The sequence below is a fragment of the Enterococcus sp. 5B3_DIV0040 genome (assembly GCF_002140755.1).
Taxonomy (GTDB): Bacteria; Bacillota; Bacilli; order Lactobacillales; family Enterococcaceae; genus Enterococcus_D; species Enterococcus_D casseliflavus.
In genome coordinates, this window is the sequence record NZ_NGLC01000002.1 from 265,560 (window position 1) to 323,230 (window position 57,671).

Sequence of the window (57,671 nt, forward strand, 5' to 3'; positions counted from 1 at the left end):
ACTAAATGATGGCAACTAACAATAAGGGTTGCGCTCGTTGCGGGACTTAACCCAACATCTCACGACACGAGCTGACGACAACCATGCACCACCTGTCACTTTGCCCCCGAAGGGGAAGCTCTATCTCTAGAGTGGTCAAAGGATGTCAAGACCTGGTAAGGTTCTTCGCGTTGCTTCGAATTAAACCACATGCTCCACCGCTTGTGCGGGCCCCCGTCAATTCCTTTGAGTTTCAACCTTGCGGTCGTACTCCCCAGGCGGAGTGCTTAATGCGTTTGCTGCAGCACTGAAGGGCGGAAACCCTCCAACACTTAGCACTCATCGTTTACGGCGTGGACTACCAGGGTATCTAATCCTGTTCGCTCCCCACGCTTTCGAGCCTCAGCGTCAGTTACAGACCAGAGAGCCGCCTTCGCCACTGGTGTTCCTCCATATATCTACGCATTTCACCGCTACACATGGAATTCCACTCTCCTCTTCTGCACTCAAGTCTCCCAGTTTCCAATGACCCTCCCCGGTTGAGCCGGGGGCTTTCACATCAGACTTAAGAAACCGCCTGCGCTCGCTTTACGCCCAATAAATCCGGACAACGCTTGCCACCTACGTATTACCGCGGCTGCTGGCACGTAGTTAGCCGTGGCTTTCTGGTTAGATACCGTCAAGGGATGAACATTTTACTCTCATCCTTGTTCTTCTCTAACAACAGAGTTTTACGATCCGAAAACCTTCTTCACTCACGCGGCGTTGCTCGGTCAGACTTTCGTCCATTGCCGAAGATTCCCTACTGCTGCCTCCCGTAGGAGTCTGGGCCGTGTCTCAGTCCCAGTGTGGCCGATCACCCTCTCAGGTCGGCTATGCATCGTTGCCTTGGTGAGCCGTTACCTCACCAACTAGCTAATGCACCGCGGGTCCATCCATCAGTGACGCAAAAGCGCCTTTCAACTTTCTTCCATGCGGAAGATAGTGTTATACGGTATTAGCACCTGTTTCCAAGTGTTATCCCCTTCTGATGGGCAGGTTACCCACGTGTTACTCACCCGTTCGCCACTCTTTTTCTTTCGGTGGAGCAAGCTCCGGTGAAAGAAAAAGCGTTCGACTTGCATGTATTAGGCACGCCGCCAGCGTTCGTCCTGAGCCAGGATCAAACTCTCATAATGATTTGTTTGAATGACCATACGGTCATTAAGCTCATAAAAATTAACTTTGCTAGCTATTGCTTGCATGTATTTGTTTCAATAAATTGAAACGTCCTACACATTGGTTCGTTTGCTTGCTTTGTTCAGTTTTCAAAGGTCTACCGTGCTGTGTTAGCAACTTTTATATCATATCAGAGCGACATTTGATTGTCAACTCTTTTTTAAAAGTTTTTTTCGCTCGTTGTTTTTCAACTTCGTAGCGGCTGCCTCAGCGACTTAATTAGAATAACAAATGATTTGTTATTTGTCAACAACTTTTTTCAATTAATTTTGTTGATGTATCAACATCAATTAACTGTTTTAAAATTGCGACTTCGTTATAATATCATCTGTCGAGCTGTGCGTCAACTACTTTTTTCAATTCTTTTTAGGAATTCATTTAGTCATTTGGCACATGTAATAATATACCAAGACTTGTGCTATTCGTCAACCATAAAATGATTGATAGACCAACGTTTCTAGTTACTCCGTTTCCAAAGATGATTCGTGATTTTTAGTCCGTGATTTCCGCCTTTTTTAAGGACTTTTTCCGTTATTATTAGCCTATCGTTCGTCTTTTTCCTTTTTGTGTTTTCTTAATTCCTATCATTCTTATAAATTTAAGTATGATTTTATCTATTTTGTGGAATATTTGCTAAAATGGAGAAAAGAATATTGTTCCTAGGAGGACCCAGTATGAAAATACTTGTAGCAGATGATGACAAAGAGATCGTAGAACTATTAAGCATTTACTTACACAATGAAGGCTATGAATCGGTCAAAGCATACGATGGAAAAGAAGCACTGACCAAGATTCGCACCACTTCTGATATCGAGCTATTGATCTTAGATATCATGATGCCTGAAATGGACGGCATGCAAGTCGTCAAAGAATTGAGAAAAGAATCCCAAATCCCCATTATTATGTTGACCGCTAAAACAACCGATATGGATAAGATTCGTGGATTGGTCGCCGGTGCTGATGATTATGTCACTAAACCTTTCAATCCATTAGAAGTCATGGCACGGGTAAAATCGTTATTGAGAAGAACCAAGATGCAGGCTGCTTCAAATCAACCAGAGATTCTGGAAGTAAGCTCCCTTATCATCAACCGCGATTCCCATGAAGTAAAAACGGTGGATGGCAATGAGATCCAATTGACCGCATTAGAATTTGGCATCCTCTACTTACTAGCATCGCATCCGAACCGTGTCTTTAGCGCCGATGAGATTTTTGAACGAGTTTGGAAACAAGAAAGTGTCGTTTCTGCCAAAACAGTGATGGTCCATGTCAGTCACTTGCGAGATAAGATCGAAGAAGCCACGGATGGTGAAAAAGTCATCCAAACAGTATGGGGGGTCGGCTACAAAATAGATGCGAAGTAAACCAACTGAAAAAAAGCGCAACACACCAATCGAAAAAAAGAAACGGATCACGTTGACCTCAAAGGAAATCAGTGAGTTATTTGCGGAAGGAATTGTAACGATTGTTCTTTTACTTCTATTAAATGTCGCTATTTTGGTCATCTTGACCTCAATACGAGAAAACTCACCGGTTTTAGTCGAAGCGATCTATGAATCGAAGAATGCGTTCACGGCTGCCTTCAACACAGATATCTTCCGCAGTGGTCGCAACTTCATTCTACCGATGTTCTTCCTATTAGATGTGATCGTCTTATATTGGCGTTTGATTCGTCGTTACCATCAAATGCAGCTACGTCACATTATCAGCGAGCTGCACTTTATCGCAGAAGGCAACTACGATCATCGCATCCCCTTCGAGTTACGGGGCGATTTAAGTCGGATCGTTTCTAATATTAATGGCTTAGTCGACAGTACGGTGGCGGCGATCGAAGATGAACGGCGGATCGAGCAATCCAAAGATGAGCTGATCACCAATGTCAGTCATGACATTCGGACACCATTGACTTCGATCATCGGCTACTTAGGTCTAATCGAAGATCGACAATACCATTCGGAAGAAGAATTGCTGAAATATACTCATACGGCGTATGTCAAAGCCAAACAAATGAAATCCCTCGTCGATGATTTGTTTGAATACACGAAAGTGCGTCAGCCTAGCGTGCCCATTAATGTGATGGAATTTGATATGGCTCAGCTAGTGGAACAATTGGCGGCAGACTTTGAATTAGAAGCTAGTCGAAAAGGCATCAAGATCGAAACCTACACCCGTCCAGAGCATATCGAAATGGATGGCGATACCGAAAAACTGGTGCGAGTTTTCAACAACCTGCTGTCAAATGCCTTGAAATACGGCAAAGGCGCCGATAAGATCCGCATGGAGGTCGAGAAAGTCGGGACCGAAGCGATCTTAACCGTCAAAAACAATGGACAAATGATTCCTAAGCAAGCCCTTGATTCTCTATTCGACCGTTTCTACCGAGTGGAAGAATCCCGCTCTCAAGAAACAGGAGGAACTGGCTTAGGTCTAGCGATCGCTCAAAGCATCGTCGCCTTACATGGCGGCTATATCTATGCCAAATCAACGCCAGAATGGACGTCCTTTATTATTCATCTCCCGTTGAAGCGCAACAATTTGTCCAACACACAAACCTATGGTTGACGCCCCAACATTTTTTGGGTATGCTAAAGAAAATAATCAAGGCACAGAACCTAGTATATTTTTTTCATCTAGTAAAGAGAGCTGATGGTTGGTGAAAATCAGTGTTGGAAAAAATAGAATCCAGTTCTTTAACGTGTATTTTTCGAAAGAAAAATCGTTGGCTCACGATACGAGCAGCAAGGGCAGCGCAAGCTGAACTTGGGTGGCACCGCGAATGGTCATTTCGTCCCAAGCAACACGGGATCGGAATGGCCTTTTTTCTATGGAAAAATCAAAGGAGGATGTATCACTATGTTAGATGTAAAAATGATTCGCCAAAATTTTGCTGAAGTACAAAGCAAACTCGCAACACGAGGCGTGCAAAAAGAAGTATTGGACCGCTTTTTAACGCTTGACGAACGTCGCAGAGAACTCTTAGTCCAAACGGAAGAACGCAAGAAATTGCGCAACGATGTTTCTGGTGAGATCGCTGCCTTGAAACGTGCGAAAGAAGACGCGGCTGATAAAATTGCCCAAATGAAAGAAGTCGGCAGCCAAATCAAGCAATTGGATGAAGAGATCGCTCAAATTGATGAAGACATCAAAGAGATCGCCACAACATTGCCGAATTTGCCAAACGATTCTGTTCCAGTGGGCAAGGATGAAGACGACAATGTAGAAATCCGCCGCTGGGCAGAACCAAAAGCCTTTGCCTTTGAACCAAAATCGCATTGGGAGATCGCTGAAGAGTTGGGGATCCTCGACTTTGAGCGTGGCGCCAAAGTTTCTGGCAGCCGCTTTGTTTACTACAAAGGTTTAGGTGCTCGTTTGGAACGTGCCTTATACAACTTCATGCTGGATCAGCATGTTTATGAGCATGGCTATACCGAGATGATCACCCCTTATATCGTCAATAGCCAAGCAATGTTTGGCACTGGGCAATTTCCAAAGTTCAAAGAAGATGTTTTCCAATTGGCAGACACGGATTTGACTTTGATTCCAACTGCTGAAGTACCTTTGACCAATTACTATCAAGGGGAGATCTTAGAACAAGAACAGCTCCCTGCCTACTTCACTGCCTTGAGCCCATCATTTCGTTCAGAAGCTGGCAGCGCTGGTCGTGATACCCGCGGCTTGATTCGCCTGCACCAGTTCAATAAAGTCGAAATGGTGAAATTCAGTGATGCTGAACATTCTTATGAAGAATTAGAAAAGATGACGGCTAATGCCGAAGATATTTTGCAAAAACTCAACTTACCTTACCGAGTGCTTAGCTTGTGTACAGGAGATATGGGCTTTTCTGCGGCGAAGACCTATGATTTAGAGGTATGGATCCCTGCTCAGGAAATGTACCGTGAGATCAGCTCTTGCTCAAACTGTGAAGATTTCCAAGCACGCCGTGCCATGATCCGTTACCGCGATCAAGAGGGCAAGATTCACTACATGCATACACTAAATGGTTCTGGTCTGGCTGTCGGTCGGACGGTAGCCGCAGTGCTTGAAAATTATCAAAACGAAGACGGCAGTGTAACGGTACCAGAAGTTCTGGTTCCTTACATGGGCGGACTGACAAAAATCGAAAAAGCCTAAGCCTTAGCACCCTTAATTGCACCCCCTTCGTAACAGTCACTCCACGTGATCTGTTACGAAGGGGGTTTCTAGTTCACCTAATAGATAGTGGTTAAAAAAGCTCCCCTAACGCCCTTGATCGTTTCTTGCAAGAGAAACAACGCAACAAGGCTGTAATTTTTAAATTAATAATTAGAAAAATCCCTTCATCTTTTTAAGTCTCTATCAGAAACCGGGCATGATCGTTGAAAGTACCTGTGACTTATGGTAACGTGGGCATAATTTAGGATGGAATGAAGGGAGCTTCACCAATGCCCGAACGAAAGACCTATGCCCGTCGGAGTGACTTGCACAAGAAACCAAACAATAATCAAAAACGAACAGCGTCAGCTGAAGAAAGACCGAAAGGACCACCCTCGAGAAAGAAGCCGTATCGAAAAGCAATTTTTTCCTTATTCGCCTTATTATTGATCGTTTTGATCGCGACGGCTGGCTCAGTCCTTTACACGTTACACCAGCAAGAAGTCGCAGCCCAAGAAAAATATGAGGCGGCTGCGGAGAAATTACTGGCATCAATCCAAGCAGAACAAAGTCAAAATGGGTTAAAAACAACGCCTGAAGTGCTCTCCAAAGGCGCAACCAAAGAATTGATCTACCGCCCGCAAGACCTTGATACGTTTCCCATCAAAGATATCAAAGAACGGTTGACACAAGCCGCTGATCACTTGCGTAAAAAACAAACGAAAAAAGAAGTCGTCACCGTTGCCCGCATCCAAGCACAAGCAGCGGCTTCAAAGGTGTCTACTTATTCATTGAAAGCCGACAGTTATGTGTGGAATCGAGAAACCGGACGTTTTGAAGATGCGGACAGCCTAACGGATGCACCGATCTTCGTATCAGAGAAGACGCAAACCGAATTGTCTTTGAAAGAACTGGTTCCTGATGAAGGCAGCTTATTAGGTATTCAACAAGTCATTCAGCAGAAACTGCTGGATCAAGCCAAAGAACCCGCCAAAATCATCGACGCCGTCTTGGCCATGGAGCGGATCACCTTCGATTCGAAATTTACTTACGATCCAGAGAAGCTGACCATCGAATTGCCAAAAAATCAGACGGGAGCGACGGAAATCACCCTGTCTTACAGCGAGATCGCCCCATTCATTGATCCTGATCTCGTGGCTGCTGACCAACTCAACAATGCCTTGCCAAGTTTAGACCCCAATAAAAAATACGTGGCATTGACCTTTGATGATGGACCTAACAGTACCTCCACCATGGATCTGTTGAACATCTTACAAGAAAATGACGTTAAAGCGACCTTCTTTATGCTGGGACAAATGGTAGAGCAATATCCGCAAGCTGCTAAAAAAGTCCAAGAAGCTGGACACGAGATCGCCAGTCATTCTTACTCTCATCCGCAGCTGAATACTCTTTCAGCGGAAGATTTGCAGGCAGAAGTCACAAAAACCAACAAAGCCATTTATAATGCGACGGGTTTACTACCTAGAAATTTACGGCCCCCTTATGGCGCTATCGACAAACAAAGCGCACAAACCATTGGCATGCCGATCATTCAATGGGACATCGATTCTCAAGACTGGAAATTGAAGGATCCGAAGAAGATCAATGCCTTGGTGCAACAAAATGTCTTTAATGGTGCCATGATCTTGATCCATGACATTCACCCGAAATCTGTGAAAGCCGTACCGGGAGTCATTAAAATGCTCAAAAACGAAGGCTACGAATTCGTGACTGTCGATCAATTATTAGAAGCACGGCAAAAACCATTGCATCAATACTTTGGGATGAACGACGAGCGCCTCGTTGACTAAATAAAAAAAGGAACGCAGCAAATTGTCTCTTGCTGCGTTCCTTTTTGGTTATTGGATCGTTCCCTCTTTTTTTAGCTCTTCTTATCCTCATATACATTAGTCACAAAAATTTGGATCAACAGTTCAGCGACAGCTTTTGGCGACATCGTTGAGAAATCTTTGAGCCAGCGTTCGATCAACCCGATAGACCCGCAGACAAAAAAGCTAAGACACAGTTCCAATTCTTCCTCGGAAGCATCTTGAAAGTATTGGGCAAACCGTTTCAAGGTCTCCGGTTTGATCTCTGACAACAAAAGATTCAGCAAATGGCTGTTGTTTAACAAAATCAAATGGGTCGTACTAGGATTCTCATACAAAATCGTCAACAGCTTTTCCAACCAAAGATCCAATGACAAATTTTCCTGCTGCAAGTTCGATGCGATCTGCTCAACAAGCTCCCCTTCGATCTCCTCCAACAACGCGGCCGTATCCTTATAATATTTATAAAATGTTCCTCGGTTGATATCGGCTCGTTCCGCAATCTCTTTGATCGTGATTTTGCGGTACTCTTTTTCCAACAATAACTCCTGAAAGGCGCGTCGGATCACTTTTTTCGAGTAGATCGTTCGACGATTCCCCACAGTCCCCACCATATCGTTTCCCCTTTTCTCTGTACATTTGATCAATATTTGTCTATTTAATGACAAATACGTAAGCATTGAGGATTGCTCTTACTTTTCTTTCTTAGTATACTAACACCATGTGATTAAATCAACACATGTTTAAAAAATGGAGGCTTTATTAATGAGTTATGTTGAAGTAAAGAATGAATATAAACGCTATCAGATGGGCGAAACCACCATCACTGCCAACAACGATCTTTCCTTTGCCATTGAAGAAGGCGAATTAGTGGTGATCCTTGGCCCCAGTGGTGCAGGAAAATCGACCGTTTTGAATATTTTAGGCGGGATGGATTCGCCAGATGAAGGACAAATCATTATCGACAATGTCGATATCGCGAAGTTTAACGACAAACAGCTGACGGAATACCGCCGCAAAGACGTCGGGTTCGTCTTCCAGTTTTATAATTTGGTGCCGAACCTGACAGCGAAAGAAAACATTGAATTGGCAACAGAAGTCTCACCGAATGCACTCGATCCTGATGAAGTCTTAGCACAAGTCGGGTTAGAAAACCGTAAAAACAACTTTCCTTCGCAGCTCTCTGGTGGGGAACAGCAGCGGGTATCGATCGCTCGGGCGTTAGCCAAAAACCCGAAATTGCTATTATGCGATGAACCAACCGGTGCGCTGGATTTTGAAACAGGCAAACAAGTGTTGAAGCTTTTGCAAAACGCCAGTCGGAAAAACGGCAATACGGTGTTGATCATTACCCATAACAGCGCCATTGCCCCGATCGCCGATCGGGTGATCCATATCAACGATGCCACTGTCCGTTCCATTGAAGAGAATCCTCATCCAATCTCGATCGATGAAATCGTTTGGTAGGAGGATCTGATGAAAAATAAAACCTATCTTAAAGCAAGTTTGCGGGAGATTCGCCAATCAAAAGGCCGCTTTATCGCAATCACCTTGATCATTTTTTTAGGAACGTTTCTCTTTGTCGGTGTCAAAGCGACGGGACCGATCCTGAACCATTCCGCGAGTGAATATGTCAACGGTCAGCATTTAGCAGATCTGCAAGTCACTTCCACGCTGGGATTGACGGAGGACGACATTGATGCGGCGGAAAAAAGCGGTGCGCACACAGAAGCCGCCTATCAATTTTATTACGCTGCCAATTCAGATGAAGTCGTGCAAGTGACCTCCTATGATCCCTCACAGAAACTCAACCAGTTACTGGTGAAGGACGGCCGACTGCCAGAAAAAACCGATGAAATCGTGCTGGACACCGAAGCAAAAAATTATGGCTGGCAAATAGGGGATACTTTTACGATCGATGATGCCGATAATCTGTCGGACAAAGACTATACGATCGTTGGGTTCGCCACCTCTCCCATTTATATCAGTGCTGCCGAACGTGGCTATGCGAATGTCGGCAGCGGTGTCGTGACGTATTTTGCTTATGTACCGGAAGAACAGTTCAAGATGGAGGTCAAATCGATCCTTTATCTCGCCTTTGATGATGTCGCAGGCCTTGAAACATACTCCGATGCGTATACCGACAAGATGGCAGCCCTTCAAGAAACGATTGAGGAACTGTTTGCGGATCGCCCTAAAGAACGCTTATCAGAAATTCAGCAAGATGCTTTTGATGAATTAGCGCCTGCAGAAAAAGAAGTCCGCGATGGACAAAAACAGTTAGCTGATGGACAAGCCCAACTGGATCAGGCCAAAGCGGAACTAGAACAACAGCAAGCCGCCCTGGCACAGCTGCCGCCCGTACAACAAGCAGCCCTCGAAGGCCAATTGACCGCTGGGGAAGAAGAATTGGCTCAGCAGCAAACCCAATTAGATGAACAGCAACAAGAACTAACCGATGCCCAACAAACACTGGCAGAAAAACGTACAGAGATCGAAGACTTGGCAGAACCTACGTATCTTTACAACCAACGCAAAGACAACCCCGGTTTCCAAGAATATGGTGGGCTGTCTGATCGTATCGCAGCGATCGCCAATGTGTTTCCTGTCTTCTTCTTCTTTATCGCTGCGTTGATCACCTTTACGACACTGACGCGGATGGTAGAAGAAAACCGCAAAGAGATCGGGACCTTAAAAGCGATGGGCTATGGCAAAGTCGAGATCTCCCTTAAATATTTGATTTATGCCCTCCTGTCTTCGGCCATTGGCATTATCAGTGGTGCCGTATTAGGGACGGAACTGTTGCCGCGTTTGATTTATTTTCTATCCAGCGAACGGTATCTTTTAGACGGGATTCGCGTCTATTATGTCTGGTCGCCAATTATTTTGGCCGCGATCGCCTTTTTACTGGCGACGCTCGGTGCTTGCCTCTTTGTTTTGATCAAAGAATTGCGGGAAAAACCTGCCCAGCTACTGCAAGTTCGGGCGCCAAAACCTGGGAAACGGATTTTATTAGAGGCCATTACGCCCTTATGGTCACGTTTAAGCTTCAATCAAAAAGTCAGCTTCCGTAACATCTTCCGCTACAAATCGCGAATGATCATGGCAATCATTGGCATCGCAGGCTGTACGGGACTGATGGTGGCAGGCGTTGGGTTGAAAGATTCCTTAAGTGCTGTGACTGCGAAACAATTTGGGCCCATTACGGATTATCAAGCCGTCGTGACCTTAAATGATGCGAAGGAAGAAACCGTTGCTGCCGCTGAAACGGTTTTAACAGACGATCCTCTTGTGACCCATTCGATGCTAGTCTACAATGAAACGATCGAGATTCGACCAGCTAACCAAGGAAAACAAAGTTTGACCTTGATGGTTCCGGCAGATCAAGAAGCTTTTACCGACTATGTCCATTTGAAAACGACGGAAGGGCAGAAGCTGCCATTAACAGAAGGCGCCGTACTGACTATGAAATACGCAGAATTGTATGATCTGCAGGTTGGGGATACATTGACCTTCTATACTAGCGATCAAGAAGCTTTTGAAGTACCTATCAGCGGCATCGCAGAAAACTATTTAGGCAATTCTCTATATCTGTCACCGACTCTTTACGAAGAAATCACCGACAGTGCCTTCGAACCGAATGCGTTCTTAGTCAAAAGCAAGACGATGACGAAAAAACAAGAGGAAGCTTTATCAACAGCCTTGTTAGATACCGACAAAGTCAAAAACACGACGTTCCTTTCCACTCAGATCAAAATGCAGGATGATTCGATGGGCAACTTGAACTCCATTGTCTTGATCTTAGTTGTACTATCAGGGGCATTAGCCTTTGTCGTCTTGTATAACTTGACCAACATCAATGTTTCCGAGCGGATTCGCGAGCTTTCTACTATTAAAGTATTAGGGTTTTACAATAAAGAAGTCACCATGTACATCGTACGGGAAAATATCGTCTTTACGTTATTTGGGATTCTCGCAGGCTACGTAGTAGGTTACTTCTTGACTAACTTTATTTTGATCCAAGCTTCGATGGAAAACATGGTCTTTCCATTAGTGATCAATTGGCCGGCCTATGCTTTAGCCGGCGGCATGACGATTCTCTTTACGATCATCGTGATGTACGTCACCCATGTGAAACTGACTCATGTCAACATGATCGATGCGTTGAAATCAAACGAATAAGCTGCTGCTAAAGCGATTTGCTGATCATCCAGCAGCGATTTTAAAGAAAAGGACGCCACTCTTGCCTAGATTGTAGTGACCCCAAAAAGTTAGACTTTTATGGAGTGGAGAAATCCACTCCTTTTTTGTACGATAAAATTAACTGTTAAACAGCTGTTTTTACAGCTTCTCGAAACTGAACTGGACTTCGCCAATTTAATTTCTTTTTGATGCGTTTATGGTTGTAATAATAGATATATTGGTCAATTTTTGTTTTCAATTCATCTAAACTCCGATAGACTTCTCCATGAAAAATCTCTTGCTTTAATAAACCAAAGAAGTTTTCCATAGGTGAGTTATCTAAACAATTCCCTTTACGAGACATACTCTGGAAGATTTTATGCTGCTTCAATTTATTCTTATAAGCATTCATTTGATAGGCCCATCCTTGATCTGAATGGAAGGTTCTACGAAATGGACAATCATTTGTCATCTGGATTGCTTCTTCTAATCCTTCCATTATGGCTAGTGCGTTTGGTTTTTCAGAAATCCGATAAGATAGAATTTCACTATTGTAGAAATCCATGAAAGGATCTAAATACAGCTTTTTCTGACGAACGACACCTGTGGTGTCTACTTCATAATACTTAAACTCTGTGGTATCAGTTGTAATTTTTTGGTGACAGATATTTGTATAAAACCGACGATGAATACGATTTTTGGCGACAGTGCCAACCTTCCCACGATAAGAATTGTACCGTCGAGATTTTCGAGTGTAAGACTTTACTTCGATACCTAGTTTTTTTATCAGACGTTGAATCTTCTTTTTATTGACATGAATCCCTTGATTCTCTAATTCTTTTTTTAGTCGCAGACAGCCATAGTCTTTATGCTCCTTGCGAATTTCAATCATTTTTTCTTCAATTTCTTGGTCTGGGTTTGGTCTGTCAAACCGTTTCTGCCAATACATATAGGTTGCTTTAGGAAATTTCAATGTTTCAAGAAGCTCAACTAGTTTGAATGATCCTCGGAGGCTGGCGATGATTCGTGCGATTGATTCTTGCGTCTTTGCTGGGCTTCCTGTTTTCGCAGCTTCCTCAACTCTTTTAAAAAGGCATTCTCAATTTGAAGGGATCGGACTTGCTTTTCTAATGCCTTGATACGATCGCGTTCTTCAGTTGTTGTATTTTCTTTTTTGTTCTCTTTTTTTCTAGCCAAAGTAAGTGGTCGTCCTTTCTCTTTTGAGATCCCCTCAATACCTGCTTCTCTGAAATTACGCATCCAATTGGCAATAAGCGCAGGGTTGTTCATTTCTAAAGTGCTGGCAACTTCTCGATAGGACATCTCACTTGTTTGATATAACTCTATTGCATTTAACTTAAATTGAACAGAATATTTCTGATTTTGATGCTTTCTCAATAGACCTTCCTCTCCGTATTCACGATAGGCATTCACCCAATCACTTACTTGAGACTTGCTTGAAATACCGTATTTATTGGCAAGATGCCGATATCCACCCACACCACTAAGATATTCTTTAACGATTTTTAGTTTTAATTCAAAAGGATATTTTGCCATACAAATAGCGACCCCCAAAAGTTAGATTTTTGGTCTAACTTTTGGGGGTCGCTTCAGATAGCTGAGAGTGACGGCCTTTTTTGAACAAATAATCCCCTCTGTCCACTTTTGAACAGAGGGGGTGTTGGTTTTCACGTGAAACATTTTATGATTTTACAGAGTAGTTTGGTGCTTCTTTCGTGATTTGAACATCGTGGGGATGTGATTCTTTTAGTCCGTTGCCGCTCATTTGGATGAATTGTGCTTCATCACGTAATTGCTGTAGATTGCCAGCACCGACATAACCCATCCCTGATTTCAAGCCGCCGATCATTTGGAAGATGATATCAGAAACGCTGCCTTTATAAGCGACACGCCCTTCAATGCCTTCTGGAACCAATTTGTTGGCTTCGTTTACGCCACCTTGGAAGTAACGGTCGCTGGAGCCTTTTTCCATTGCCCCCAATGAACCCATTCCGCGGTACGTTTTGAAGCGACGGCCTTGGTAGATTTCAAATTCACCTGGTGATTCATCGGTTCCTGCCAACATGCTACCTAGCATTACGGCATGTCCGCCAGCTGCTAAAGCTTTGACGATATCCCCAGAGTATTTGATCCCACCATCGGCAATGATTGCTTTGCCGTATTGACGTGCCACAGAGGCTGCATCATAGATCGCGGTCAATTGAGGAACTCCGACACCGGCTACCACCCGAGTGGTACAGATCGAGCCTGGACCGATCCCGACTTTTACGACATCTACACCAGCATCATACAATGCTTTCGTGCCTTCTGCAGTGGCCACATTTCCAGCAATCAATGTCGCTTCTGGGAAATGCGCACGAATTTCAGAGATTTTGCGTAAAACACCCGCACTGTGTCCGTGGGCAGTATCAATAACGATCGCGTCCACGCCTGCATCCAATAAAGCTTGTGCTCGCTCAAAGGTATCGCTGGTAACACCGACTGCTGCTGCCACTAATAGGCGTCCATGCGTGTCTTTGGCTGCATTCGGGAATTCGATCACTTTTTCAATATCTTTGATAGTGATCAAACCGCTTAAGATCCCTGCTTCATCAACGATCGGTAATTTTTCGATCTTGTGTTGTTGTAAGATTTTTTCAGCGTCTTTCAACGACGTACCGACAGGTGCTGTGATCAATTGGTCTTTGGTCATCACATCATTGATCGGCATCGTATAATCCGTGACAAAACGCATGTCGCGGTTCGTGATGATACCGACTAATTTGCGGTTTTCCATCGTTTCTACGATCGGTACCCCGCTGATGCGGTACTTGCTCATCAAATGTTCTGCATCAGCAACTAAGTGGCTTGGTGTTAAGAAAAACGGATCGATGATCACGCCGCTTTCAGAACGTTTTACTTTGCGCACTTCATCTGCTTGCGCTGCGATACTCATGTTTTTGTGAATTACGCCAAGTCCGCCTTGACGCGCCATTGAGATCGCCATTTTACTATCAGTTACGGTATCCATACTGGCACTTATGATTGGAATATTTAGTGTAATATTCGGGGCAAGCTGCACTTTCATATCCACGTCATTTGGCAAGACGTGACTTTCTGCCGGAATCAATAAGACATCATCAAACGTTAACCCTTTTTTTACAAATTTGGTTTCCCAGTTGGACATTTTTGTAACCACTCCTTAAAGTTTTTAGGTATTTTAAAAAAAATAGCAAAGATTTTTTCATAAGTCAACCATTCGGAAAGCTTTCTTAATAATCCTCTTCAAACCTTTGGTTAAATCTCATAATTCGCCATTTTTTCTAAAAAAACACGCTGATCGTGCGGTCTTTTTTAACAAAAGAAGGCGCACGATCAACGTGTAGTCATCAGCCTCTAGGAACAGACAGACTGCTGATGATATTGTATTTGCGTTTCAAGTAGTACTTCGCTGCTAATGCCACTGCCCCGATCAAGGCTTCGATCACAGGGTCCACTTGTGGATTCAATGGTGGTTGGATCATCGCAGAAAGCGAGATCACAACGATCCATAGCATGAAGGCTGCGACTAAAATCAAAATGATCTTCCACATCTTCGGCCGTTTGCTCTTATCGGCACCTGGGCGTTCATATTGATACATGTATTTGTACATCAAGTAGAAGACCCAACCAGCAAGCATCGCCATCAAGAAGAGGGTCAATAAGCCATAAGGTTGTGCTTGACCTCTAGTAAAGATTCCCATAACCCCTAACATCAAGCCAAAGATCCCTAAAATCAGCAAGGTGTTATCCAACCACATCAAGAAGGGGCCGGATTCTTTTTGCTCAACGGGTTTGTTGATGATGGCTTCGGTGCGTTCAGACACTGTACCAAATAATTGGCGGGCTGTTTTGCCGCCTTTTTGTTCTTTGACTAAGACCGGCAGCATCTCATGCAAGGCAATCGTTTTTTCTTCTTCAGAAAGGTTGGCTGCCTCTAGCGATTTTTTTAAATCAAATATATATTGTTGGTTTCGTTTTGTTAATTGTTGTTCTAATTCACGATTTTCGGAAACATAATTTCGCAGAGTTTCTGGTTCCATGAATTGATTCTCCCTTCTGCGTTTTCTTCACAATGGACATTTTACCACAAATTCACTGGGAAGAAAGCCCTTTATACGTTAAAACGGAACAACATCACGTCGCCATCTTGCACGACATAATCTTTTCCTTCCAAACGTACCCGACCGGCTTCTTTGGCCGCTTGCATCGTGCCGTATTGGTTCAGATCTTCAAAGGAAACAGTTTCCGCACGAATAAAGCCGCGCTCAAAGTCCGTATGGATGATCCCCGCTGCTTGCGGTGCTTTGATGCCTTTACGGAACGTCCACGCACGCACTTCTTGTTCACCAGCGGTAAAGTACGTTGCTAGACCCAGTAAATCATAGGCAGCACGAATCAATTGATCCAACCCTGATTCTTCAATTCCTAATGCTTCTAAAAACTCTGCTTTGTCTTCTTCTTCCAGCTCAGCGATCTCTTCTTCGGCACGAGCACTGATGACGATCACTTCCGCATTTTCGCTCGCTGCAAATTCCTTCACTTTGTTGACATAGTCATTGGTTTCATAGTCTGCCACGTCTTCTTCTGCTACGTTGGCAACGTATAAGACTGGTTTGGTCGTTAGTAAAAACAAACTTTTGACGATGCGCTGTTCTTCATCTGTAAATTCGATCGAACGAGCAGAGATCCCTTCTTCTAGGACCGGTTTGATTTTATCAAGAACGGCCAATTCCGCAACCGCATCTTTGTCTTTGGTTTTGGCAATTTTTGCGACCCGAGTATAGCGCTTGTTGACGGATTCTAAATCTGCTAAAACCAACTCCAAGTTGATGGTGTCGATATCAGCTAATGGGTCCACGCGGCCTTCCACGTGGGTGATGTTGTCGTCGTCGAAACAACGAACGACATGACAGATCGCATCCACTTGGCGGATATGGCTCAAAAATTGGTTACCTAATCCTTCCCCTTTGCTGGCACCGCGGACGATTCCGGCAATATCCGTAAATTCAAAGGTGGTTGGGACTGTCTTTTTCGGACGGACTAATTCTGTTAAACGCTGTAAGCGCCAATCTGGCACTTCCACCATTCCTACATTCGGATCGATCGTCGCAAACGGATAGTTTGCGGCTTCTGCTCCTGCTTTGGTTATTGCATTAAATAAAGTAGATTTGCCCACATTTGGCAATCCAACGATTCCGGCAGTTAACGCCATGCTTCACTTCACTCTTTCTCTTTTTTTTCTAGGATTTTCTTCATCTTTTTATCAAATTCTCGGCGCGTCATCATGACGATGTGGCCGCAATTCGTACACTTTATTTTGATGTCTGCCCCCATGCGGATGATTTCCCAACGATTGGCTTTGCAGGCATGCGGTTTTTTCATTTCGACAATATCCCCAAGATCATACATCTTTATCACCTCAAGCTTCATCAAATTGAATGTTCAATAAATCTAAAATACGGGTTAAATCTTTTTGTGACAGGTATTCGATCTCGATTTTGCCTTTGCCTTCTTTTTCGCGGATCTCGACATTCGTGCCGAATTTATCCATCAACCGTTCTTCGCTTTCTCGTAAATAGTACGGTTTTTCCCGAATCAGACGCGGAACTTTTTTCTTTTCGTTTTTCGTGTCGTTCATCTCAGCGACCATTTGTTCTAATTGGCGGACTGTCAGATTTTCTTTGACACAACGATTGGCTAATTTTAAGATCTGTTCTTTATTTTTCAAGCCTAATAATGTCCGGGCTTGCCCCATAGACAAACGGTCATCTTGAACCATTTCTTTGACGAGTTTCGGCAAGGACAGTAACCGCAAATAATTGGCGATATACGGGCGGCTCTTCCCTAAGCGTTCAGCGACTTGTGCTTGGGTCAATTTCAAGTTCTTCATCAGCATGTCATAGGCTTCTGCTTCTTCTAAAGGATTCAAATCTTCCCGCTGCAAGTTTTCTAAAACGGCGACTTGCATCATCGCTTCTTCATCAAAATTGCGGATGATGGCTGGGATCGTTTCCTTGCCAGCTAGTTTGGATGCTCGAAACCGGCGTTCACCAGCAATGATCTCATAGCCTTTGACGGATGATTGCCGCACGATGATCGGTTGAAAGACCCCCGAATGCTGGATCGAATTGGCTAGTTCTTGTAATGAAAGCTCATCAAAGGTTTTTCGCGGTTGATAAGGGTTGGGTCTTAATTCGTTTAAAGGCAGTTCAACGACTTTTTCTGTCTTGATATCGACTTCTTCTAACCCTTGCAGGTCTTGAAACAACGCATCGATCCCACGCCCTAATCCTTTCCCTTTATTCTTCACGGGCTAACACTTCCTTTGCTAACGTCTGATAGACTTCGGCTCCTTTTGAGCGTGGATCATAATCAATGATCGACAATCCATGACTAGGTGCTTCAGACAACCGGATATTCCGCGGAATAATGGTTTCATATACTTTTTCTTGGAAATAGCGGCGGACTTCTTCCACGACTTCCGCGCCTAAGTTCGTGCGGGCATCATACATCGTCAGTAAGACCCCTTCGATCTCTAACTCAGGGTTAAAATGTTTTTGCACTAAACGCACGGTATTCAATAGTTGGCTCAGCCCTTCTAATGCATAGTACTCACATTGGACTGGGATCAAAATCGAATCACTGGCGGTAAAGGCATTGATCGTCAAATGACCTAAAGATGGCGGACAATCGATAAAGATATAATCATATTGTTCTTTGATTTCATTCAAAGCCGATTTCAATCGAGATTCCCGTGCCATCATGGAGGTCAATTCAATTTCCGCACCAGCTAATTGGATCGTCGCTGGAACGATATCCAAGTTTTCTCGGCTGCTAGGTAAAATCGCTTCAACGATCGGTGTTTCATTGACTAATACATCATAGATGTCTTGTTCCACATCTGGTTTGCGAATGCCGACACCGCTTGTGGCGTTGCCTTGGGCATCAATATCTACGAGTAACACTTTTTTGCCGACAAATGCTAAGGACGCACCTAGGTTCACCGTTGTGGTGGTTTTGCCTACGCCGCCTTTTTGGTTTGCAACAGAAATAATACGGGCCATTGATTTTCCTCCTATTTAATTGGTTGTTTCGCTGGCATTCCCGGGTTGCGGGGGTATTTCTTTGGCGTTTCTTTTTTCTTTTGAATGATCAAAAGATGGCGTTCATCGCCGCTGACCGGTAAGGTAAAGCTTTTTTCTTCAATAAATTTGCCGCCTAAGAGTGAGATGGCTGGTTTGGCTTCAACCAGTTCTTCCTCGCTTTTGGCAGCTTTGAGCGCATAAAAATAGCCTGCTTTTTTCACCAATGGCACACAGAGTTCCGTTAACACATTCAAACGGGCAACCGCACGAGCAGTCACATAATCGAATTGCCCACGAAATTGCGGGTTTTGACCAAATGTTTCTGCACGGTCATGGTACAAGTGGACATTTTCCAATTGTAGATCCGTCACAAGGGTTTGTAAAAAGGTGATGCGCTTATTTAAAGAGTCGACGATCGTCACTTCTAATTCAGGAAACACGATTTTTAGTGGAATACTTGGAAAGCCAGCACCTGAACCGACATCACACAAATGACTTTGCGGGTCAAAGGCGGTTTCAAAAGCTAAGGAAACAGAATCGTAGAAATGCTTCAAATACACTTCTGATTTTTCCGTGATTGCGGTTAGATTCATCTTCTGATTCCATTCGACTAAACGCTCGAAATAGACAGCGAATTTTTCCATTTGTTCTTCGGTTAAAACGATCCCGTTTTTGCGTAATTCTTCATGAAATTCTTCAGGTAGCATAACGAATCCTTTCTATTTTGTGAAACAGAAAAATGTTTCACAGACTAGTTCCTACTTTAACGCAAAAAGCAATGTGATGCAATAGCCAGACATTGCTTTCTAGGAGAATTTACCATTTTTTAACTGGGGCTTTAAGGTTGGTTTAAGGCAGAGGAATTATACTCATTTCAATCCAAAAAACTTTTTTCATTTTTCCTTGACCAGCGAGGCTGCCAACCCTCCTGGTAAGCTTTTTTCTCAAAGAAACAAGCATTGATCCTGTGATCAATGCTTGTTTTTGTTTCATATGAAACTTTTTATTTCACCCGGGGCTCGTTGTATTCTTCGATACGATCAGACGCGCGGGAAGCCGCATGTTTGGCTTTGTTGGTTTGACGTGAAGCAAAGTCGCCGGTTTTAGATGCAGCTGACGATACTTTGTCTTGAACCGTTTCTTGTTCCTCTTCGTATTCAGCGATCGTTTTTACATCTACAACATTGATGTTGACTTCGATAACTTCTAATTGGGTCATTGTCGTTACTTCTTTTTGGATGACTTCTTTGACTTGGTCAGCGATTTCTGGGATGTTGCGGTCGTATTCAACCACGATATCTAAATCAACGGCTACTTGTTTTTTCCCTACTTCGGTATTGATACCCGCAGTCACATTGTCTGTATTGACTAATTTTTCCGCAATGTTAGAGAAGAAACCACCATCGACCGTCAACAGACCATCCACGTGTTCTAATGCGATCCCGATGATTTTTTGGATCACTTTGTCATCATAGGTCAATGAACCATGAACAGGTGCGTCGCCAGTTGGTCCTTCAAAATCGTTGTGACCAGGTTTTGGCGGTGCTGGATGATGTCCTGCTGGATTTGGATTTCCTGGTGCTGGATGATCCCCTGGTTTTGGTCCGTTTTGTTGTCCTGCTACTGCTTTTTCAGCATTTGGTACCACTGGATCTGGTGCTTCAGTCATCGGAATCGCATTTTCATTTGCTTGATGATTGGTGTTAGGAACCACTGGATCTGGATGTGCGCTGACTTTTTTATCATTGTTTAATTCGTTTTTATCGTTATTCATTAAAAATTCCTCCTATTAAAATGCGTTATTGTTGGTTAAAAAATTCGTCGATGATACCGGTACGTTGGAGATACAATCCTAACGCAAAACCCAAACCTGTTAGGAGTAGAATCAGCAATGTTTTGAAAAAACCGATCGTTACAAACAACACAGCCAGAACAAGGCCGATTGCTCCAAAAATCAATGGGATTTTGTATTGTTGTAGTTCGTTCATCATAGCCCTCCTATTCTACTCGCGGGTTTTCCGGAGTCTCATTTTGTTCAAAATTCGCGTAGTTGACTTCGACTTTGACTTTCTCACTTGAACCAAGCACTCGTTGGACATCTTGTTGGATTTCCGCCATTAAGTTTTCGGTTTTGCCGACTAAGGCAGACGTCCGTTTCAAGCGTCCTTTGATTTTAATCAAAATTCGATTTTTGGTCGCCTTGACATGAACTTTTGGTCCTTCAACAAATTCTTTTTCATTTACTTTCGTACGTACAAGTCCTTCGATTGCTTTCTTATCGATCGTCAATGCGCCCTTATCCTCTTTCAAAACAAAGGTCGTTTTGGTTTTTGGATAAAAAAGCACGACTAAGATCACGATCAAGAATAAGGCGATCAAGACAACAGCTACCCAAAACATATATTGACGCATAAACAAGTTGTCAAAGAAATACGTGACGACATTGCCTCTGCTGTCCAAACCAAATGGCAGCTGCATATAAGGATTACTCATTAATACGATTGGTAATAAGACAGTGATAAAGATCAACGAAACGATGATTGATACGATTTTCCACCCTTTACTCATAGGACACCTCCTCCTTTTTCTCCAATTTTTTGATAAGCTTACAAGTTGATGGCTTCTCCGCCGGTAACACCATAAATCTGTGCTGTCACATAGCTAGCTTTATTCGAAGCTAAAAAGACATAGACAGGTGCCAGCTCAGCTGGTTGTCCTGCCCGCTCAAGTAACGCTTGCTGACCAAATTCAGGCAGCTGGTCTTGCGGTTGGCCATGATCTAACTGTAATGGTGTCCAGATCGGTCCTGGGGCTACCCCATTGACGCGAATTCCTTTTTCAGCAAATTGTTTCGCCAAGCTGACTGTAAAACTGGCGATCGCCGATTTGGTTGCCGCATAATCCATTAAATGGGCACTTGGACTAAAGGCTTGGACAGAAGTCGTTGTCACGATCGCTCCCCCAGCCGGTAAGTGCGGCTCAGCAGCTTTGACTAATGCAAACATGGAGATAATGTTTACCATAAAGGTATCTTTCACTTGTTCAATCGGTAATTCTGCAATCGATGGCCGCGTGATTTGCTGTGCTGCGTTCAATACTAATGTATCTAACCCACCTAATGCTGCCACCGCTTTGTCAACGATCTCTTGTGGTGCCGCTTCGTCTCGCAGGTCATAGGGGAGCAAAATCACTTTGCGCCCAGCTTCTTTGATGTACCCTGCAACTTCTTCGGCATCTTCTTCTTCTCCTGGGAAAAAGTGTAGGGCAATGTCTGCTCCTTCACGGGCGAAGGCAATCGCTGCTGCACGTCCGATCCCAGAATCCCCACCGGTGATCAGTACTCGCCGGTTTTCTAACTGCTGACTTCCCTCATAAGATTCTTCACCACAATCAGGTTTTGGTCGCATTTCTTCTTGTAAAGCAGGCGTATCTTGTTCCTGTTTGCTGTATTTACCCGTGTGATAAAGTTCCCGTGGATCAGTCAAAATAGGTTCACTCATTCTTACGTCCTCCTTTTCTCTATAATAAAATTCTAAACCATTCATTTTTTTTTGGGAAATATAACGCTTTGTTAACAAAAATAAATCATCGTTTATTAGAAAATGAAAAAAGAAAGTGCCCTCATTTTTGACCAGAAATCAAATAATTTCCCTTTTTTATAGAAGGGGGTAAACTAATAAGTAGTAACTGGTAGTACCTGTAAAAGGGAACCCCTAAGAAAATGACCTTGGATCAAGAAAAAGGAGGAAACAAAGAATGCCTTGGAATGTCCGTGATTATCCTGCGTCAATGAAGAATCTAGACCCCTTAGTTCGTAAAAAAGCGATTGATATCGCCAATGCCCTGCTAGCCGATGGCTATTCGGATGATCGGGCAATCCCGATCGCCACGAGTCAAGCAGAAAAATGGTATGACAATGCAGATGAAGAGGAGAAGAAAGCTTTTCAGAAAGAAAAAAATCCGCAAAAAGACGATACCCATCAAACCAATAAGAATGCGGAAAAATTAATGGATGCGGATGTAGAAGTTGTGTATGAAGACGACCAATGGCAAGTCCGTTCCAAAGGGGCGAAACGTGCCAGTGATCATTTCGACAAGAAAGCAGATGCCATCGCCCGTGCCAAAGAAATCGCCGAAAACAAAGAATCCGTGGTGAACGTTTATAAGAAAGACGGCGACCATCAAAAGGATATTGATTTGAGAGAATAAAATTGGCTGCAAAAAAGCGGAAGGAGGTCTTACCTTTGTCGTTTTATCGGCGCGAAACGTTGCCTACTCTTTCGCTTTTTTGTTTCCTTTCACAGCTAGGTTTGATTAAAACTAAAGCAACCGTTTCTTTTAAAAAGCAGCAGTTCGTTGTCAGAAACCTAAAAAACGAAGACCTTTTGAATGAACCATCACTTTTAAAATTTCTCGACATCCTAAAAAATAAGCCTATGAAATGCTGATCTAGCAACAGTTGTGAACCATCCGTTACCTCTGTAAACTAGCTTGTGCTTTCTTTAACTAAATAAACCTTGTATACTTGAATTATTAAAAGTACAAGGAGTGGTGTTTGTGAAAAAATTATTTTTTGTGCCGTTTATTTTTCTTTGTTTCCTCTTTGCTCTCCCAGCTGCCGCCCAGACAGTGGAAGAACCTGAACTCGTTTATGACTTAGCATCAGATAGTCCCTATAAGCAGCTGATCACGGTAGATGAAGAAGGCAACGAGGTGATTTTGACCATTGAAAAATTGCCGTCATTCCGAGCAAATCTGGCAGCGGGAACGTATCGTGTGTCAAAAACATCCGCAGGTAATTGGACCGCTAGTTATAATGTAACGGTCAATAGCCGCAATCAATTTACAGGCACTTCGAATTTAAGTTTAGTTGCTCACAGAGGAAGTATCACTTCTAGTTCATTAACTCACACGTCCACCAAAGCCACCTGTACGTTTAAGCAAAAAGCAGGTATAATCACTACCAATGGGAGTGTCGTAACCACGATCTCAAATGGGAAGCTAGTTGTTAAATAGCAGATAGGAGCATACATTGGCTTTAGCAGAACAATTAAAAAGCTGTCGCGAGTCTTCCGGATTGTCGCAAACAGCAGTCGCAGAAAAATTACAGATTTCACGCCAGTCGATTTCAAAATGGGAAAATGGGCGCGGCTATCCAGATATTGAGAATTTGATTTTGTTGAGCGATCTCTACCAAGTCTCGATTGATGAGCTTTTACGTGAGAACGAAGCCTTAAAAGAGCGGATCGAAACCAACAATCAAGAAATCAACGACAAGAAAGAAAAATTGTCGTTACTCCAAAGAACGATGGCAGCAGATAAAGATGAAAGTCTCCTCTTGCTACTGTTAGCTGGAATCGGCTCCTTTCTTTTTCCTTTAGGACTGATCTTAGATGGCTTTGTTTTATGGCGTAACAAAAAAGCCAATAATTTTTATGTATTGATCTATATCGTCTGTGCCTTCTCGATTTTCTTGAATTTGTACGATGGCTATGTCCATCTCAGCAACATCATGAATTGGGGAACCACTACGATTGAAAAAGTGGAATAACTTTATTATTAAGACAAAAAGCCCGCTGCGAATTGTTTTCGCAGCGGGCTTTTGACACTCTATTTACCATTTATAAATTGGTTTTTCAAAGAATATTAACCGTCTTTAGTTAACCTTTGCAATCTTCCCTTGCTCGATATACACCATCAAAATACTGATATCAGCTGGGTTTACTCCGCTGATACGGCTCGCTTGGGCGATGGTTTCGGGTTGGATTTTTTGCAGTTTTTGTTTGGCTTCTGTTGCCAAGCCATTGATAGCGGCATAGTCGATGTTTTCAGGAATGCGTTTGGCTTCCATCCGTTTGAGTTTCTCCACTTTTTCGAGAGCTTTTTTGATATAGCCTTCGTATTTGATTTGGATCTCGACTTGTTCGATCTCTTTTGGCTTCAATGCTTCATTGGCTTCGATAAATTGTAGCATTTCGGCATACGTCACTTCAGGCCGACGCAAGAATTCATTTGCTAAAACGCCATCTTTCAAGGTAGCCGTCCCTTTAGCAGTCAAATACGCTTGTACTTCTGGCGTTGGTTTGATGCGGATCTTAGATAAACGTTTAATTTCTGCTTCAACAGCTTCTTTTTTCGCTACATACGCTTCGTATTGTGCTTCTGGGACGAGCCCGATTTGATGTCCCACTTCGGTCAAACGCAGATCCGCATTATCATGACGCAGCAATAAGCGGTATTCGGCACGAGAGGTCAATAAGCGGTAAGGTTCATTGGTTCCTTTGGTCACCAAATCATCGATCATCACACCGATATAACCGTCGCTGCGTTTCATAATGAAGGGATCTTTGCCTTGAATTTTCAAAGCGGCATTGATGCCTGCGATCAAGCCTTGACCGGCCGCTTCTTCATAGCCGCTGGTTCCGTTGGTTTGTCCTGCCGTAAAGAGGTTTTCGATGACTTTGGTTTCTAATGTTGGACGCAATTGATGAGGCACCACGACATCATATTCAATGGCGTAACCCGTCCGCATCATTTCCGCTTTTTCTAAACCTGCGATGGAATGCAGCATTTGGACTTGGACATCTTCTGGCATAGAAGTAGAAAGCCCTTGAACATACACTTCTTCGGTGTTCAACCCTTCTGGTTCCAAGAACAGTTGGTGACGAGATTTGTCTGCAAAACGCACGATTTTGTCTTCGATAGATGGGCAATAACGGGCACCTACTCCTTCGACGATCCCTGTAAACATCGGCGCCCGGTGTAAATTCTGGTTGATGATTTGGTGCGTCCCTTCGTTCGTATAGGTCAACCAGCAAGGTTCTTGGTTTTGATTGTAGGCTTCATCGGGTGTGCTGTAACTAAAGTGATTCGGTTGTTCATCGCCAGGCTGGATCTCCGTTACCTCATAGTTGATGGTGCTGGATTTTACCCGCGGTGGTGTACCGGTTTTAAAACGAGCGATCTCTAGGCCAAGCTCTTTCAAATGATCGGCTAGTCCAATCGATGGCTGGGAGTTGTTTGGTCCAGAAGAATACTTCAACTCTCCAATGATGATCTCTCCTCGCAACGCTGTTCCCGCAGTGATCACTACAGCTTGGGCTTGGTAACGAGCGCCTGTAGAGGTCACGACGCCACGGCATTCGCCTTCTTCAACGATCAGCTTTTCAACGATTCCTTGGCGCAGTGTCAGATTGGCTTCTTTTTCGATCGTTCGTTTCATTTCAGCCGCATAGGCATGTTTATCGGCTTGCGCCCGCAAGGCCCGCACAGCGGGACCTTTTCCTGTATTGAGCATCCGCATTTGGATGTAGGTTTTGTCGATATTTTTGCCCATTTCTCCGCCTAAAGCATCGATTTCGCGCACCACGACGCCTTTTGCTGGTCCGCCGACGGAGGGATTACAAGGCATGAATGCGACCATGTCTAAGTTGATGGTCAGCAAGAGGGTTCTTGCTCCCATTCGGCTGGCTGCTAAGGCAGCTTCTGATCCGGCATGGCCGGCACCAACAACGATCACGTCATAACTTTCTGCTTGATATTCTTGCATGGTGTTCTCCTTTTTACGCCAGTGGCGCATTCTTTATTTTCCTAAACAAAACTGACTGAACAATTGGGTGATCAACTCATCTTGGACACTGTCGCCGACAACTTCCCCTAGATAGTCCCAGCAGCGTGTCATATCGATTTGAACCAAGTCGACAGGCATTCCTGCTTCGATCCCTTGGATGACCTCAGACAACGACTGAACGGCATTTTCTAATAAGGCAATGTGGCGGGTGTTAGAAAGATAGGAAGCATCCTTATCGGTGGTTTTGCCCCCAAAGAATAGATCGGCAATAGCTTGTTCCAGTTGGTCCAAGCCTTCACTCGTCAACACAGAGACAGAAAAAATCGGTTCATCTGCTGCGTACTGTGCTAGCTCAGCGGGTGCTAATTTTGGCTCAAGGTCGGTCTTATTCAATAAGATGATCCGACGGCTGCCAGCAGTCAGCTCCAGCAATTGTTTGTCTTCCTGGGTCAATCCTTCGCTTTGGTTGAGAACCAGCAAAATCAACTCCGCTTCTGCCAATGCTTTGCGGCTGCGTTCGACCCCGATTTTCTCAACGACATCTTCTGTTTCGCGGATACCAGCCGTATCGATCAGTTTCAACGGTACCCCGCGAACATTGACATACTCTTCAATGACATCTCGAGTCGTACCAGCAATGTCTGTCACGATGGCTTTTTCTTCCCTTAATAAATGGTTCAATAAGCTGGATTTACCGACATTCGGCCGACCGATGATCGCAGTACTCAAACCTTCTCGCAAAATTTTTCCTTGTTGGGCAGTCGCTAATAAGGCTTGGATCTGCCCTTTGACCATCGTGGCTTTTTCTAACAATAAGCGGGTCGTCAATTCTTCCACATCATCGTATTCAGGGTAATCGATATTCACTTCAACTTGTGCCAGCGTCTCTAAAATCTCTTGGCGTAAAGTCCGAATCAAGTGGGAAAGATTGCCATCCAGCTGATTGACAGCGAGATTCATCGCCTTATCGGTCTTGGCACGAATCAAGTCCATCACCGCCTCGGCTTGAGAAAGGTCAACCCGTCCGTTTAAAAAGGCCCGCTTGGTGAATTCTCCCGGCTCAGCCAACCGTGCGCCTTGTCGTAAAACCAGCTGCAAGAGTTGATTGACGACAACGATCCCGCCGTGGCAGTTGATCTCGACGACATCTTCTCGGGTAAAGGTCCGCGGCTTTTTCATCACTGATAGCATCACTTCATCCATCAAACGGTTTTCTTCTGGGTCCACGATATGACCATAATGGATCGTATGACTAGGGACTTGGGCGAGGGTTTTAGTGCCTGCTTGAAAAATCCGATCCGCAATTGCGATCGCTTCTTCCCCGCTTAATCGCACAATACTGATGGCCCCTTCGCCTGGCGGGGTGGAAATCGCGGCAATCGTATCAAATTCTTGCGTTATATTCACCATGTTGCTTGCTCCTCCTATTTTTTCACATAAAAAAAGTGCCCACTCCACCCGTCAAATTGATTGAAAATCAATAAAAACGAGTAGACTTAGCACTTTGACTGCTTGTCAATTAAATTCTGGAAATAGATTAGCACATTTTTGCGTGAGTCGCAAGCTTCCTTCAAAAACTTTTAAATTTTGCATCTGTCCGCAAAAACCTTTAAAATAAAAGCAAAGAATAAGAAAAGAGGGATCTATTATGGAAACCATCAAATCATCAAACAGCGCTGCTCGCATTAAAGAAATCATTTTATCGACAGGAAACGTGAATCGGCCTTACGTCGTGCGGGATATCGTCTTTGCGGCAGACAAAATCGAAGTAGATCTATTTGATACATCTGTGAATTTGAACGATCTGTTGGCAGATGTGACCTATCGCTTAAAAGAAACCGCCCACAGCTACGGAGCGAATGCAGTGATCAACTGTCATTTCGAACATGACCGCATCGTCGAAGGCGACAAAACCTACCTTGAGATCTTTGCCTATGGTACAGTGGTTCAATTTACTCAATCAACCATCGGCGGCTAATTGCCTCTATCATCAAAGAAAAATACAAAAAAGAGTCCGCGGCATACGGACTCTTTTTTGATACCAAAGGCTGACCTACGTAACGTATGTTGACTTTGATAAGAATGATTTCTAGTCAAGGATACTTGGTTTTAAATTTGTTGTCAATCGCTTTTTCCCATCAAAAAAGGGAAAGGCTTGTCAGACCGCCTTTCCCTTTTTTCATTAAATTCGTTTGTCCGCAGGTTCCACTACTAAGTAGCGATACGGTTCATCCCCTTCAGAATGAGTTTGAACATACGCATCTTTACTCAAAACTGAATGGATCTGCTTTCTTTCAAACGCCGGCATCGGTTCTAAAAAGACTGGGCGGCCTGTTCGTTTGACTTTTTCAGCAGTACGGCTAGCCAAACGTTCTAAGATCGCTTGACGTTTTTCACGGTAATCTCCGACATTCACTACAATCGACAATTTGTTTTTCGCGATGCGGTGAATATACACTTGCGCCAAATATTGCAGTGCATTCAAGGTTTTGCCGTGCTTCCCAATCAAAATGCCTTGTTTTTGCGTTTCTAAATGAAAGACGACCACGCCGTCTTGACGAGCGGTTTTTACTAAGGCGGGTGCATTCAATGCTTTTGAAATATTTGTCAGATAGAGTCCCAGCTGAGCCAGCGCTTCCTCATCTGAAAGATCCGTCAGCAAAACAGGTTCGCTCGCTGCTGCTTCTATCACACTGCTTGCATCCTCTGTCGTCACAGGATCTGGTTCTACCAGCGGTTTTGCTGGTACTTCTTCAACGGGTGCCGGTTCTTCAACGATTCGTTTTTCAATGGAGACCCGTGCTTGTTTTTTTCCTAGACCCAAGAAGCCTTTTTTTCCTTCATCCAGGACTTCGATTATTGCTTGATCTTTGGTGATACCAAGGACTTGCAATCCCTCTTGAATTGCTTCATCTACTGTCAGATTTTCATAAATCGGCATTGCAGTGCAACCTCCTCTTATTTTTTCCGTTTCTTTTTAGGACTCATTGCTTTTTTCAGCGCACGTTCACGCTCGCGTTCTTTGCGGGCAGCTTCTTCTCTTTCTTGGCGAATCTTGAATGGGTTATTTAAGATCATTGTTTGCACAACTTGGAATGCATTGGAAACGACCCAGTACAAGGAAAGACCACTGGCAATGTTGATCCCCATCAGTAAGATCATCATCGGCATAGCGAAATTCATGATTTTCAGACTCGCATTTGATTCCACTTGGCTCATACTTGATAAGTAGGTACTTGCAAAAGTAAAGAGCGCCGCTAAAATCGGCAAGATGAAGTATGGGTCACGATCACCCAGCTGCAGCCATAAGAATTTTCCTTCTTGCAGAGCAGGAACCCGTGAGATCGATTGCCACAAGGCCATCAAAATCGGCATTTGTACCAATAATGGTAGACAGCCGGCATAAGGATTGACATTGTTTTCCGCATACAAACGTTGTGTTTCTTCTTTTAACTTGCTTTGTGTTTCTGTATCTTTTGACGCATATTGCTGCTGCAGCGCTTTTAACTTCGGTTGTAATTCTTGCGTTTTGCGCATGCTTTTGGTTTGGAAGTGCATCAACGGCATCAAAATGACCCGAATGATCAATGTAAAGAGGATAATCCCGATCCCGGCATTGCCGAAGGAGAGGGCTTTGATCGCCTCTGCAAAATAATAAACGATGTAACGGTCCCATAGACCAGTACTTTGTGCATTTACTTCACCTGTTGCACCGCAGGCAGATAAGACAACTACTAATGAGAGAACTCCCAAAAATAGTAAGACGCGTTTCCCTTTTTTCACGTAACTAATTCCTTTCCATTAATGAATAATTTTGGCAAGTTTTAAGACATGCTCTAAATTCGAGTAGATTTCCTTTGAGGAACAAGTGGCGATACTTGGACGGGCGATCACGATGAAATCGACCGCTGGTTCGATTCGCGGCTTCATTTCCGTTAAACATGCACGGATCTTGCGCTTGATCTCATTTCGCTTCACTGCATTACCGACTTTTTTCCCTACAGATAAACCAACTCGAAAATGTGATTGCTCTTTAGGTAAGACATACACCACGAACTTCCGATTTGCAAAAGAATTTCCTGCCTGAAAAACTTTTTGAAAATCTTGCTCTGTTTTTACTCGATAGGATTTTCTCATCTTCGGTTCCTTCACTTCTTTCAATTAAGCTTCGCGAAACGGATTGAATCCGTAACCACTCACCTGTCAATAATACCATATTTGCCAAAAGTCAGACACTATATTCCGCAAAAACGGCATAAAAAAAAACCACTGGCATTCAGTGGCTTACGCAGAAATAACCTTTCTGCCTTTACGACGACGGCTAGCTAAAACACGACGTCCATTTTTTGTACTCATACGTTTACGGAATCCGTGAACTTTTTGACGTTTACGTTTATTTGGTTGATACGTTCTTTTCATTTATTTCCACCTCCATCAGGATAATGCTTATGCGCACAGACATACTTTGATAGTATAACGAGTCAAGTACTAGTTTGTCAATAAGAAGTTTGCTCAAAATCAGGCATTCTTTATCCACAATCCCTTTGATTTGTGTGGGTTTGCTGTTTATAGTCAATTTTTGTGGATAACTTTTTCCCCAGAGTTATTTTGGCTTTTTCCACAAACAAACAGCCTGTAGAAAAGTTTTCCACAATCACTTTTTTAACTGTTGATAACTTCCCTAAAACCTAGTGTTATCAAGGCGTGATCTTCACATCGATCTGTGGATAAAGGAGATTTTTTTATAGTTATGCACATTCTTTTTCTACCTGTGGATAGTCGAATTTCGAACATGTGCATTTCCATTTTTCTTTTATCCCGTTTTGTGGAAAAGTATTTTTTTCTAACCTTTTTTATCGTAATCTGTGGAAAACTTTTTCAATCCGTGCTATTTTAGTTATATCTATTCTTAGTTATAGGAGGACAATTTATGCCATCTGCTGATTCTATTTGGCAAGATCTTCAACGTTCCTTTAAAGAAGAGCTGAATCCGGCCAGTTATAGTGCTTGGATCGAGACTGCCAATGTCTTGTCGTTTGAAAAAAATCAGCTGCTGATCGAAGTACCCAGCGATCTTCATAAATCTTATTGGGAAAAAAATCTAGCTGCCAAAATTGTTGAAATGGGATTTATGAAAACTGGTGAAGAATTGATTCCTAGTTTTGTGACTGTCGAAGAAGCAGAAGCTTTAAAAACAGCCCCTTCTACTATTCAAACAGCTGCAGAAGAAAACGAGCGGCCGCCGAAATCGATCTTAAATGAAAAATACACATTTGATACCTTTGTCATCGGGAAAGGCAATCAGATGGCCCACGCTGCTGCTTTAGTTGTTGCAGAAGATCCTGGGTCTATTTATAATCCGCTGTTCTTCTATGGTGGCGTTGGTTTAGGGAAAACCCACTTGATGCACGCGATCGGTCATCAAATGTTGCTGAAACGTCCCAATGCTAAAATCAAGTACGTTAGTAGTGAAAATTTCACCAATGATTTCATTACTTCTATTCAAAAGAACAAAATGGAAGATTTTCGAAACGAATACCGCAATGTTGATCTTTTGCTGGTGGATGATATTCAATTCTTAGTCAATAAAGAAGGAACCCAAGAAGAATTCTTTAATACCTTCGAAGAACTGTATCGCAATAATAAACAGATCGTCCTGACAAGTGATCGTTTGCCAAATGAGATCCCGACTTTGCCGGAACGTTTGGTTTCCCGTTTTGCTTGGGGCTTATCCGTTGATATCACCCCGCCGGATCTAGAGACGCGGACTGCGATTTTGCGGAAAAAAGCCGAAGCCGAACGCTTGGAGATCCCCGACGATACCTTAAGTTATATCGCTGGGCAGATCGATTCGAATATCCGAGAACTTGAAGGAGCACTCGTGCGGGTGCAAGCTTTTGCTACGATGCAAAACTCAGACATTACAACGAGCTTGGCAGCTGAAGCCATCAAAGCCTTGAAATCAAGCCATGGCTCGACCCAAGTTTCGATTTTGCAGATCCAAGAAGAAGTCGCAAAATACTATCACATTCATGTCAATGATCTAAAAGGGAAAAAACGGGTCAAAGGCATCGTTGTCCCACGCCAGATCGCGATGTATCTCTCTCGAGAATTGACCGATAGTTCTTTACCAAAAATCGGCGGCGAATTTGGCGGCAAAGACCATACAACGGTCATTCATGCCCATGAAAAAATTCAGCATTTAGTCGAAACAGATCCCACGATCAAAAATGAGATCGCTGAAATCAAACAAATCCTCTTCAGCTGATCTGTGGATAAGAAAAGAAGAACCAAAAAAGTTGTCCACAAGTTATTCACAGGCATTTTCGTTAGTCTAATCACTCTTTTCTCGAGTTATCCACATTACTAACAAGCCTATTACTACTATTACTTTTATTTAATAACTATAAATTAAAGGAGTATCGCTATGAAGCTAACTTTAAACCGAACAGAGTTCATGCAAGAATTACAAACTGTCCAACGGGCGATTTCAACCAAAACCACCATCCCGATCTTAACTGGAGTAAAATTATCCCTTTCCGAAAAAGGATTGACCATGACTGGGAGCAACGCCGATATTTCCATTGAAACTTTTTTAAGTGTGGAAAACGAAAAAGCGCAAATGCAAATCGAAAAAACAGGAGCGATCGTTTTACAAGCACGTTTCTTCAGCGAAATTGTTCGTCGTTTACCTGAAAGTACCTTAACGTTAGAAGTTTTAGACAATAATCAAGTAGCGATCACTTCTGGAAAAGCCAACTTTACCGTCAACGGCTTGGATGCCGATAGTTATCCACATTTACCAGTTGTCGAAAGTCAAGATTCGATCGAGATTCCAGCGCACGTATTGAATAAGGTCGTTAGTGAAACAGTCTTTGCGGTTTCGCAACACGAAAGCCGTCCGATCTTGACTGGGGTCCACTTTGTCTTAGAAAATCAAAAATTATTAGCTGTTGCGACGGACTCACACCGTTTGAGCCAACGGGTGATTCCATTGGAAAGCGGAGAAACAGCCTTCAACATCGTGATTCCTGGCAAAAGCTTAACGGAACTTTCTCGTTCCTTAACAGATGAAGAAGAAGCGATCCAAATCAGCATTATGGATAACCAAGTGTTGTTCCAAACGAAAACCATGAAATTCTATTCTCGTTTATTGGAAGGAACTTACCCAGATACCAACCGTCTGATTCCTTCAAGCTTCAATACTGAGATTGAATTTTCTGTCCCAGAATTGTTACAAGCCATCGAACGGGCGTCATTGCTTTCTCATGAAGGCCGTAACAACATCGTACGTTTGGCGATCTCCGAAGAAGCCGTTGTCTTATATGGAAACTCACCAGAAATCGGGAAAGTCGAAGAAGATCTTTCTTTTGAAAAAGTGACCGGCGACCCATTAGAGATCTCTTTCAATCCTGACTATATGAAAGCAGCCCTCCGAGCATTTGGTGACACGAGCATCGTGATCCGCTTTATCTCAGCGATCCGTCCCTTTACATTGGAGCCAACAGAGAGCAAAGGCAGCTTTATCCAGCTGATCACACCGGTGCGAACCAACTAGTTTTTCATGTCTTTTGAAAAAAGTTGAAACAATCATCTGAAAATGAATAAATGAGTTAAAAGGGCTTAAAATCGTTTTTAAGCCCTTTTTTCTATTTAGGCTTCTTTTTTGTCTAAAAGCAGTAAGTCTTCTGAGAATGAAAAATATGCCGATGAATTTGTTTTCTTGGCAAAAAAAGAGTATAATAGAGCTAAACGCTCTTTGATAGAATTGAGGGGAATTATGAAAATGCAAATACCGTTAGAAACGGAATACATGACACTTGGACAAATGCTCAAAGAAGTCAGTGTGATCAGCAGCGGCGGCCAAGCGAAATGGTACCTTGCAGAGCACACCGTTTTTGTCGACGGCGAGCCAGAAAATCGACGAGGGCGCAAATTGTATGCGGGAATGCGTGTTGAGCTACCTGATGAAGGTACTTTTTTTATGGTGAAGAAGGAAGACGCCGATGCGGCTGAATGAGTTGCATTTAAGCAATTATCGGAACTATGATTCGCTGACACTGACTTTTGAGAAAGGTCTGGTCATTTTTTTAGGCGAAAACGCGCAAGGAAAAACCAATATTTTAGAAAGCATCTATGTATTGGCGATGACCAAAAGCCACCGCACCTCCAGCGAGCAAGAGCTTATCCGCTGGGACACAGAAGGGGCGCGGATCTCTGGCAGTGTCAGTCGGGGACGCTCAACGATCCCGTTAGAACTGTTTTTGTCAAAAAAAGGACGAAAAACGAAAGTAAACCACATTGAGCAAAAAAAGCTCAGTAGTTACATAGGGCAGTTGAATGTCATTTTATTTGCTCCAGAAGACCTCTCCCTTGTAAAAGGAAGTCCCCAAGTCCGCCGCAAATTTCTCGATATGGAAATAGGGCAGATCGATCCAATCTATCTTTATGATCTCGTTCAATACCAATCCGTTTTGAAACAGCGCAATCAATACTTAAAACAGCTGAACGAAAAAAAACAGACCGATGAGATCTATTTAGATGTTTTAACGGAACAGCTGGTGGCTTTCGGCAGTAAAATCATTTTAGCCAGACAACGATTTGTTCAGCGCTTGGCGTATTGGGCAAATCAACTGCACCAAAAGATCAGCCAAGGAAAAGAAACCTTGCAGATCGACTACTTATCGAATGTGCCCGGTGAGGCGAGTGCGCTGGAGGAGATCCAACAGCAATTTGTCAAAGCCTTGGCACAAGTCAAAGACCGTGAACGATTTCGGCAAGTCACGTTGGCAGGTCCCCATCGAGACGATCTGGATTTTTTGATCAATGAGAAAAATGTTCAGACCTTTGGTTCGCAAGGACAGCAGCGAACGACCGCCTTAAGTGTTAAATTGGCAGAAATCGATTTGATGAAAGAAGAAACGGGGGAATATCCCGTCCTTTTATTAGATGACGTTATGAGTGAGCTGGATGATTCCCGACAACTGCATTTATTGGAGACCATTGAAGGAAAAGTTCAGACCTTTCTGACAACGACGACATTAGAACATGTGAAAGACAAAATGTCTGTGGAAGCAGAGATTTTTTATGTAGAGCAAGGACATATTAAAGGAGAATAGACTGAATGACAGAAGAAGAAAAAAGCTTAGTTGAACGTGCAAAAGCCTATGATGCCAGTCAGATCCAAGTGCTGGAAGGACTAGAAGCCGTCCGCAAACGACCTGGGATGTATATTGGTTCTACCAGTTCAGAAGGTTTGCACCACTTAGTATGGGAAATCGTCGATAACTCGATCGATGAAGCACTAGCAGGCTTTGCCTCAAGTATTCAAGTGATCATTGAACCAGATAATAGTATTACGGTCGTCGATGACGGTCGGGGGATCCCCGTTGATATCCAAGCCAAAACAGGCCGTCCAGCGGTAGAAACCGTCTTTACGATCCTGCATGCCGGCGGGAAATTCGGCGGTGGCGGCTACAAAGTATCTGGTGGACTGCACGGGGTAGGTTCCTCCGTCGTTAATGCGTTATCCACGACTTTAGACGTAAAAGTCTATAAAGAAGGCAAAGTGTATTATCAAGAATACCATCGTGGGGCAGTCGTTGATGACTTGAAAGTGATCGATGAAACCGACCGCCACGGAACGACCGTCCACTTTGTTCCGGATCCAGAGATCTTTACGGAAACAACCGTATTCAATTTTGATAAATTAGCGACACGGGTTCGGGAATTAGCCTTCTTGAACCGTGGCTTAAAAATCTCGATCGAAGACAAACGGGAAGAAAAACCCGTCTTGAAAGAATATCATTACGATGGCGGGATCAAGAGCTATGTGGAGCATTTGAATGCAAGTAAGACAGTGATTTTCCCAGATCCGATCTACTTAGAAGGAGAACAACAAGGAATCACGGTTGAAGTTTCCATGCAATATACCGATAGCTACCACAGCAACCTGTTGAGTTTTGCCAACAACATCCATACCTATGAAGGCGGAACCCATGAATTCGGGTTTAAGACTGCCTTGACACGGGTGATCAATGATTACGCCCGCAAGTCAAAATTGATGAAAGAAAACGACGAAAACCTGACCGGAGAAGATGTTCGGGAAGGATTGACGGCAGTTATCTCTATCAAGCATCCAGATCCTCAGTTTGAGGGACAAACGAAAACCAAATTAGGAAATTCCGAAGTGCGGACAGTCACCGATCGTCTCTTTTCGGAACATTTCACGAAATTCTTGATGGAAAACCCGAATGTGGGTCGTCAAGTCGTGGAAAAAGGACTTTTGGCATCAAAAGCCCGTCAAGCAGCCAAACGTGCCCGAGAAATGACTCGCCGAAAAGGTGCGTTAGAAATCAGTAACTTACCTGGGAAATTAGCCGACTGTTCCAGTAATGATCCAGAAAAATGCGAACTGTTTATCGTCGAAGGAGATTCTGCCGGCGGTTCAGCAAAACAAGGCCGCAGTCGCGAATTCCAAGCGATCTTACCGATCCGTGGAAAAATTTTAAATGTCGAAAAAGCCAGCATGGACAAAATCTTAGCAAATGAAGAGATCCGTTCATTGTTTACAGCAATGGGAACTGGGTTTGGTGCTGATTTTGATGTAGCAAAAGCCCGTTACCACAAGCTAGTTATCATGACCGATGCCGATGTCGATGGTGCCCATATCCGGACCCTGCTTTTGACGCTGTTCTATCGTTATATGCGTCCAATCGTTGAAGCTGGTTATGTCTATATCGCACAACCGCCATTGTACGGTGTCAAACAAGGGAAAAATATCCACTATATCCAACCCGGCAAGAATGCCGAACAAGATTTGAAAAATACGATTGAATCACTGCCTGCGACACCAAAACCAACGGTTCAACGCTACAAAGGTCTAGGGGAAATGGATGACCACCAGTTATGGGAAACCACGATGGACCCTGAAAATCGGATGATGCTGCGGGTCAGCGTAGATGATGCCATAGAAGCCGATCAAATTTTTGAAATGCTGATGGGGGATCGCGTCGAACCAAGACGGGCCTTTATCGAAGAAAACGCGCACTACGTGAAAAATCTTGACATCTAGCCAATCGTAGAGGAGGAAACAGCTTGAGTGAAGAAGCAAAACAAAATATTCATGACGTCAATCTGACCAGTGAAATGCGCGAGTCCTTTATCGATTATGCAATGAGTGTAATTGTTGCTAGGGCTTTACCAGATGTGCGGGATGGCTTAAAGCCGGTTCACCGCCGAATTTTATATGGAATGAATGAATTAGGGGTCACACCAGACAAGCCCCATAAAAAATCAGCCCGGATCGTCGGCGATGTCATGGGGAAATACCATCCCCATGGTGACAGTGCGATCTATGAATCAATGGTGCGGATGGCACAGCCCTTTAGCTATCGCTACATGCTAGTCGATGGCCACGGAAACTTTGGTTCAGTCGATGGTGACGGTGCCGCTGCGATGCGGTATACCGAAGCCCGCATGAGTAAACTGGCGATGGAGATGCTGCGGGACATCAACAAAGATACCGTTGATTTCCAAAGCAACTATGATGATACAGAACGAGAACCAGCGGTATTACCTGCCCGCTTCCCGAACCTTTTGGTCAACGGGACGACTGGGATCGCTGTTGGGATGGCGACCAATATCCCGCCTCATAACTTGAATGAAGTCATTGCAGCCATCGATCTATTGATGGAAAATCCAGAAGTCACAACGAGTGAATTGATGGAAGTCCTACCAGGACCAGACTTCCCAACTGGCGGGATCGTGATGGGAAAATCCGGTATTCGCCGTGCCTATGAAACAGGGAAAGGTTCGATCACTGTTCGCGGAAAAGTCGAAGTGACTGAAATGCCCAACGGCAAAGAACGGATCTTAGTGACTGAATTGCCATATATGGTCAATAAAGCGAAGTTGATCGAACGGATCTCTGAGCTGCACCGTGACAAACGGATCGAAGGAATCACCGATCTGCGGGATGAATCGTCTCGTGAAGGCATGCGGATCGTGATCGACGTTCGTCGCGACGTCAGTGCGTCGGTGATCTTAAATAATCTCTACAAAATGACTGCACTGCAATCTTCTTTTGGCTTTAATATGTTAGCCATTGAAAAAGGCGTGCCGAAGATTTTGAGCTTGAAACGAATTTTAGAAAACTACATCGAGCACCAACAAGAAGTGGTGACTCGTCGGACACAGTTTGATAAAAACAAAGCAGAAGCTCGTGCCCACATCTTGGAAGGATTACGGATCGCATTGGATCATATCGATGAGATCATTGCTTTGATCCGAGCATCAAATTCTGATGATGAAGCAAAAAATAGCATGATGGAGCGCTTCAAATTGTCCGATCGCCAAGCGCAAGCGATTTTAGATATGCGTTTGCGTCGCTTGACTGGTTTGGAACGCGACAAGATCGAAAACGAGTACCAAGGTTTGTTAGAATTTATCGCTGATTTGACAGACATTTTAGCAAATCCACAACGAGTCCTAGAGATCATTCAAACGGAGTTGCAAGAATTAGGCCAACGCTTTGGTGATGATCGCCGGACTGAATTATTGGTTGGGGAAGTCTTAAGTCTTGAAGATGAAGATTTGATCGAAGAAGAAGAAATCGTCATTACCTTGACGAACAATGGGTACATCAAACGAGTAGCTAAGTCTGAATTCCGTGCACAACGCCGCGGCGGACGTGGCGTTCAAGGAATGGGGATCCACGATGAAGACTTCGTGAAGACGTTGGTTTCTTGTTCGACTCATGACACATTACTGTTCTTCACCAATAAAGGGAAAGTTTACAAAGCCAAAGGCTATGAAATTCCTGAGTATGGTCGGGCAGCCAAAGGGATCCCTGTGATCAATCTCCTAGGGATCGATTCTAGCGAACGGATCGAAGCGATCATTTCGGCTTCTGGTGGGCCTCAAGAAGGACGCTACTTGTTCTTCACGACGCGTCTAGGTGTGGTCAAACGGACCTCAGTGACGGCCTTTTCAAATATCCGTGCCAATGGTCTGATTGCGATCGGTCTTCGGGAAAATGATGAGTTGGTCAATGTAATTGAAACCCACGGCGAAGATGTCGTGATCATCGGAACCCACGATGGCTACTCTGTGACCTTCAAAGAAGCCCTTGTGCGGGATATGGGCCGAACAGCTGCTGGTGTGCGAGGCATTCGTCTAAGAGACGGAGACTACGTGGTAGGCGCTGCAGTGATCACAGAAGACAGTGAAGTCTTGGTCATCACTGAGAACGGCTATGGCAAGCGTACCAAAGGCTCTGAATACCCAATCAAAGGTCGTGGCGGAAAAGGGATCAAAACAGCCAACATTACGGCGAAAAACGGTCCATTAGCCGGCTTGACGACGGTCAGCGGTGAGGAAGACATCATGGTGATCACCGATAAAGGCGTCTTGATTCGTTTCAATGTAGCGACTGTTTCCCAAACTGGTCGGGCAACCTTAGGGGTTCGTTTGATGAAGATGGAAAACAATGCCAAAGTAGTGACGATGGCAACGGTTGAACCAGAAGTCGAAGAAGAACTAGCGACTGCTGAAGAAACAGCGGTACAAGACGTACCAGATGTGGAAGAAACAACGGAAGACACCACGGATACACAAGAATAAGCAATACGTTTTTCTAGGAAGACAGCAACCTGCGAACCTGCAGCTTGCTGTCTTCCTATTCTTTTTCAAAAAATCGGCAGCAGCTGACGTATTTATCAGTGTAAGCGATTGTTTGCGGTGATGGGTAGATGCAGGGACGCAAAAAAACAGCTTGCAGTAAGGACGAAAAAAGTGTATAATAATTATTTGTGAGTAGTCTAATTAGACCACTCTCTCTGCTCCTAGAAAACTAGGGGCCAAAGTCCACAGGGAGGTGAAAAATCAATGGAAAACACGAAATATGAGATTCTATATATCATTCGTCCAAACATTGATGAAGAAGCAAAAGCCGCATTGATCGCTCGTTTTGACTCAATCTTAACTGATAACGGCGCTGAAGTTATCGAATCAAAAGATTGGCAAAAACGCCGTCTAGCGTATGAAATGGATGGATTCCGTGAGGGTATCTATCACATCGTTAAAGTTTCTTCTTCAACAACTGCAAGTGCAATCAACGAGTTTGACCGTCTTGCGAAAATCAATGATGACATTATCCGTCACATGATTGTCAAAGAAGAAGCATAATATTGTTTCACATGAAACAAAAGCGATGAGGAGATGATGAACTTTGATTAATAATGTTGTACTAGTAGGAAGACTAACCAAAGATCCTGATTTACGTTACACTTCTAATGGCACTGGTGTCGCAACCTTTACCTTGGCGGTAAACCGCAATTTTACCAACCAAAGTGGAGAGCGCGAAGCTGATTTCATCAACTGTGTTATTTGGAGAAAACCAGCGGAAACATTAGCAAACTATGCACGCAAAGGAACTTTATTAGGGGTTACTGGACGTATTCAAACCCGTTCATACGACAACCAACAAGGCCAACGTGTTTATGTAACAGAAGTCGTTGCTGACAACTTCCAATTATTAGAGTCGCGGAATGCTTCCGAGCAAAGACGCACAACTGATAGCGGATCTGGCAGTAACAATACGTATAACTCAAACAGTTCTTCTGGATTTGGTAACAATAACTCAAATCAAACTCAATCCTCTCAACCATCAGGAATGCCTAATTTTGATCGAGACAACTCCGATCCATTCGGAAACTCATCAATCGACATTTCAGACGATGATTTACCATTCTAAGAAATTGATAGGAGGGAAATAGGATGGCACAACAAAGAAGAGGCGGACGCAAACGTCGTAAAGTAGACTACATTGCTGCAAACCATATTGAACATATCGATTATAAAGATATTGAATTACTAAAACGTTTCATTTCAGAACGCGGTAAAATCTTACCACGTCGTGTAACTGGTACTGGTGCGAAAAACCAACGCAAACTTACCATTGCAATCAAACGTGCGCGTATCATGGGATTACTTCCATTCGTAGGCGAAGAATAAATCGAATGATTTTTATTGACAAGTTTCTTTTGAAGCTTGTCAATTTTTTTATCCATCGAAGAGTAACTTGTTATTTTATATATAGATAGAATAACGAATGATAGAAATTTTTTCCTAGTTGGTTCACCAAAAAAGTTTCACGTGGAACTTTTTTGCATCAATCGCCTATTTGATTGTTTTGTGGTAAAATAAGGAACAAAGCTTCAAAAAAATGGAATGATACATTGAGGGGTAAAAAAGATGGCAGCAATTGGGTTGATTTCAATTGATAATTACGATGATTTGATTGAGAAAAAAGACGACAAACAAGTTTCTTATTTGAACTCGCTGATCACGACATTGATTTCTGATTGGGCAAGTGAGAATCATGTTTTTTACAAACGAATCAATTCCGAGCGGTTTCTTTTCGTCGCGAAGTATTCAGATATTGAGCGGATGAAGGAAGAAAAATTCCAATTTTTGACTAGAGTACGGCAAGTTGCGGAAAAAAATGATCTGCCATTAACGATCAGTATGGGGATCTCCTATGGGGAAGAGTCTTTTGAAGAGATCGGGGAAGTGGCACAAAACAATCTCGACATTGCGTTAGTTCGCGGCGGTGATCAAGTCGTTTTAAAAGAAGCCAAAGAAGAAGCAAAACCGCAATTCTTTGGTGGCAATACAGACGGCACACCCAAGAGAACGCGTGTTCGTTCTCGTGCCATGAGTACGGCGTTGAGAAAGATTTTTGCTGAAAACCAGCGGATCTTTATCATGGGTCATCGTTACCCAGACATGGATGCCTTAGGTTCGGCTTTTGGGGTGGCTTACATGGCGATGATGAGCGACAAAGAATGCTACATCATTTTAAATCCAAAAGAGATCACCGCAGACATTCAACGGGCATTGGAAGAATTGAAAAAATACCCCGAGCTGGAACGATTTGTGATCACTGGGGAAGAAGCAGTTAATTTATCAAATGAAGAAAGTGTGCTAGTGATGGTAGATTACCATAAGCCGTCGATGTCGATCTCGCAAGCGGTCTATGATGAATTTGACAAAATCGCAGTGATCGATCACCATCGTCGCGGGGATGAGTTTCCCGATAAGCCACTATTGACGTATATTGAATCTTCCGCGTCTTCGGCATCGGAACTGGTAGCAGAATTAATCCAGTATCGTGCTTCTCGCAGATCGCAAGTCCCGAAATTTATTACGACTTCTTTATTAGCGGGCATCTACGTGGATACGAAGAACTTCACGGTGCGAACCACTGGTCGGACCTTTGATATTGCTGGTTATTTGAAAAACCAAGGCGCAGATACGTCATTGGTTCAATACATGTTGAGTACGGATCTCGATTCCTATTTGATGATCAGTGAACTGGTTTCTCGCAGCCAGCATTTCCGAGAAGATATCGTGATTGCTGCAGCGGATGAAGATCGGGTGTACGATAGTGTCACCGTTGCGAAAGCGGCCGATACTCTGCTATCGATCAATGGGATCCATGCCGCATTTGTCATTACGAAACAACCAGGAGATTTGATCGGTATCAGTGCTAGAAGCACTGGTAAAGTCAATGTACAAACCTTGATGGAGGCATTAGGCGGCGGCGGACATTTTACCAACGCAGCCACGCAAATAAAGAACAGCAGCATTGGTGATGTAGAAAACCAGCTGCGAGCGGAATTAACGAAAAATGAACAATAACAAGGAGTGACCAAGATGAAAGTTATTTTCTTACAAGATGTCAAAGGCAAAGGCAAAAAAGGCGATATCAAGGAAGTCCCTAATGGCTACGCACAAAACTTTCTGATCAAAAACAACTTAGCCAAACCTGCCAACAATGAAAGCATGGCAGAATTAAAAGGCAAACAAAAAGCCAAAGAAAAACAAGACGCAGAAGTCTTAGCAGAAGCGAAAGAGTTAAAAGCACTTCTTGAAAAGGAAGAAACCGTTGTGAAAATCAATGCCAAAGCAGGGGAAGATGGCCGTTTGTTCGGTTCGATCCCATCAAAACAAATCGCAGATGCCTTGAACAAGCAATACAAAATAAAGATCGACAAACGCAAAATCGAATTGGATCAGCCGATCCGTGCATTAGGCTTTACGCAAGTACCTGTAAAATTGCACCCACAAGTAACGGCAACGATCAATGTTCATACCATCCAAGAATAAGCATTACTCCCAACAGTCACATGTTGGGGTTTTTTTCGGCAAACGTCCAAGCAATCTTGTACTTTGGATGGGAATCTTGTAGAATGAATGGACGAAGGAGCGAATGGCATGAATGAAGTTTGGCAAAATCAAGTTCCCCCACAAGATATTGAAGCGGAACAAGCGGTCCTAGGGGCAGTCTTTTTAGATGCCGATGCGATCATCGATGCAATGGAAGTAATCGCCCCAGAAGATTTTTATCGCCGCAGCCATCAAATAATTTTTCAAGCAATGATCCAGTTGAACGACCGTAGTGAATCGATCGACTTGATTACGTTGAAAGCAGAAATTGAAAAAAGCAACAGTCTTGAAGATGTTGGCGGCCTGACGTATCTGACTGAATTGAGTCAAGCTTCACCATCAGCAGCAAGTATTGCTTATTATGCGAAGATCGTTGACGACAAAGCCACGTTACGCAATCTGATCCAAACAGCGAGCCGCATCGTAACCAAAGGCTTTGAACAAGATGAAGATGTGCAGTCGATCATTGATCAAGCAGAAAAAAGTATTTTAGAAGTATCCGAAAAGCGCAATAGCAATGGCTTCCAATCGATAGCGGAAGTCTTGAATCGGACGATCGAAACGATCGATCAGTTGGCGCAAAACAATGAAGAAATCACCGGATTACCTACGGGTTATGCGGCTTTAGACAAAATGACGGCGGGGCTGCAAAAAGAAGAGCTGATTATTCTCGCTGCCCGCCCCGCGGTAGGGAAAACCGCGTTTGCCTTGAATATCGCGCAAAATGTCGGAACGAAAACCGATCGTTCCGTAGCGATCTTTAGTCTGGAAATGGGGGCTGAATCATTGGTCAATCGGATGCTGTGTGCGGAAGGCTCGATTGAGGCCAGTCACTTGCGGACGGGGCAGCTCTCAGAAGAAGAGTGGCGCAATTTGATCGTTGCCATGGGCAGTCTTTCTAACGCCAATATCTATATCGATGATACCCCTGGGATCAAGATCTCTGAGATTCGGGCACGTTGTCGGAAACTGGCGCAAGAAAAAGGCAATCTCGGCTTGATTTTGATCGACTACTTGCAGCTGATTGAAGGAACGGGTCGCGAAAACCGCCAACAAGAAGTCTCTGAGATCTCTCGCCAATTAAAGAAACTGGCGAAGGAATTGAAAGTGCCGGTGATCGCATTGTCTCAGCTTTCTCGGGGTGTGGAACAGCGACAAGACAAACGTCCTGTTTTAAGTGATATCCGGGAATCAGGATCGATCGAGCAGGATGCCGATATCGTTGCTTTCTTGTATCGGGATGACTACTACCGCAGTGAAGGCGACGATGACGATGAACCAGAAGAACAACAAAACAACAATGTGATCGAAGTCATTATTGAGAAAAACCGGAGTGGTGCCCGAGGGACCGTCGAACTTCTATTCATCAAAGAATACAATAAATTCTCCTCGGTCTCGCCACGAGAAGAGTTCGGGTAAGACACCAACGATGTGAGAAACCAAGGCTCCTGCTGCCGTCTGCATTGCGCTGATGGCAGTAGGGCTTTTTTTATGTGCCGACTTTATTCGTTTTTACGTGTATAAATAATTATTCCAAAGAAAATAGTTCGTTTTTTACCCCTGAAAAATGAGAATTTAAAACGATTATTCGATTTTAGATTGAAAGAGCTTGCGAATCTTGTTACAATACTTAAGGAATGCACTAATTAAAGAAAGAGGTCATTATATGTCATCTGTAGTAGTAGTAGGTACACAATGGGGCGATGAAGGTAAAGGAAAGATTACGGACTTTTTGAGTGAAAACGCGGAAGTCATTGCACGTTATCAAGGTGGAGACAATGCCGGCCATACGATTAAATTTGACGGTGTGACCTATAAACTGCATTTGATTCCTTCTGGGATCTTTTATGCAGATAAAATCAGTGTCATTGGAAACGGGGTCGTTGTGAACCCGAAATCATTAGTTAAAGAATTAGCATACTTGAAAGAAAACAATATAATAACAGAAAACTTAAAGATTTCTGATCGTGCACATGTTATTTTACCTTACCATATCCATTTGGATCAGCTGCAAGAAGATGCCAAAGGTGACAACAAGATCGGTACCACGATCAAAGGGATCGGACCAGCCTATATGGATAAAGCTGCCAGAGTCGGCATTCGGATCGCTGATCTTTTAGACAAAGAAATTTTTGAAGAACGTCTGCGTATCAACTTAGAAGAAAAAAATCGTCAATTCGTGAAAATGTTTGACGCAGAGCCAATCGCTTTTGAAGACATTTTTGAAGAGTATTACGAATATGGCCAACAAATCAAAAAATATGTGACGGATACTTCGGTGATCCTTAACGATGCCTTAGATGAAGGCAAACGGGTTTTATTTGAAGGGGCACAAGGCGTGATGCTGGATATCGACCAAGGAACCTATCCTTTCGTGACATCATCCAACCCCGTTGCTGGGGGAGTCACTATTGGTAGTGGTGTGGGTCCTTCAAAAATCAACAAAGTCGTTGGTGTCTGCAAAGCTTACACCTCTCGGGTAGGAGATGGTCCTTTCCCAACGGAACTGTTTGATGAAACAGGTGAACAAATTCGTAAGATCGGTCGTGAATACGGAACAACGACAGGACGTCCTCGCCGTGTGGGCTGGTTTGATACCGTCGTGATGCGCCATTCAAAACGTGTTTCAGGGATCACGAACCTATCCCTTAACTCGATCGATGTCTTGAGCGGCTTAGAAACCGTGAAGATCTGTACGGCTTATGAACTAGACGGCGAATTGATCTATCATTACCCAGCAAGCTTGAAAGAGTTGAACCGCTGCAAACCAGTCTACGAAGAACTTCCTGGCTGGTCTGAAGACATTACTGGCTGCAAAACATTAGCAGATTTGCCAGAAAATGCACGCAATTACGTTCACCGCATCTCTGAATTAGTCGGTGTCCGCATTTCGACCTTCTCGGTAGGACCAGACCGCAGCCAAACCAACATCTTAGAAAGTGTTTGGGCGCAAATCTAATCTGACGCAAAAGCTTCAGAACAAGACGAAGAACTCCTGTGTCAAAAGCAGTCAACGATAAGTTTGGCTGCTTTTGATGAGAATTTCTTCTGTCTTGTTCTTTTTTTGCTATAATAGGGGGTAACGAGAGGGGTGAAACCATGTTTCAAATCATGACAGATTCCTGCTGTGATTTACCAGCAGCAAGATTAGCGGAGCTAAATGTTGCGTATATTCCGATGCTGATCGAATTAGACGGCAAAGAATATATCGATGATATGGGCAAAGAATTTGATACGGAATGGTTTTTAGGAAAACTAAAAGAACATGCGCAGCCGACAACTTCTCAAATCAATGTCGGACGTTATATGGAGTATTTTCGGCCGTATGTCGAAGCGGGCACACCGATCCTTTATTTAGGTTTTTCTTCAGGAATGAGCGGCTCATTCCAAAGTGCCGTCCAAGCCGTAGCCTTACTAAAAGAAGAATACAAAGAAGTTGCGATCACCTTGATCGATACGCGCTCTGCGAGTTTAGGCGAAGGCTTCTTAGTGGCTGAAGCAGCCCAACAAAAAGCCCAAGGACGTTCGTTGCTGGAAGTCAGCCAATGGGTAGAAGAAAACAAACTGCGTTTAGATTCATGGGTCACCGTCGACGATTTAAAACAATTGGAACGCGGCGGCAGAATCTCTAAAACAGCGGCAGCGATCGGCGGATTGCTGAACGTGAAACCAATTATTACCGTCGATACTGCGGGAAAATTACGCAGCGTTGATCGAGTGCGGGGACGCAACAAAGCGATCCAAAAAATCGTAGATCAAACCATCGCCAATCTTCACGAATCAAAAACCAATACGGTTTATTTTGCCAATGCTGGCGATGCCGAAGCGGCGGAGAAAGTCATCAAACGTTTGACCGAAAAAATTCCTGACATTATTATTCATCATTATCCATTAGGTCCAACGATCTCCAGTCATACCGGCTACGGCTGCTTGGCGCTGTTTTCATTCGGCAAAGCCCGTTTAGAACAAGCGTAACCTGCCAAAAATACCCGAAGCACCTAGGAAAAATAAAAGAAACGCTCCAGTTGCAGCCTTGGTGGCGGGCAACTGGAGCGTTCTTTTTTTCAAAAGCAGCTTATTGATTCATTTCTGCTACGCGTTTTTGGACATCTTTGTTTTCTAAGAATTCATCGTAGGTCGTTTCGGCACGATCCACCACGCCTTTGCTAGAGACCGCAATGATACGGTTCGCAAGGGTTTGAATAAATTGGTGGTCATGAGAAGCAAACAACAATGAGCCGGTGAAGGCCATCAAGCCATCGTTTAATGCGGTGATCGATTCTAAGTCCAAGTGATTGGTTGGATCATCCAATACCAATACGTTGGCTTTTGAAAGCATCATTTTCGACAACATGCAGCGAACTTTTTCGCCCCCGGAAAGAACATTGACGGGTTTTAATACTTCGTCACCAGAGAACAACATGCGACCTAGGAAGCTGCGCAAGAAGGTATTGTCGTCTTCTTCTTTGCTTGCGTATTGACGCAACCAATCAACGATCGGGGTATCCGTATCAAATTCGCTGGTCGTATCTTTTGGCAAGTAGGCATGCTGCGTGGTCACGCCCCAACGAACACTACCTGTATCAGGAGTGATTTCCCCCATGATGACTTTGAATAGCGTTGTGGTGGTGATATCGCTATTGGCAACAAAAGCGACTTTGTCGTCTTTGTTCAAGGTGAAAGAGATATTGTCTAAAATCTTTTTGCCGTCGATCGTCACACTGACATTGTCGACTTGCAGCAAGTCATTCCCGATTTCACGTTCTGGTTTAAAACCGACAAATGGGTAACGGCGAGACGATGGTTGAATATCATCAAGAGTGATTTTATCCAACATTTTTTTCCGAGATGTTGCTTGTTTGGATTTTGATGCATTGGCACTAAAGCGTGCGATAAAGTCTTGCAGTTCTTTGATCTGCTCTTCTTTTTTGGCATTTGATTGGGATTGTAATTTCGCAGCTAATTGGCTTGATTCCAACCAGAAATCATAGTTGCCGACAAACAATTTGATTTTGCCGAAGTCTAGATCGGCCATATGGGTACAAACTTTATTTAAGAAGTGGCGGTCATGGGAAACAACGATGACGGTGTTGTCAAAGTTGATCAGAAACTCTTCTAACCAGTTGATAGATTGGATATCCAATCCGTTGGTAGGCTCATCTAGGAGCAAGACGTCTGGCTTACCGAAAAGGGCTTGTGCCAGTAAGACTTTCACCCGTTGACCAGCAGTTAGATCTTTCATCAAGACATGATGCAATTCATCGGGAATGTTCAAGCCTTGCAAAAGAACAGCGGCTTCGGGCTCTGCTTCCCAGCCATCAAGTTCCGCAAATTCGCCTTCTAGTTCGGCGGCACGAATCCCATCTTCATCAGAAAAGTCTTCCTTCATGTAAATCGCGTCTTTTTCTTTCATCACTTCGTAGAGACGTTTATGGCCCATGATGACCGTTTCGATCACTGGGAACTCTTCGTAATCATAGTGGTTCTGCTTCAAGACAGCCATCCGTTCATCAGGACCTAAAGACACATTCCCGGTTGAAGGTTGGATCTCACCAGATAAAATTTTTAAAAAAGTTGATTTACCAGCACCATTTGCACCAATCAAACCATAACAATTACCAGGCGTAAACTTAATATTAACATCATCAAACAGTTTGCGGTCTGAAAAATGCAAACTTACATCACTTACTGTAATCAATTCTTTTCCTCACTTTATATAAATTGACATGGAGTCTCCTAGCATTATAGCGATGAATGTTGAAACTTTCAAGTAAAGCCGAGGATTTCATCAGGAAAGGCTTAGGGCTGGTGAAAGAAAAATTTTGGCTGCTGCTGCCTTCCTAGTAGAACCTGACGGCTTCCTATGCTAGAGTATTGGTAGAATAGTTAGACAAAGGAGCAGACGAATGGTGGATTGGTTGGTTGGATTGTCGCCATGGCAGCAAGCGTTGGCGGGGACAATCTTTACGTATGGTATGACGGCGCTTGGGGCAGCGCTAGTCTTTTTCTTCAAAGAAATCAATAAAAATGTCCTGAATACGATGCTGGGGTTTGCCTCTGGCGTGATGATCGCTGCTAGTTTCTGGTCGTTATTAGATCCTGCGATCGCACGAGCCGAAGAAAATGGCGACATTCCGTGGCTTGTGGTCAGCATCGGGTTTGGTTTGGGTGGTTTGTTTCTATATGCAGCAGATAAGACGCTCCCGCATATGCATTTTGGTCCGAATCATGAAACAGAAGGTTTGCCCAGTCATTTGAAGCGAACGATCTTGCTGGTCTTTTCCATCACGCTGCATAATATCCCAGAAGGCTTGGCGGTAGGGGTAGCGTTTGGGGCGGCGGCTAGTGCCGATGATCCGCGAGCAGCGATCTTAGCGGCGCTTTCGGTAGCGATCGGGATCGGGATCCAAAATTTTCCAGAAGGCGCAGCCGTTTCGATCCCCTTGCGCCAAGAAGGGTTAAGCCGAACCAAAGCCTTTATGTACGGGCAAGCGTCAGGGATCGTAGAACCGATCGCCGGTGTGATCGGAGCTTTGCTAGTAACGAGTATGTCCGCTGTCTTGCCGTATGCGTTGGCTTTTGCAGCGGGTGCTATGATCTATGTAGTGGTGGAAGAATTGATTCCAGAAGCGCAGCAAACCTTGACGAGTCGCCGCCATTTTGCGGTCTTTGGCGTCATGCTAGGCTTTATCTTAATGATGGTTTTAGATGTAGCATTAGGCTGATCGATAAAAAAACACCTGACTTTCCAAACGTCAGGTGTTTTTGATTTACTTGTAATTAACGATAATATTTTCTTGGCTTTTGGCGAATCGATGTTAACCAGCGAACGATCAAAACGGCTAGCAGCAAAGGAATCCCGAAACGGAAGACCAATCCGATCAGCCCACCAATAATGCCTAATACAACGGATAAAACAAGGGATGCTGCGATTAAAACTGCCACGACAGTAACGATTCTTCCTAATAAACTTTCTGTATTCATTGTGACTCCTCCTAGACTTTTTTTCTTATCCCTAGCATAGCAAGAAAGAAAAAGAAACACATCCAACTTAAGACGGAATAATTGCTCCGCCGTGCGCCATAGGTTTGTGATAAACTAAACATGAATGAATCATGAAAGGAGTCAAAAAGAATGAATGCAGAAATTCTCACGAGCCAAGTCATCACAGAAGGAGGGTGCAATGCCTGTTTGCCTTATGAACTCAATACCTTCACGCTGCAGCTGCCGGATGGTCGTAGTTTTTCGTTAGAAAACTTGGATGCTGCTGCATTAGTGATGCCAATTGCCCAGATCAATCAGTGGCAGACGCGCTTATTATTAGAAGAAGACGAAGGATTGATCTATCAAAAAGGAACGCAAGAAGTAATTTTCGTAGAGGGCAGCCGTCAGGATACGTTTTCCAGCAAAGGACAGACGATTTCTTGTCCGAAAAAGAGTTGCGAAGCTGACGTCTTTGCCACAACCAATCGAGTGCTGACAGAATTGTTTGGCATCGAACCGATTTCCTTCGTTCTGCGGGCTGCACAAGCATAAGAGGACGAAAAAAGCCGCTTGCGCATGTACCGACCTTTTAAAGTTAGCTTTTTAGTCTAACTATTGGAAGTCATGACAGCAAGTGGCTGTTTTTTCGTATCGTTACTTACGGATCTGGCCTTCGCCATAAATAATGTATTTGGTAGAAGTCAGTGCTTCTAACCCCATTGGCCCACGGGCATGGAGTTTTTGCGTCGAGATGCCGATCTCGGCACCAAAGCCAAACATAAAGCCATCCGTGAAACGGGTCGAGGCATTGACGTAAACCGCCGCCGCATCAACTTCTTTCAAGAAGCGTTGGGAAGCGAAATAATCATCGGTGATGATCGCTTCGGAGTGCTTCGTATTGTAGCGATTGATGTGAGCAATGGCTTCTTCTAGCGAAGCCACCACTTTGATCGCTAAGATATAGTCTAAAAACTCGGTTGCCCAGTCCTCTTCAGTGGCAAGCTGTGCATTGTTCAAAAACGCCAATGCTTTTTGATCCCCTCGCAATTCGACTTGATCGGCAAACTGCTTTTCTACCATAGGCAAAAACTCCGCTGCCACTGCTTCATGGACGAGGATCGTTTCGATGGCATTGCAGACAGAAGGGCGTTGAGTCTTTGCATTCGTGACGATCGCCAGTGCCATCGGCAGCTGGGCTGCTTGGTCGATGTAGATATGATTGTTGCCGGTGCCGGTTTCGATCACTGGCACCGTGGCGGTCTCTTTGACACGACGAATCAAGCCGGCGCCTCCCCGAGGGATCAAAACATCCAAGTAATCTGTCAGCCGCATCAGCTCAGCCGCTGTTTCGTGGCTCGTGTCTTCGATAAACTGGATCGCATGGCGGGAGTGTCCATTGGCAGCTAAAGCCTCTTGTAAAATAGTCACGAGGACTTGATTGGAGTGGAAGGCTTCCTTTCCACCACGCAAAATCACGGCATTTCCTGATTTGAAACACAGACTAGCTGCGTCAGTGGTGACATTAGGGCGGGCTTCGTAGATGATGCCGATGACCCCTAAAGGCACTCGTTGTTGACCAATCAAAAGATCGTCAGCATTGCGCCACATTTTATCCACGGCACCGATTGGGTCGGGCAATTGGGCGACTTCTCGGATGCCGTTAGCCATCTCGATGATCCGTTGTTCTGTCAGCAACAGTCGATCCAGCATCGTCTGGCTGGTTCCTTTGGCTTTTGCGGCGGCTAGATCTTGTTGATTAGCAGCTAAAATCGTCTCGGCAGCTTTTTCTAAAGCATCGGCCATCGCTGCCAGTAGGTGGTTTTTTTCACTGGCACTCAGTAAGCTTAATGTCTGGGCGCTTGCTTGAGCTTGTTGACCGATCGTTTGCAAGTTGCTCATTGCTCATCCTCCGTTCGTTGATAAAAGTGGGTGCCGACAGGTTCCCCTGCGAGCAAGTCAAAAATAATTTTCGGCTGCTTGCCGTTAGCCAGCAGCATGTGACTGTTCAAGTCTAAGATACGTTGGGCGGCTTTTAGTTTACTGGTCATACCGCCGGTTCCATAAGGACTGCCTTTTCCCGTAGCTTGTTCTAAAAGTTCTGGGGTGATTTCATTGATCTCGGAATACAAAACGGCCTCAGGATCATTCAGCGGATTGGCGGAATAAAAGCCGTCGATATCAGAAAGCATGATCAAAAGCTCGGCTTTCGTCAACTGAGCGACGATCGCTGACAGCTGGTCATTGTCGCCGAATTTGGTGAGATGATCCAATTCATCCACTGCTACCGTGTCGTTTTCATTAATGATCGGGATGATCCCCATCGTAAGTAATTGCTCTAAGGTGTTGCTAACGTTTTGACGGCTTTGGGGAAATTCGATGATGTCTCTGGTCAGCAGGATCTGTGCAGTCTGCTGGCTATAGCTTTGAAAACGCTGGTTGTAGATCGTCATCAGTTCCGATTGGCCAACGGCGGCCACGGCTTGCTGCTGCGGGATCTCCACGGGTCGTTCTTTCAAATTCAACTTGTTCATGCCAACACCGATCGCACCAGAAGAAACTAAGATGATTTCTTTGCCTTGGTTTTGCAAAGCTGCTAAGACAAAGGCTAATTCATCGATGCCAGCTAGATTGATGGCACCATTGGGATAAATCAACGAGCTGGTGCCGATTTTTACAACGATTCGGTTTTTGTTTGAAAGATCTGCGCGCATATGCCACCGCCTATTTTTTGATATTTTTTCTATTGTACTCGCAAACGGGCGTTTCGTCATGTCCTTTTTTCTTTTTGGTCTATTTTTAAACGAAGAAATTGTAAAGACTTTTCGATAATTGTGTTTTCCATGAAGAAAATAGTTCTTCCTATGCTAAAATAGCTATATGTTTTATTATTGGAGGAACCCATGAAATTACGAGGATTTGAAATTATTACAGCATATAAAGAAAAAAGCATCACCTTGCCTCAACGTGCCACCCATCATGCGGCTGGTTACGACTTTGAAGCAGCGGAAGAAATCGTGGTGCCAAGCATTTGGAAAGCGGGCGTGATCGACGGGGTCAAAGCGCTTTTTGCGAAAGAGACCGCAAAACAGTTGAAGCCAACCTTGATTCCCACGGGGATCAAAGCCTATATGGGGGAAGACGAGTATTTGCAGCTGACAAATCGTTCCAGCAATCCTTTGAAACGTTTCTTAGTCTTGACGAATGGTGTCGGCGTCATCGACAGCGATTACTATGACAATCCAGATAATGAAGGGCATATCATGTTTCAGTTTACCAATTTCGGCCCCACAGATGTCGTCATTAAAAAAGGCGAACGGATCGGCCAAGGAATTTTCTTGCCGTTCTTAAAAGCTGATCAAGATACAACCACTGCCAGCCGAACCGGCGGCTTTGGCTCCTCGAATCAGTAAATCCTGCCTGGGGGTCTGTTTGATAGAAGTAGTGGAGGAGATCAATGGCAAAAAAAGCAAAAAGTCAATTTGTCTGTCAAAATTGTGGGTATAGTTCCCCTAAATATTTAGGGAAATGCCCCAATTGCGGCAGCTGGAATTCAATGGTGGAAGAAGTGATCCAAGAAACCGCCGATCGTCGAGTGCGTACGACATTGACGGGGCAAAAGATGCAGCCGACGAAAATCGCCGATGTCGTACCGAAAAAAGAACCGCGAGTCCAAACGAAACTCGCTGAGTTGAATCGCGTCTTAGGTGGCGGCGTGGTCCCAGGCTCCTTGATTTTGATCGGTGGGGATCCAGGGATCGGAAAATCGACGCTGCTCTTGCAAGTTTCCCAGCAATTAGCAGCGATCGGCGGGACGGTCTTGTATGTGTCAGGAGAAGAAAGTGCCGAGCAGATCAAAATGCGGGCGCAGCGCTTAGGCGCCATCGACACAGAATTTTATCTCTATGGGGAAACGGACATGTCAGAGATCAGTAAAGCGATCGAAAACATCCGCCCAGATTATGTGATCATCGATTCGATCCAAACCATGACCCAACCGGATATCACCAGCGTGGCAGGCAGTGTCAGCCAAGTGCGAGAAACGACCGCAGAATTGCTGAAAATCGCCAAAACCAATGGCATCGCCATCTTTATCGTTGGCCACGTGACGAAGGAAGGCTCGATCGCAGGACCGCGGATGCTGGAGCATATGGTGGATACCGTCTTGTATTTCGAAGGCGAAAAGCACCATAGTTTTCGAATTTTGCGGGCCGTCAAAAACCGCTTTGGGTCCACCAATGAGATCGGGATTTTTGAAATGGAAGAAGGCGGGTTGAAAGAAGTCGCCAATCCGTCACAAGTCTTTTTGGAAGAACGCTTAGAAGGCGCAACTGGATCGGCGATCGTAGTAGCAATGGAAGGCAGTCGGCCAATCTTGGTGGAGATCCAAGCACTGGTCACGCCAACGATGTTCGGCAATGCCAAACGCACGACGACGGGGCTAGACTTCAACCGCGTCTCGCTGATCATGGCGGTTTTAGAAAAACGGGCAGGCTTGCTGCTGCAAAATCAAGATGCCTACTTAAAAGCAGCCGGCGGGGTCAAATTAAATGAACCTGCGATCGATTTAGCGATCGCTGTTAGTATCGCGTCTAGCTACAAAGAAAAAGGCACCAGCCCGACGGAGTGTTTTATCGGTGAAATTGGCTTGACGGGTGAGATTCGCCGAGTCAACGCGATCGAGCAACGGGTCAAAGAGGTGCAAAAACTAGGTTTTACGAAAGTTTATTTGCCGAAAAATAATCTGACTGGCTGGCAGCCGCCCAAAGGCATCGAAGTCGAAGGCGTGTCTACCTTAGCCGAAACCTTGCGGAAAGTCTTCCGTTAAAGTGGAGTCAATGCAAGAGCAAGGGGCAATCGCCTCTCCTCTTGCCCTGACGCTGCTGATTCATTCGTTTGAACCAACCGACCGACAGCCGCTGACTGGCGGAAGGAGCCTGTCTGGCAGCACGGATTTTTGAACAAAAGAAACCTACTGGAGTATGGAGGAACATGTATGCAGAAACGAGTCATTACCGCACTAATGGTACTTGCCGGAGCAAGTCTGGGGATCTCACTGATGCCTATCGCATGGCAAGCCATTGGGCAAACCCAAAATGAATGGCTGAATAATAACATCACTAATAGTTTGCTTGGAGCCCTTATTTTCTTTTTATTATCTTTACTATTAGCGAAATATATTGCAGCCGGTATTCGCAAAATTGAAGAAAAACTAAGTGAATTGAGCTTAACCTATCTCTTGTTTGGCGCAATTGGTTCGATCATCGGTCTGATGATCGGTGTGATCGTGTCGATTCCTTTTTACAATTGGGATATTCCTTTTATCAACGGGATCGCCCCAATCTTAGTAATGGTCCTGTTAGGGTATCTCGGTTTTCAGATCGGGACGACACGGATCGATGAATGGAAAAAAGTCTTTGCCCCGAAAAACAAAAAGGCAGAGCCCCAAGAGCAAGATGAACAGCAGATGCTGGAAAGAAAAATCGCGGACCATTTCCACAAATACAAAATTTTGGATACCAGCGTGATCATTGATGGTCGGATCTATGACATTGCTAAAACGGGCTTTTTAGAAGGCGTCTTGCTGATCCCGAATTTTGTCTTGTATGAATTGCAATACATCGCAGATTCTGGCGATAGTTTGAAACGGGTTCGGGGCCGCCGCGGCTTGGATATTTTGAATGCTTTGCAAAAAGAAGAAGGCATCGCAGTTGAGATGTATGAAGGCGATTTTGAAGACATCTCCGAAGTCGATAGCAAGCTGATCAAGTTAGCGAAGATGCTGGATGGTGTCGTCGTGACCAATGATTACAATTTAAACAAAGTTTCTGAATTTCAAAATGTGCCTGTCTTGAATATCAATGCGTTAGCCAATGCGGTCAAACCAGTGGTGATTCCAGGAGAAAGCATGCACGTCTTAGTGGTGAAAGCTGGCACGGAGCGCCAGCAAGGGGTCGCTTATCTAGATGACGGGACGATGGTCGTGGTGGAAGATGGCCAGCATTACATGAATGAACACATCGAAGTGATCGTCACCAGCGCCTTGCAAACGGCAGCTGGGCGGATGATTTTTGCCAAACCAGCCCATTCTGGTCGCGGCATCGACAACAAAGAAGGATCGAAATCAGAGAAATAATCCTAGGCAGCTGGCGTAAAATATGCCAGCTGCCTTTACTAATTGGGTTATTGATTGTACAATTCAACTTGAGGGTTCTGTTTTTTACGCGGGTCTTTCCCACTAAACTGAACAATAAGCCCCAAGCAGCTTGGCTGGCTTGGAAATCAGATGAAGGAAGAGGAAAACAATGACAAAAGTACGTGTACGTTACGCGCCAAGTCCAACAGGACATTTACACATCGGGAATGCTCGGACGGCTTTATTCAATTATTTGTTTGCTCGTCATAATGACGGTGAATTTATTATCCGAATCGAAGACACCGATCAAAAAAGAAACATTGAAGATGGTGAAAAAAGCCAGCTTGAAAACTTGCAATGGTTAGGAATGGATTGGGACGAATCACCTGAAAATCCAGGAGAATACGGTCCGTATCGTCAATCAGAACGCGGCGATATCTACCAACCACTGATCGATCAATTGCTTGCAAGCAATCGTGCGTATAAGTGTTATTGTACGGAAGAAGAATTGGAAGCCGAACGTGAAGGCCAAAGAGCTCGTGGCGAAATGCCCCATTATGCAGGGAAATGTGCCAACTTAACACCAGAAGAGCAAGCCGAAAAAGAAGCACAAGGCTTGAAACCAGTGATTCGTTTCCGTGTCTCTCGCAATACTGAATACAAATTCCACGACATGGTCAAAGGCGAGATCGTTTTTGAATCAGATAATGTCGGTGGCGATTTTGTCATCCAAAAACGTGACGGTATGCCGACTTACAACTTTGCAGTAGCAGTCGATGACCATCATATGAAAATCACCCATGTGCTGCGTGGAGATGACCACATCGCCAACACACCAAAACAGTTGATGATCTATGAAGCATTTGGCTGGCAAGCACCAGAATTCGGGCATATGACGTTGATCATCAATAGCGAAACCGGGAAAAAATTAAGCAAACGGGACGAATCGATTCTCCAATTCATCGAGCAATACCGTGAGTTGGGTTATCTACCAGACGCTATGTTCAACTTCATTGCACTTTTAGGCTGGTCACCAGTAGGGGAAGAAGAAATCTTCTCTCAAGAAGAATTGATCAAAATCTTTGATCCTGAACGGTTGAGCAAATCACCAGCTGCCTTCGATGCCAAGAAGTTGGAATGGGTCAATAACCAATACATGAAACAAATGGATCTGGATGAATTGACGGCAATGTGCGTCCCTTACTTGGTAAAAGCCGGTCGCATCGAAGAAACTTTGACCGAAGAAAAAGCTGCCTGGTTGAAAAAAATCGTTTCCCTGTATCAAC

Annotated in this window: 55 protein-coding genes and 2 other annotated features (1 of these 57 only partly in view); of the genes, 31 read left to right on the forward strand and 24 right to left on the reverse strand. The window is 44.1% G+C overall.

The annotated features are described in order from the left end of the window. Positions 1–256 precede the first annotated feature (256 nt). Positions 257–1,149 (reverse strand) — a sequence feature (16S ribosomal RNA rRNA prediction is too short). A gap of 722 nt (positions 1,150–1,871) precedes the next feature. The 4 genes from A5883_RS13555 (at position 1,872) to A5883_RS13570 (ending at position 7,139) form a co-directional block, all read left to right on the forward strand. Beyond that, positions 1,872–2,561, forward strand: a complete 690-nt coding sequence (locus A5883_RS13555) for a response regulator transcription factor (protein ID WP_008376963.1) — start codon at positions 1,872–1,874, stop codon at positions 2,559–2,561. Next, entirely contained in the window at positions 2,551–3,759 is a 1,209-nt protein-coding gene (locus tag A5883_RS13560; RefSeq protein ID WP_005226244.1) for a sensor histidine kinase, read from the forward strand. Before A5883_RS13555 ends, A5883_RS13560 begins: the two co-directional genes overlap by 11 nt. A gap of 35 nt (positions 3,760–3,794) precedes the next feature. Beyond that, positions 3,795–3,993 (forward strand) — a binding site (T-box leader). A 57-nt stretch (positions 3,994–4,050) separates the two neighbouring features. Then, positions 4,051–5,328: a serine--tRNA ligase gene (gene serS / locus A5883_RS13565; RefSeq protein ID WP_086338847.1), complete on the forward strand. Its 1,278-nt coding sequence runs from the start codon at positions 4,051–4,053 to the stop codon at positions 5,326–5,328. Between the two features lie 290 nt (positions 5,329–5,618). Next, on the forward strand, positions 5,619–7,139 hold the full coding sequence (locus tag A5883_RS13570) for a polysaccharide deacetylase family protein (RefSeq protein ID WP_086338848.1): 1,521 nt from the start codon (positions 5,619–5,621) through the stop codon (positions 7,137–7,139). Between the two features lie 71 nt (positions 7,140–7,210). Here A5883_RS13570 and A5883_RS13575 read toward each other — a convergent pair whose 3' ends face one another. Next, positions 7,211–7,837: a TetR/AcrR family transcriptional regulator gene (locus A5883_RS13575; RefSeq protein ID WP_016608906.1), complete on the reverse strand. Its 627-nt coding sequence runs from the start codon at positions 7,835–7,837 to the stop codon at positions 7,211–7,213. Between the two features lie 85 nt (positions 7,838–7,922). Here A5883_RS13575 and A5883_RS13580 point away from each other — a divergent pair, with 85 nt between their 5' ends. Together A5883_RS13580 and A5883_RS13585 are read left to right on the forward strand one after the other, a co-directional pair. Next, the gene (locus A5883_RS13580) at positions 7,923–8,624 is read left to right on the forward strand and encodes an ABC transporter ATP-binding protein (protein WP_010748457.1); all 702 of its coding nucleotides are present in this window, start codon (positions 7,923–7,925) and stop codon (positions 8,622–8,624) included. Positions 8,625–8,633: 9 nt separating this feature from the next. Next, a complete protein-coding gene (locus tag A5883_RS13585; RefSeq protein ID WP_086338849.1) occupies positions 8,634–11,339 on the forward strand; it encodes an ABC transporter permease in 2,706 nt (901 codons plus the stop codon). Positions 11,340–11,484: 145 nt separating this feature from the next. Here A5883_RS13585 and A5883_RS19830 read toward each other — a convergent pair whose 3' ends face one another. The 13 genes from A5883_RS19830 to A5883_RS13645 all read right to left on the reverse strand — a co-directional run bounded on the left by A5883_RS19830 (position 11,485) and on the right by A5883_RS13645 (position 21,966). Then, on the reverse strand, positions 11,485–12,372 hold the full coding sequence (locus tag A5883_RS19830) for an IS3 family transposase (protein ID WP_315850476.1): 888 nt from the start codon (positions 12,370–12,372) through the stop codon (positions 11,485–11,487). Continuing rightward, the gene (locus A5883_RS19835; protein ID WP_015509615.1) at positions 12,330–12,896 is read right to left on the reverse strand and encodes a helix-turn-helix domain-containing protein; all 567 of its coding nucleotides are present in this window, start codon (positions 12,894–12,896) and stop codon (positions 12,330–12,332) included. Before A5883_RS19835 ends, A5883_RS19830 begins: the two co-directional genes overlap by 43 nt. 145 nt (positions 12,897–13,041) lie before the next feature. Next, positions 13,042–14,526 (reverse strand): IMP dehydrogenase, encoded by a 1,485-nt coding sequence (gene guaB / locus A5883_RS13595; protein ID WP_005226250.1) that lies wholly within the window; start codon positions 14,524–14,526, stop codon positions 13,042–13,044. Positions 14,527–14,728: 202 nt separating this feature from the next. After that, positions 14,729–15,421, reverse strand: a complete 693-nt coding sequence (locus A5883_RS13600) for a DUF1129 domain-containing protein (RefSeq protein ID WP_005226251.1) — start codon at positions 15,419–15,421, stop codon at positions 14,729–14,731. Between the two features lie 71 nt (positions 15,422–15,492). Continuing rightward, the gene (gene ychF / locus A5883_RS13605; protein ID WP_005226252.1) at positions 15,493–16,593 is read right to left on the reverse strand and encodes a redox-regulated ATPase YchF; all 1,101 of its coding nucleotides are present in this window, start codon (positions 16,591–16,593) and stop codon (positions 15,493–15,495) included. An 8-nt stretch (positions 16,594–16,601) separates the two neighbouring features. Beyond that, on the reverse strand, positions 16,602–16,790 hold the full coding sequence (locus tag A5883_RS13610; RefSeq protein WP_005226253.1) for a DUF951 domain-containing protein: 189 nt from the start codon (positions 16,788–16,790) through the stop codon (positions 16,602–16,604). 10 nt (positions 16,791–16,800) lie between these two features. Further along, entirely contained in the window at positions 16,801–17,691 is an 891-nt protein-coding gene (locus A5883_RS13615) for a ParB/RepB/Spo0J family partition protein (protein ID WP_005226254.1), read from the reverse strand. Then, positions 17,681–18,445, reverse strand: a complete 765-nt coding sequence (locus tag A5883_RS13620; RefSeq protein WP_005226255.1) for a ParA family protein — start codon at positions 18,443–18,445, stop codon at positions 17,681–17,683. The genes A5883_RS13615 and A5883_RS13620 overlap by 11 nt, the downstream gene beginning before the upstream one ends. Before the next feature lie 11 nt (positions 18,446–18,456). Continuing rightward, positions 18,457–19,173 carry a 16S rRNA (guanine(527)-N(7))-methyltransferase RsmG gene (gene rsmG, locus A5883_RS13625; protein ID WP_086338850.1) on the reverse strand — a complete coding sequence of 239 codons (717 nt, stop codon included), beginning with the start codon at positions 19,171–19,173 and terminating at the stop codon, positions 18,457–18,459. Between the two features lie 296 nt (positions 19,174–19,469). After that, entirely contained in the window at positions 19,470–20,240 is a 771-nt protein-coding gene (locus A5883_RS13630; protein WP_010748461.1) for an Asp23/Gls24 family envelope stress response protein, read from the reverse strand. Between the two features lie 25 nt (positions 20,241–20,265). Then, positions 20,266–20,457: a DUF2273 domain-containing protein gene (locus tag A5883_RS13635; RefSeq protein WP_005226258.1), complete on the reverse strand. Its 192-nt coding sequence runs from the start codon at positions 20,455–20,457 to the stop codon at positions 20,266–20,268. Positions 20,458–20,464: 7 nt separating this feature from the next. Beyond that, the gene (amaP, locus tag A5883_RS13640; protein ID WP_005226259.1) at positions 20,465–21,034 is read right to left on the reverse strand and encodes an alkaline shock response membrane anchor protein AmaP; all 570 of its coding nucleotides are present in this window, start codon (positions 21,032–21,034) and stop codon (positions 20,465–20,467) included. 38 nt (positions 21,035–21,072) lie between these two features. After that, the gene (locus A5883_RS13645) at positions 21,073–21,966 is read right to left on the reverse strand and encodes an SDR family oxidoreductase (RefSeq protein ID WP_005226260.1); all 894 of its coding nucleotides are present in this window, start codon (positions 21,964–21,966) and stop codon (positions 21,073–21,075) included. A 256-nt stretch (positions 21,967–22,222) separates the two neighbouring features. Between A5883_RS13645 and A5883_RS13650 the strand changes: the two genes are divergently transcribed. The 3 genes from A5883_RS13650 to A5883_RS13665 all read left to right on the forward strand — a co-directional run bounded on the left by A5883_RS13650 (position 22,223) and on the right by A5883_RS13665 (position 24,017). Next, the gene (locus A5883_RS13650; RefSeq protein ID WP_005226261.1) at positions 22,223–22,675 is read left to right on the forward strand and encodes a DUF2188 domain-containing protein; all 453 of its coding nucleotides are present in this window, start codon (positions 22,223–22,225) and stop codon (positions 22,673–22,675) included. Between the two features lie 339 nt (positions 22,676–23,014). Further along, positions 23,015–23,482: a DUF5626 family protein gene (locus A5883_RS13660; protein ID WP_060791704.1), complete on the forward strand. Its 468-nt coding sequence runs from the start codon at positions 23,015–23,017 to the stop codon at positions 23,480–23,482. A gap of 16 nt (positions 23,483–23,498) precedes the next feature. Further along, positions 23,499–24,017 (forward strand): helix-turn-helix domain-containing protein, encoded by a 519-nt coding sequence (locus tag A5883_RS13665; protein ID WP_005226263.1) that lies wholly within the window; start codon positions 23,499–23,501, stop codon positions 24,015–24,017. Positions 24,018–24,122: 105 nt separating this feature from the next. Here the strand turns inward: A5883_RS13665 and mnmG are convergent, their stop codons facing one another. After that, positions 24,123–26,015: a tRNA uridine-5-carboxymethylaminomethyl(34) synthesis enzyme MnmG gene (gene mnmG / locus A5883_RS13670; protein WP_086338852.1), complete on the reverse strand. Its 1,893-nt coding sequence runs from the start codon at positions 26,013–26,015 to the stop codon at positions 24,123–24,125. A gap of 33 nt (positions 26,016–26,048) precedes the next feature. Then, on the reverse strand, positions 26,049–27,446 hold the full coding sequence (gene mnmE / locus A5883_RS13675) for a tRNA uridine-5-carboxymethylaminomethyl(34) synthesis GTPase MnmE (protein ID WP_086338853.1): 1,398 nt from the start codon (positions 27,444–27,446) through the stop codon (positions 26,049–26,051). A 238-nt stretch (positions 27,447–27,684) separates the two neighbouring features. Here mnmE and A5883_RS13680 point away from each other — a divergent pair, with 238 nt between their 5' ends. Then, a complete protein-coding gene (locus tag A5883_RS13680) occupies positions 27,685–28,014 on the forward strand; it encodes a heavy metal-binding domain-containing protein (protein WP_005226284.1) in 330 nt (109 codons plus the stop codon). 204 nt (positions 28,015–28,218) lie between these two features. Here A5883_RS13680 and jag read toward each other — a convergent pair whose 3' ends face one another. The 4 genes from jag to rpmH all read right to left on the reverse strand — a co-directional run bounded on the left by jag (position 28,219) and on the right by rpmH (position 30,455). Continuing rightward, positions 28,219–28,977 (reverse strand): RNA-binding cell elongation regulator Jag/EloR, encoded by a 759-nt coding sequence (gene jag / locus A5883_RS13685; protein WP_086338854.1) that lies wholly within the window; start codon positions 28,975–28,977, stop codon positions 28,219–28,221. A gap of 17 nt (positions 28,978–28,994) precedes the next feature. After that, positions 28,995–29,819: a YidC/Oxa1 family membrane protein insertase gene (locus A5883_RS13690; protein ID WP_010748469.1), complete on the reverse strand. Its 825-nt coding sequence runs from the start codon at positions 29,817–29,819 to the stop codon at positions 28,995–28,997. An 18-nt stretch (positions 29,820–29,837) separates the two neighbouring features. After that, a complete protein-coding gene (rnpA, locus tag A5883_RS13695; protein ID WP_086338855.1) occupies positions 29,838–30,173 on the reverse strand; it encodes a ribonuclease P protein component in 336 nt (111 codons plus the stop codon). Positions 30,174–30,320: 147 nt separating this feature from the next. Next, on the reverse strand, positions 30,321–30,455 hold the full coding sequence (gene rpmH, locus A5883_RS13700) for a 50S ribosomal protein L34 (protein WP_002356012.1): 135 nt from the start codon (positions 30,453–30,455) through the stop codon (positions 30,321–30,323). A 511-nt stretch (positions 30,456–30,966) separates the two neighbouring features. Between rpmH and dnaA the strand changes: the two genes are divergently transcribed. The 14 genes from dnaA (at position 30,967) to A5883_RS13775 (ending at position 47,243) form a co-directional block, all read left to right on the forward strand. Further along, positions 30,967–32,304, forward strand: coding sequence for a chromosomal replication initiator protein DnaA (gene dnaA, locus A5883_RS13710; protein ID WP_015508676.1), 1,338 nt, complete (start codon positions 30,967–30,969; stop codon positions 32,302–32,304). Between the two features lie 159 nt (positions 32,305–32,463). Then, positions 32,464–33,594: a DNA polymerase III subunit beta gene (dnaN, locus tag A5883_RS13715; protein WP_005226354.1), complete on the forward strand. Its 1,131-nt coding sequence runs from the start codon at positions 32,464–32,466 to the stop codon at positions 33,592–33,594. A gap of 222 nt (positions 33,595–33,816) precedes the next feature. Further along, positions 33,817–34,056: a S4 domain-containing protein YaaA gene (gene yaaA, locus A5883_RS13720; protein ID WP_008376781.1), complete on the forward strand. Its 240-nt coding sequence runs from the start codon at positions 33,817–33,819 to the stop codon at positions 34,054–34,056. Then, positions 34,043–35,155: a DNA replication/repair protein RecF gene (recF, locus tag A5883_RS13725; protein ID WP_086338857.1), complete on the forward strand. Its 1,113-nt coding sequence runs from the start codon at positions 34,043–34,045 to the stop codon at positions 35,153–35,155. Before yaaA ends, recF begins: the two co-directional genes overlap by 14 nt. 5 nt (positions 35,156–35,160) lie before the next feature. After that, the gene (gene gyrB / locus A5883_RS13730; protein WP_005226359.1) at positions 35,161–37,110 is read left to right on the forward strand and encodes a DNA topoisomerase (ATP-hydrolyzing) subunit B; all 1,950 of its coding nucleotides are present in this window, start codon (positions 35,161–35,163) and stop codon (positions 37,108–37,110) included. A gap of 23 nt (positions 37,111–37,133) precedes the next feature. After that, positions 37,134–39,659, forward strand: coding sequence for a DNA gyrase subunit A (gene gyrA / locus A5883_RS13735; protein ID WP_016608933.1), 2,526 nt, complete (start codon positions 37,134–37,136; stop codon positions 39,657–39,659). A gap of 264 nt (positions 39,660–39,923) precedes the next feature. Then, a complete protein-coding gene (rpsF, locus tag A5883_RS13740) occupies positions 39,924–40,223 on the forward strand; it encodes a 30S ribosomal protein S6 (protein WP_005226363.1) in 300 nt (99 codons plus the stop codon). 43 nt (positions 40,224–40,266) lie between these two features. Beyond that, positions 40,267–40,791: a single-stranded DNA-binding protein gene (gene ssb, locus A5883_RS13745; protein WP_005226365.1), complete on the forward strand. Its 525-nt coding sequence runs from the start codon at positions 40,267–40,269 to the stop codon at positions 40,789–40,791. Positions 40,792–40,814: 23 nt separating this feature from the next. Beyond that, positions 40,815–41,051: a 30S ribosomal protein S18 gene (gene rpsR / locus A5883_RS13750; protein WP_005226367.1), complete on the forward strand. Its 237-nt coding sequence runs from the start codon at positions 40,815–40,817 to the stop codon at positions 41,049–41,051. A gap of 240 nt (positions 41,052–41,291) precedes the next feature. Further along, entirely contained in the window at positions 41,292–42,740 is a 1,449-nt protein-coding gene (locus tag A5883_RS13755) for a DHH family phosphoesterase (RefSeq protein WP_015508681.1), read from the forward strand. A gap of 15 nt (positions 42,741–42,755) precedes the next feature. Then, a complete protein-coding gene (rplI, locus tag A5883_RS13760) occupies positions 42,756–43,208 on the forward strand; it encodes a 50S ribosomal protein L9 (RefSeq protein ID WP_005226371.1) in 453 nt (150 codons plus the stop codon). Positions 43,209–43,316: 108 nt separating this feature from the next. Next, a complete protein-coding gene (gene dnaB, locus A5883_RS13765; protein WP_005226374.1) occupies positions 43,317–44,687 on the forward strand; it encodes a replicative DNA helicase in 1,371 nt (456 codons plus the stop codon). 247 nt (positions 44,688–44,934) lie between these two features. Beyond that, positions 44,935–46,227 carry an adenylosuccinate synthase gene (locus tag A5883_RS13770; protein WP_005232916.1) on the forward strand — a complete coding sequence of 431 codons (1,293 nt, stop codon included), beginning with the start codon at positions 44,935–44,937 and terminating at the stop codon, positions 46,225–46,227. A gap of 140 nt (positions 46,228–46,367) precedes the next feature. Continuing rightward, a complete protein-coding gene (locus A5883_RS13775) occupies positions 46,368–47,243 on the forward strand; it encodes a DegV family protein (protein ID WP_016608936.1) in 876 nt (291 codons plus the stop codon). 100 nt (positions 47,244–47,343) lie between these two features. Here A5883_RS13775 and A5883_RS13780 read toward each other — a convergent pair whose 3' ends face one another. Continuing rightward, complete coding sequence (locus tag A5883_RS13780) at positions 47,344–48,966, reverse strand: ABC-F family ATP-binding cassette domain-containing protein (protein ID WP_005226380.1); 1,623 nt, start codon at positions 48,964–48,966, stop codon at positions 47,344–47,346. A gap of 208 nt (positions 48,967–49,174) precedes the next feature. Here A5883_RS13780 and A5883_RS13785 point away from each other — a divergent pair, with 208 nt between their 5' ends. After that, positions 49,175–49,993: a ZIP family metal transporter gene (locus A5883_RS13785; protein WP_005232914.1), complete on the forward strand. Its 819-nt coding sequence runs from the start codon at positions 49,175–49,177 to the stop codon at positions 49,991–49,993. 55 nt (positions 49,994–50,048) lie between these two features. Here A5883_RS13785 and A5883_RS13790 read toward each other — a convergent pair whose 3' ends face one another. Next, positions 50,049–50,252: a hypothetical protein gene (locus A5883_RS13790; protein WP_010748476.1), complete on the reverse strand. Its 204-nt coding sequence runs from the start codon at positions 50,250–50,252 to the stop codon at positions 50,049–50,051. A 150-nt stretch (positions 50,253–50,402) separates the two neighbouring features. On the opposite strand from A5883_RS13790, the gene A5883_RS13795 reads away from it, so the two are divergent. Then, a complete protein-coding gene (locus A5883_RS13795; protein ID WP_010748477.1) occupies positions 50,403–50,804 on the forward strand; it encodes a DUF4809 family protein in 402 nt (133 codons plus the stop codon). A 102-nt stretch (positions 50,805–50,906) separates the two neighbouring features. Here A5883_RS13795 and A5883_RS13800 read toward each other — a convergent pair whose 3' ends face one another. Both A5883_RS13800 and proB read right to left on the reverse strand, forming a co-directional pair. After that, positions 50,907–52,151, reverse strand: a complete 1,245-nt coding sequence (locus A5883_RS13800; protein WP_086338858.1) for a glutamate-5-semialdehyde dehydrogenase — start codon at positions 52,149–52,151, stop codon at positions 50,907–50,909. Further along, positions 52,148–52,963 (reverse strand): glutamate 5-kinase, encoded by an 816-nt coding sequence (proB, locus tag A5883_RS13805; RefSeq protein ID WP_005226390.1) that lies wholly within the window; start codon positions 52,961–52,963, stop codon positions 52,148–52,150. Before proB ends, A5883_RS13800 begins: the two co-directional genes overlap by 4 nt. A 189-nt stretch (positions 52,964–53,152) precedes the next feature. On the opposite strand from proB, the gene A5883_RS13810 reads away from it, so the two are divergent. The 5 genes from A5883_RS13810 to gltX all read left to right on the forward strand — a co-directional run. Beyond that, positions 53,153–53,662, forward strand: a complete 510-nt coding sequence (locus A5883_RS13810; protein ID WP_010748479.1) for a hypothetical protein — start codon at positions 53,153–53,155, stop codon at positions 53,660–53,662. Positions 53,663–53,706: 44 nt separating this feature from the next. Next, positions 53,707–55,077, forward strand: coding sequence for a DNA repair protein RadA (radA, locus tag A5883_RS13815; protein ID WP_005226394.1), 1,371 nt, complete (start codon positions 53,707–53,709; stop codon positions 55,075–55,077). Between the two features lies 1 nt (position 55,078). Further along, positions 55,079–55,210: a hypothetical protein gene (locus A5883_RS19560; protein WP_254907872.1), complete on the forward strand. Its 132-nt coding sequence runs from the start codon at positions 55,079–55,081 to the stop codon at positions 55,208–55,210. Positions 55,211–55,245: 35 nt separating this feature from the next. Continuing rightward, complete coding sequence (locus A5883_RS13820) at positions 55,246–56,385, forward strand: PIN/TRAM domain-containing protein (RefSeq protein ID WP_005226396.1); 1,140 nt, start codon at positions 55,246–55,248, stop codon at positions 56,383–56,385. A 169-nt stretch (positions 56,386–56,554) separates the two neighbouring features. After that, positions 56,555–57,671: the 5' portion of a glutamate--tRNA ligase gene (gene gltX, locus A5883_RS13825; protein ID WP_016608945.1), read on the forward strand. The gene runs 341 nt beyond the window's last position; only the first 1,117 of its 1,458 coding nucleotides appear in the window; its start codon is at positions 56,555–56,557; its stop codon lies beyond the right edge, outside the window.

Bases quoted from the DNA above. Each gene is read 5' to 3' on its own strand.
- dnaN (WP_005226354.1), top strand. From the start codon at position 32,464: ATGAAGCTAACTTTAAACCGAACAGAGTTCATGCAAGAATTACAAACT.
- A5883_RS13775 (WP_016608936.1), top strand. From the start codon at position 46,368: ATGTTTCAAATCATGACAGATTCCTGCTGTGATTTACCAGCAGCAAGA.
- dnaA (WP_015508676.1), top strand. From the start codon at position 30,967: ATGCCATCTGCTGATTCTATTTGGCAAGATCTTCAACGTTCCTTTAAA.
- A5883_RS13610 (WP_005226253.1), bottom strand. From the start codon at position 16,790: ATGTATGATCTTGGGGATATTGTCGAAATGAAAAAACCGCATGCCTGC.
- A5883_RS13580 (WP_010748457.1), top strand. From the start codon at position 7,923: ATGAGTTATGTTGAAGTAAAGAATGAATATAAACGCTATCAGATGGGC.
- proB (WP_005226390.1), bottom strand. From the start codon at position 52,963: ATGCGCGCAGATCTTTCAAACAAAAACCGAATCGTTGTAAAAATCGGC.
- A5883_RS13650 (WP_005226261.1), top strand. From the start codon at position 22,223: ATGCCTTGGAATGTCCGTGATTATCCTGCGTCAATGAAGAATCTAGAC.
- A5883_RS19835 (WP_015509615.1), bottom strand. From the start codon at position 12,896: ATGGCAAAATATCCTTTTGAATTAAAACTAAAAATCGTTAAAGAATAT.
- rplI (WP_005226371.1), top strand. From the start codon at position 42,756: ATGAAAGTTATTTTCTTACAAGATGTCAAAGGCAAAGGCAAAAAAGGC.
- rnpA (WP_086338855.1), bottom strand. From the start codon at position 30,173: ATGAGAAAATCCTATCGAGTAAAAACAGAGCAAGATTTTCAAAAAGTT.
- dnaB (WP_005226374.1), top strand. From the start codon at position 43,317: ATGAATGAAGTTTGGCAAAATCAAGTTCCCCCACAAGATATTGAAGCG.
- A5883_RS13795 (WP_010748477.1), top strand. From the start codon at position 50,403: ATGAATGCAGAAATTCTCACGAGCCAAGTCATCACAGAAGGAGGGTGC.
- A5883_RS13645 (WP_005226260.1), bottom strand. From the start codon at position 21,966: ATGAGTGAACCTATTTTGACTGATCCACGGGAACTTTATCACACGGGT.
- rpsR (WP_005226367.1), top strand. From the start codon at position 40,815: ATGGCACAACAAAGAAGAGGCGGACGCAAACGTCGTAAAGTAGACTAC.
- A5883_RS13790 (WP_010748476.1), bottom strand. From the start codon at position 50,252: ATGAATACAGAAAGTTTATTAGGAAGAATCGTTACTGTCGTGGCAGTT.
- radA (WP_005226394.1), top strand. From the start codon at position 53,707: ATGGCAAAAAAAGCAAAAAGTCAATTTGTCTGTCAAAATTGTGGGTAT.
- A5883_RS13555 (WP_008376963.1), top strand. From the start codon at position 1,872: ATGAAAATACTTGTAGCAGATGATGACAAAGAGATCGTAGAACTATTA.
- A5883_RS13635 (WP_005226258.1), bottom strand. From the start codon at position 20,457: ATGATGAACGAACTACAACAATACAAAATCCCATTGATTTTTGGAGCA.
- A5883_RS13630 (WP_010748461.1), bottom strand. From the start codon at position 20,240: ATGAATAACGATAAAAACGAATTAAACAATGATAAAAAAGTCAGCGCA.
- rsmG (WP_086338850.1), bottom strand. From the start codon at position 19,173: ATGCTACCTGAAGAATTTCATGAAGAATTACGCAAAAACGGGATCGTT.
- serS (WP_086338847.1), top strand. From the start codon at position 4,051: ATGTTAGATGTAAAAATGATTCGCCAAAATTTTGCTGAAGTACAAAGC.
- recF (WP_086338857.1), top strand. From the start codon at position 34,043: ATGCGGCTGAATGAGTTGCATTTAAGCAATTATCGGAACTATGATTCG.
- jag (WP_086338854.1), bottom strand. From the start codon at position 28,977: ATGCCGATTTATGAAAATCTGACAGTAGATGAAGCAATTCAAGAGGGA.
- A5883_RS13755 (WP_015508681.1), top strand. From the start codon at position 41,292: ATGGCAGCAATTGGGTTGATTTCAATTGATAATTACGATGATTTGATT.
- A5883_RS13785 (WP_005232914.1), top strand. From the start codon at position 49,175: ATGGTGGATTGGTTGGTTGGATTGTCGCCATGGCAGCAAGCGTTGGCG.
- A5883_RS13770 (WP_005232916.1), top strand. From the start codon at position 44,935: ATGTCATCTGTAGTAGTAGTAGGTACACAATGGGGCGATGAAGGTAAA.
- A5883_RS13560 (WP_005226244.1), top strand. From the start codon at position 2,551: ATGCGAAGTAAACCAACTGAAAAAAAGCGCAACACACCAATCGAAAAA.
- guaB (WP_005226250.1), bottom strand. From the start codon at position 14,526: ATGTCCAACTGGGAAACCAAATTTGTAAAAAAAGGGTTAACGTTTGAT.
- A5883_RS13810 (WP_010748479.1), top strand. From the start codon at position 53,153: ATGAAATTACGAGGATTTGAAATTATTACAGCATATAAAGAAAAAAGC.
- gyrB (WP_005226359.1), top strand. From the start codon at position 35,161: ATGACAGAAGAAGAAAAAAGCTTAGTTGAACGTGCAAAAGCCTATGAT.
- amaP (WP_005226259.1), bottom strand. From the start codon at position 21,034: ATGAGTAAAGGGTGGAAAATCGTATCAATCATCGTTTCGTTGATCTTT.
- A5883_RS13570 (WP_086338848.1), top strand. From the start codon at position 5,619: ATGCCCGAACGAAAGACCTATGCCCGTCGGAGTGACTTGCACAAGAAA.
- rpmH (WP_002356012.1), bottom strand. From the start codon at position 30,455: ATGAAAAGAACGTATCAACCAAATAAACGTAAACGTCAAAAAGTTCAC.
- A5883_RS13575 (WP_016608906.1), bottom strand. From the start codon at position 7,837: ATGCTTACGTATTTGTCATTAAATAGACAAATATTGATCAAATGTACA.
- A5883_RS13585 (WP_086338849.1), top strand. From the start codon at position 8,634: ATGAAAAATAAAACCTATCTTAAAGCAAGTTTGCGGGAGATTCGCCAA.
- ychF (WP_005226252.1), bottom strand. From the start codon at position 16,593: ATGGCGTTAACTGCCGGAATCGTTGGATTGCCAAATGTGGGCAAATCT.
- mnmE (WP_086338853.1), bottom strand. From the start codon at position 27,446: ATGGTGAATATAACGCAAGAATTTGATACGATTGCCGCGATTTCCACC.
- A5883_RS13800 (WP_086338858.1), bottom strand. From the start codon at position 52,151: ATGAGCAACTTGCAAACGATCGGTCAACAAGCTCAAGCAAGCGCCCAG.
- A5883_RS13680 (WP_005226284.1), top strand. From the start codon at position 27,685: ATGGAAACCATCAAATCATCAAACAGCGCTGCTCGCATTAAAGAAATC.
- A5883_RS13600 (WP_005226251.1), bottom strand. From the start codon at position 15,421: ATGGAACCAGAAACTCTGCGAAATTATGTTTCCGAAAATCGTGAATTA.
- A5883_RS13620 (WP_005226255.1), bottom strand. From the start codon at position 18,445: ATGGCCCGTATTATTTCTGTTGCAAACCAAAAAGGCGGCGTAGGCAAA.
- yaaA (WP_008376781.1), top strand. From the start codon at position 33,817: ATGAAAATGCAAATACCGTTAGAAACGGAATACATGACACTTGGACAA.
- A5883_RS13820 (WP_005226396.1), top strand. From the start codon at position 55,246: ATGCAGAAACGAGTCATTACCGCACTAATGGTACTTGCCGGAGCAAGT.
- rpsF (WP_005226363.1), top strand. From the start codon at position 39,924: ATGGAAAACACGAAATATGAGATTCTATATATCATTCGTCCAAACATT.
- mnmG (WP_086338852.1), bottom strand. From the start codon at position 26,015: ATGCAAGAATATCAAGCAGAAAGTTATGACGTGATCGTTGTTGGTGCC.